Origin of the sequence: Priestia aryabhattai (assembly GCF_023715685.1) — a bacterium.
GTDB lineage: Bacteria > Bacillota > Bacilli > Bacillales > Bacillaceae_H > Priestia > Priestia aryabhattai_B.
Genome location: NZ_JAMBOQ010000012.1, coordinates 1 through 56,623, shown reverse-complemented (window position 1 = coordinate 56,623; position 56,623 = coordinate 1). Strand labels below are relative to the sequence as shown.

Genomic DNA, 56,623 nt, shown 5'->3' with positions numbered 1-56,623 from the left:
GAAAATAAAACGGTCATCAAGCAATTAATGAAAGATCCTGAATATCAAGGAATGCTTCAAGACGTTTTAAAGGATCCGGCTATGGAGAAAGAAGTACTAACTGTTTTAAAGAGTAAAGAATATCGCACTTATTTACAAAAGATTATGAGCGAAACGTTTGATAGCCCTCTTTATCAATCTAAAATTCAAGACATTCTTTTGAAAGCAGCTGAAGAAACACAAGGTGGACAAAAACAAAGCAGCGACGATGGTGGTTCTTCTTCCGGTGGATCTGACTCGGGCGGAGAACAGCAACAGCAGTGATTAAATACGCATCTCATATGAGATGCGTATTTAATTATGTCATTTATTTTTATTAAAAAATCTAAATGACTTCTTTATATTTTTTAATACTTAGTATTTTTATTGGAATTGTAAACTTTAATTCTTAGCTTTATGGTAAAATATTATAAATTAACACAATCGTTTTATAGCAAAAGGAGGGAATTCGATGGAATTTCGCGTTATTAAAACGTTTCAAACCATTGTTCGTTTAGGAAGCTTTCAATTAGCCGCTGAATATTTAAAGTACTCCCAGCCTACCATTACGCTGCACATTCAAAAGTTAGAATCCGAACTAGGATTTAAGCTTTTAGAACGAGGAAAAAGCATTAAGCTTACTGAAGCAGGTAAAATCTTTTACGAGCGGGCAAATATTTTACTAAAGGAATATGAATATCTCAATAACACCTTAAAGGATTATTCAACAGGCGAAGCTGGCACTATCCGTATAGGTGCTGCAGAGCCTACAGCAAGCAGTCGACTGCCTTCCATTCTCTCATTATTTAAAAAAAGATATCCCAACACAGAAATTAGCTTACTCGTTGCAGACGAAAAGCACCTTCATCAACATATACGCAATCAAGAAATTGATTTCGCGATTGGCACTGTCTCAGAATCATTCAGAGATATAGAGTTTGAGGCATTACTAACGGAAAAACTTGTGCTGCTACTACCATTCAATCATGCTCTAACAAAAAGAAAAACAATCTTTGCAAAAGATTTGATACACGAAACTCTGATTACTGCTGGGCAATCTTCTGTTCAAAAGAAAATTGAGCAGCTAATCTTTGAACGAACAGGCCAACTGCCTGCTAAAGTCCAGTTAGGCACTATTAGCACACTTCAGCATTTTGTAAAAGAAAACTTAGGAATAGCCGTTGTTCCACAAATAAGCGCAACTCTTCCGCCAGATCAAGTGGTGGTTAAAACGATTCATGACTTGCATGAGGGACCTGCAATCGGTATTTTAAAGCACCAGTCTCACACCGTAAGTACAGCTGGAAAAACATTTTTAGCTCTCTTAAAACAAAACCTTGCATTTGATTTAAAAAAGGCGCAGATTGAACTCTCTGTATAATAGCAAAAAGCACGCGCTGTTCGAGCGCGTGCTTTTTGTTATTTTCCTGTCGCCGCTTTTTCATTTTCGCAAATAAATGTAATCTTGCTTGCAATCTCTCCATATATTTGACCTAAACGATGCGATTCGTCGTAAATGGAAGGTGCAAAATCTTCTTCATTCCAGTCGGGCTGACTTAACGGAAGCTGTCCTAAAAGCTCTGTCTGAAGTTCCTCAGCAAGTTTTGGACCTCCGCCTTTACCGAATACGTACTCTTTTTCCCCTGTTAGCTGGCTTTCAAAGTAGGCCATATTTTCTACAACTCCAATTACCTCATGATCAGTTTTCAAAGCCATAGCACCGGCTCTAGCTGCAACAAATGCCGCTGTAGGATGGGGTGTCGTAATAATAACTTCTTTACAAGCAGGAAGCATGGAGTGAACGTCTAATGCGACATCACCTGTTCCAGGAGGTAAGTCTAGTAAAAGATAATCTAATTCTCCCCATTCAACTTCTGTAAAAAAGCTCGTCAACATTTTTCCAAGCATAGGCCCTCGCCAGATAACGGGTGAATTATCTTCTACAAAGAAGCCCATTGAAATAACTTTTACTCCGAAGCGGTCAACTGGAATAATCTTTTCACCTTCTACTACAGGACGCTGTGTAATTCCCATCATATCTGGAACACTGAATCCATAAATGTCAGCATCAATTAAACCAACTTTCTTTCCTAAACGAGCTAGAGAAACGGCCAAGTTAACAGAGACTGTTGATTTACCAACGCCTCCTTTACCGCTTGCAATGGCAATAAATTCAGGTGCATTCGGACTAGTTAGTAAGTTGCCAGTATTCGGTTGCTCAGCGCGGTACTGCTGAAGTTCTTCAGGCGTAAACTCAACAAATCGCAGTCCAACCGACTGTACACCTGCTTTTTTTAATTCTTCTACAATCGTACCTTGAAGGCTCAACTGTTCACTAGTACCTGTTTTTGCAACAGCAATCTTCAGGCTTATATGCTGTTTTTCAGCTTTGATTGTTATTTCTTTAATCGCATCTGTTTCTGATAGTTTTTTATTTAAAAATGGATCTGTAATTTCCCCTACTACTTCTTTTACTTGCTTTTCCGTTAGCATACTCCCACCACCATGTTAAAATCTATTTATTTATACTATCAAGTATATCATACATATTAGATTTTTCTGAATAGAAGGATGCTAAGCTTTTTATTTGGGCTTTTCTCCAGTAAAGTACCGGCTGACTCCTTCATAAATAGATTCAGCTAACTTTTTTTGGTAGCGTTTCGATTGAAGCATTTTACGTTCTGTAGGATTTGATAAGAACCCTACTTCAACCAAAGCACCGGGTGGCCTAGAATGCTTAAGAAGGTAAAGAGTTTGAATAGCTTTTGCTTCACGGGTCGTATTATCCAGATTATTTCTTAGCTCTTGTTGAATGAGTTTGGCCACTTGCTCATTTTCTTTTAGGGATCCGTAATAGAAAGTTTGAGCCCCTCTCCACGCGGAGGATGGAATAGCATTCAAGTGAATACTTAGGTACAAATCAGCATTCGATTTATTAATCATCGTTAAGCGATTTTTTAAGTCTTCTACTTTTCTGCGGCTGTATCCTCTTGTGTCTTTGGCCGCTAGATCTTCGTCTTTTTCTCTCGTCATAATAACAAGTGCTCCTTGCTCTTGCAGATAGTCTCGAAGCATTAACGAAATTTTAAGAGTTATTTCTTTTTCAAGCACTTCATTCTCTCCTATGGCTCCGCCATCAACGCCGCCATGTCCAGGATCTAGTACAATAACTTTCCCGCTAAGAGGAAGTGAAAGCGAACCGGATGATGTTCTATGATCTATCTGATATTGTACAATGACAAAAAGAACGAGAAGCGCTATAATTGTGCTCATTATTTTTACTTTAGACATTTTATCCCTTCCCTTCTTGCCTCACCTATTTATTTCTATATGGGACAAGAACGGGAATTATGAGTACTTTTTAATGCAAACGTAACCGACGTCTTTTTTCTGCGGTTCGATAACCTTCTTTCCACCAGTCTTGCACATATCCTTGACACAAATAATACAGACCATCTTGATAAAGATCTGTTACAGACATGCTGACAGCTCCGTATAATGTATCAATTAAAAGAGACTCTTCGTGCTTACTGTGCTTCTGAAAATCTTCGTAGCCTTTACCACATTTACTCACCCGTGCTCCTAATAAAAATGATTCGATTGCAATATCAAGACAATACTCCTCCACATGGTCGTCTCCTAGCATATTCCACTGAAACATAGGATGAAAATAACGGCGCAGCCTCTCTTGAAGCAAATCAAACGACAGTTCTCTTAGGACTTTGCGTTCATATTTCATTTCTTTTTCATAACGTTTTTCTTTTAAATATGTAACCTCGTTCACGATAACGCCTCCCTTTTTTACATATTGTCTGCACAAGCGTTCGTCTCATACGCAAACAACAAATAAAAAAAGCCTTGGTCCAAAGACCAAGGCTTGAAACGTAATATAAAATTAACGTTTTGAGAATTGTGGTGCACGACGAGCGCCTTTAAGACCGTATTTTTTACGTTCTTTCGCACGAGCGTCACGAGTTAATAGACCAGCACGTTTTAATGTTCCACGGTATTCAGGGTCTGCTTCTAATAAAGCACGAGAGATTCCGTGACGAATAGCGCCAGCTTGACCTGCATAACCTCCACCATTAACGTTTACAAATACGTCATAGTTACCTACAGTTTCAGTTAAAGCAAGTGGTTGTTTTACTACTTCACGTAGTGCAGCAAATGGAATGTATTCTTCGATTTCACGACCGTTGATTGTTACGCGACCGTTACCTGGTACTAAACGTACACGAGCAACAGAGCTTTTACGACGACCAGTTCCGTAATATTGTACCTGTGCCAAGATAATAACCTCCTCTTATTAATTATCCGCGAAGTTCGTAAACTTCTGGTTTTTGTGCTTCATGTGGATGTGTGTCACCAGCATACACATGTAATTTTTTGAACATTTGACGGCCTAGGCTACCTTTTGGAAGCATGCCTTTGATTCCTAATTCAAGCATTTTCTCAGAGTAGTTAGTACGCATTTCTAATGCTGTACGTTGTTTCAAACCACCTGGGTGCATGCTGTGACGGTAATAAATTTTATCAGTTAATTTTTTACCTGTTAGTTCGATTTTTGACGCATTGATAAGGATCACGTGATCACCAGTATCAACATGTGGTGTAAAAGTTGGTTTATGTTTACCGCGTAAGATTGATGCTACTTCACTTGCTAAACGACCTAAAGTTTTACCTTCAGCATCGACAACATACCATTTACGCTCTACTTCGTTTGCTTTCGCCATGAAAGTTGTACGCATGAGTTTCCCTCCTAATTTTCATCATCAATTATAAAATTATTTCAACCTTCTATTTCAACACGATTAATTTCCGGGGCTAACCGTGGGGTTAAAATACATACCATATGATATATTATATCTTTAAGCTACTAATGTCAAGAAAATGTTACACCAGGTTTAGTTGTCATAGAAAACGCGCCATAAATATAGTCCTTGCGAAGGCGCAGTTTTCCCTGCACGAGGACGTGATTTGCTTTCTAGAATATCTTTTATAGCATCTGGTTCAATACGGCCTTGTCCTACTTCTAAAAGCGTTCCAACAAGAATACGAACCATATTATACAGAAAGCCACTTCCAACGAATCTAAACACAAGCTGACTATTCTCTTCATACATATCAATCTTGTAAATCGTACGAATCTTATCTTCCACTTCTGTCCTCGCTGAACAAAAGCTTGTAAAGTCGTGTGTACCGAGTAAATATGTGATGGCTTTTTTCATTTTTGAGTAGTCTAATGGATAAGGGTAATGGTATGCATAAGAACGAGTGAAAGGATTTCTATCTTCGCCGCGCAAAATATGATAGCGATACTCTTTTGAAGTAACATCATACCGGGCGTGAAAATGTGCATCAACTTCACATACATTCTTCATTACAATATCATCTGGTAGCATTGAATTCAATGCTTTTTTCCACTTATCACATGGAATATTTAGGTTTGTATCAAAATGAATGACTTGCCCCTGTGCATGAACATTTGTGTCCGTTCGTCCAGAGGCGTAAATCGGCACTTTTTTGTTATGCATTTTCTCTAAAACGGCTTCAATCTCCAGTTGAACAGTTCGCTTATTAGGCTGAACTTGATAACCCGAAAAGTGTGTGCCGTCGTATGCAACTATACATTTTAAACGTTTCATCTTTTCACCAAACAATCTTTACGTTCTAATCAGCACTAAAACAACTGCTACTGCCAGCAGAAGTAAAAGCATAATTGTATCTATGCTTCCCCATTTCAATTGACGATACTTTGTACGCCCTTCTCCGCCTTTATAACCCCTTGCCTCCATGGCAATAGCTAGCTCTTCAGCACGCTTAAACGAACCTATAAATAGAGGAACAAGCAAGGGAACGACAGCTTTCAAACGATCCGTAATGGGGCCGCTGCTAAAGTCCACTCCTCGTGCTGTCTGCGCTTTAATAATTTTATCCGTCTCTTCCATCAATGTAGGGATAAAGCGAAGAGAAATGGACATCATTAAAGCTAATTCGTGGACAGGAAGCTTGAGCTTTTTAAATGGATTCAGCAAGCTTTCCATTCCGTCTGTTACTTCAATGGGCGTAGTCGTTAATGTTAGCATCGTCGTAATTAAAATTAAGAACAAGAAGCGCAAGGAAATTAAAACACCTTGAATAAGGCCGCCTTTATAGACAGAAAACCATCCCCATTCAAACAAAAGAGGACCTTCTTTTGTCATGAAAATGTGCAAAAGAAACGTGATGATAATAATAAATAGCACGGGCTTTAAGCCTCTTAAAATAAACGAAACGGGCACTTTACTCATGGCCACTATCGCAAGGGTATACACACCTAAAAAAGCATAGCCAATAGGGTTATTTGCTAAAAACACAATTAATACATACGCAAATACAAGAAGCAGCTTGGCCCGAGGATCCATTCGATGGACAACAGAATGACCCGGCACATACTTACCAATAATGATTGAGTTCATCATAGTTGTTCACCTTGCTGCATAAGATGCTGCACTTTCTCTACCACTTCAGAAAAGGTAATAACCGTATCCGATGCTTCAAGTTGAAATTTCTCTTGCAGCTTCAGCATAAAGCGAAGCGATTCTGGAACATCCAATCCATATTCTTTTAGCTGCGTATGCTGACCAAACACTTCTCTAGGTGACCCTTGCATCGCAATCGTTCCCTTATTCATCACAATTAGCTCATCAGCGTACATAGCTGCATCTTCCATGCTGTGAGTCACGAGAATCGTCGTCAAGCCTTTTTCTTTATGAAGACGATAAATCATATTCATAATTTCTTGACGCCCTCTAGGGTCCAATCCAGCAGTTGGCTCATCTAAAATTAGCACATTAGGATTCATCGCTAGAATACCTGCAATCGCTACGCGACGCATTTGTCCACCACTCAAATCAAAAGGAGATCTGGTGAGGATGTCTTCTGGCAAACCTACTAACTTGATAAGCTCTCTTGCTTTTTGCTTTGCTTCTTCTTCCGAAACGCCATAATTCATTGGTCCAAAAGCTATATCTCTTTCCACCGTTTCTTCAAAAAGCTGATGTTCAGGGAATTGAAATACCACGCCTACTTGCTGACGAATAGCTTTTAAATTCTTTTCTTTTCGATTGGCTTTAATTGTGCGCTCACCGATTTGAATTTCACCAGAAGTTGGCTTCAATAAGGCATTTAGATGCTGTATGATTGTTGATTTCCCAGAACCAGTATGGCCAATAACAGCCAAAAATGTACCTGATTGAATGTTTAAATTTAAGTCATGTAAAGCAAGTCGTTCAAATGGTGTATTAACTTGATAACGATGCTCTACTTCTTTGAATATAATATCCATAGTTCGTCCACCAAGTCCTCATCTGTTAAATGAATTTTTGATAAAGGAATTCCTACGGAAGCAAAACGATGGCTTAGTTTAACGGAAAACGGCAAGTCTAGTCCAATATCCGTTAACTTGGAACCTAATGCAAATACTTCGCGTGGAGTACCTGTTGCATAGATCTTCCCTTTGTTCATCACCACGACTCTGTCAGCCATTGCTACTTCATCTAAATCGTGGGTAATTGAAATAACCGTCAGTTGTTTTTCTTCTTTTAATTTTCTAACAGTTTCAAGTACTTCAGTTCGTCCAATAGGATCTAACATAGATGTTGCTTCATCTAGAATGATGACAGATGGCTGTACGGCAATTATACCCGCAATGGCCACACGCTGTTTTTGTCCACCTGATAGCTGATGAGGCTCTTGCTCAAGAAAAGCACTCATATTCACCATTTCAATTGCTTCAGGTATACGTTTTTCCATAATTTCAAATGGAATCCCGTTATTTTCAAGCCCAAACGCAATATCGTCTTGAACGGTTGAGCCAACAAATTGATTATCTGGATTTTGAAACACCATTCCAATCTGCTTGCGCACATCCCATATTGTTTCTTCAGATAAAAGAGTATCGCCCACTCGAACCGTTCCTTTTTCAGGTAGCAAAAGACCGTTTAGAATTCGTGCCAGCGTCGATTTACCAGATCCATTGTGTCCAGCTATCGCTAACCATTCACCTTTATAAGCAGAGAGAGAAAGGTGATCTAACGTTAGGTCTGCTTCAGGATCGTATCGAAAGCATAAATCTTTTACCTCTAAAGACATTTCTTTCAACGCTATCTTCCTCTCAGCTTTTTCTATTGCAGCATTGCCTACATTGATTTTTCACGCTATTTACCTGGTTTAAGGTATAAAAAAAGGGCAACGACTAGTTACACACTGTCTCGCCCTTTTCTATCTGTATTAAAAATATTAAACTAATTCAATGATAACCATTGGAGCACCGTCACCACGGCGAGGTCCAACTTTTAAGATACGAGTGTAACCGCCTTGGCGATCTTCGTAGCGAGTAGCGATATCGCTGAATAGTTTTTGTAAAGCGCTTTGACCAGCTTCTTCGTTAGCTACTTCATTACGGATGTAAGATGCAGCTTGACGACGAGCGTGTAGATCTCCACGTTTACCTAAAGTAATCATTTTTTCAACAGTTGAACGTAATTCTTTTGCACGAGCTTCAGTTGTCTCAATGCGTTCGCTGATGATTAAATCAGTTGTTAAATCACGAAGAAGCGCCTTGCGTTGTGCGCTTGTACGACCTAATTTACGGTAAGACATGTGAGGTCCCCTCCTTTGTTAAGTAGTTAAACAGGTAGATATAATCAGTCGTCCTTACGTAGACCCAAACCTAATTCTTCAAGTTTAGCTTTAACTTCTTCTAAAGATTTACGGCCTAAGTTACGAACTTTCATCATATCTTCTTCTGTTTTATTAGCAAGCTCTTGTACAGTATTGATGCCTGCTCGTTTTAAGCAGTTGTAAGAACGAACAGATAAATCCAGTTCCTCGATCGTCATCTCTAGAACTTTTTCTTTCTGGTCTTCTTCTTTTTCTACCATGATCTCTGCTTTTTGAGCTTCATCTGTTAAGTTAACGAAGATATTTAAGTGTTCAGTTAGAATCTTTGCACCTAAAGCAACAGCTTTTTCTGGCTCGATGCTACCGTCAGTCCAAACATCCAACGTTAACTTATCGTAATTTGTCATTTGACCAACACGAGTATTCTCTACATAATACGATACGCGAGTAACAGGCGTATAGATTGAGTCAATTGGAAGTACACCAATTGGTTGGTCTTCACGCTTGTTAGCATCGGCAGGATTATAACCTCGACCTGTGCGAGCAGTAAGTCTCATACGGAAATGAGCATCTGACTCAAGTGTTGCAATATGAAGATCCGGATTTAGAACTTCGATATCGCTGTCTGCTTGAATGTCAGCAGCCGTTACTGTACCAGGACCTTTAACATCGATCTCAAGTGTTTTCTCTTCATCAGAGTAAATCTTTAACGCTAACTTTTTAACGTTTAAAATGATGTTTGTTACATCTTCAACAACTCCAGGAACTGTTGAAAATTCATGTAATACACCTTCAATTTGAATAGATGTTACAGCTGCACCAGGGAGTGAGGATAATAGGATACGACGTAAGGAGTTACCCAAAGTAGTACCATATCCACGCTCAAGTGGTTCGACGACGAATTTACCGTACTTTCTATCATCGCTGATTTCTACCGTTTCGATTTTTGGCTTTTCAATCTCTATCAATATAAACCCTCCTTCAAAACGTCGAAACCTCGGCTAGACGGCTGATTTCTCAAATGCCTAACCGAAATTCCCTATTAGACAGTTCCCGAATGTGCACAACAAATGGAAAACATTTCGTTGCATGAATAAATTCTACACCATCATCATTATAGACAACGAAATAGAATCTATACATATTAATTATACACGACGACGTTTTGGTGGGCGGCATCCGTTGTGAGGTACAGGAGTAACATCTTTAATAGCTGTTACTTCTAAACCTGCAGCTTGAAGAGCACGGATAGCTGCTTCACGACCAGCACCAGGGCCTTTAACTGTAACTTCAAGAGTTTTCATTCCGTTATCCATAGAAACTTTTGCAGCAGTTTCAGCAGCCATTTGCGCAGCAAATGGAGTAGATTTACGAGAACCTCTGAAGCCAAGTGCGCCTGCGCTAGACCAAGCAATCGCATTACCGTGAACATCTGTAATTGTTACAATAGTGTTGTTAAACGTTGAGCGAATATGAGCTACACCAGCTTCAATATTCTTTTTCACGCGACGTTTACGTGTATTAGTTTTACGTGCCATCTGTTAATGACCTCCCTTACTAATTATTTCTTCTTGTTCGCTACAGTACGGCGTGGGCCTTTACGTGTACGAGCATTGTTTTTACTGTTTTGACCACGAACTGGTAAACTACGACGGTGGCGGATACCACGGTATGAACCAATCTCAATTAAACGTTTGATGTTTAAAGAAACTTCACGACGAAGATCGCCTTCTACTTTATAGCTATCTAAAATATCACGAATTTTACCTAATTCTTCTTCTGTTAAGTCACGAACGCGAGTATCTTCAGAAACTCCAGCTTCAGCTAGAACTTTTTCAGCAGTTGGACGACCAATACCGAAAATGTATGTTAATGAAATTACTACACGCTTGTCACGAGGAATATCAACACCAGCAATACGTGCCATATGAATAGTGCACCTCCTTATTGATTAACCTTGTTTTTGTTTATGCTTAGGGTTTTCACAAATTACCATTACTTTACCTTTTCTACGGATAACTTTACATTTTTCGCAGATTGGTTTAACTGATGGTCTGACTTTCATGTTTCATACCTCCTTGATAGTACGGAGTGCATAGGTTTTATTTGAAACGGTACGTAATTCTACCGCGAGTTAAATCGTATGGTGACAATTCTACAGTTACTTTATCACCAGGTAAGATTCGAATGAAATGCATGCGAATTTTTCCTGATACGTGAGCAAGTACTGTATGACCATTTTCTAATTCTACCTTGAACATAGCGTTAGGTAAAGTCTCAGCAACTGTACCTTCAACTTCAATTACATCGTCTTTTGCCATTAAAGTGCTCTCCTTTCTTTGAAACAGTAACAAGCTATCATTAAACGACTTAAAAAGAACCTGTTCTGAACATCCGGAGATCGTAATCATTAAATTCAAGATGATTGACGCTAATATACATCTTTACCATTTTAACAGCAATTCAGACGAAAAACGATCATCGTGAATTTAGATAATTACTGTTTACTGTCCAGTGCATCTAGCGAGGAATGGATAGAGATAACATCCTTTAACATTACAATGCTGTCAGAATTTCATATCCCGTCTCAGTAATTGCAATAGTATGTTCGAAGTGCGCACACATTTTACCATCTACTGTCACAACTGTCCAGTTATCAGGTAATGTTTTTACATATCGCATACCAGCATTCACCATTGGCTCAACCGCCAATACCATGCCTGGACGTAGACGCGGTCCTTTATTCGGTGGACCATAATGAGGTACTTGCGGATCTTCATGTAAGTCTTTGCCGACCCCATGGCCAACATATTCTCTTACAATCGAAAAGTTACGTGATTCTGCGTACTGTTGAATAGCATGTGAAATATTCGACAAACGCTCACCCGGCTTAGCTTCCGCTAATCCTTTGTAGAGAGATTGCTGAGTCACATCAAGCAGCTCTTGATTTTCTAATGAAATCTTTCCTACTCCATATGTCCAAGCTGAATCACCGTGATAGCCACCGAATTTAGCTCCGATGTCTAAACTGATGATATCCCCTTCATTAAGCTTGCGTTCACCCGGAATACCATGAACTAATTCTTCATTCACAGAAGCACATACACTGCCGCGAAAACCATTATACCCTTTAAAAGACGGAATTGCATCATGTTGACGAATAAAATTTTCAGCAATTGCATCCAATTCTATAGTCGTAATACCTGGAGCGATATGTTTTTTTAACTCTTGATGAGTTAAAGCCACGATTCGTCCAGCTTCACGCATGACCTCAATTTCCTCTGGTGTCTTGCAAATGATCATTGCTTAACCCCAGCAAGTAATTGACGAACATCCTCAAACACAATGTTAATATCTTGATTACCATTAATATTGCGTAGATAACCTTTTTCTTGATAGAAATCAAGTAGAGGTTGAGATTGTTTAACATTAACTGAAAGTCTAGTTGAAACCGTCTCAGCATTGTCATCTGCACGTTGATAAAGCTCGCCACCGCATTTGTCACAAACTCCTTCTTTCGCAGGAGGATTGAATACTAAGTGGTAAGTAGCTCCGCAATCTTTACAAATGCGGCGTCCAGTAAGACGCTCCATTAAAATGCTTTGATCTACATCAATATTAATCACATAATCAATTTGCTTGTTTAGTTCTTTTGTAATTGTTTCAAGAGCTTCTGCTTGGGCTACTGTTCTTGGGAAGCCATCAAGTAAAAAGCCGTTTTCACAATCTTGTTTGTTTAAACGCTCGCGCACAATTCCAATTGTTACTTCATCAGGAACAAGGTTACCTTGGTCCATAAATGATTTAGCTTTTAAACCTAGTTGCGTTCCTTCTTTAATTGCAGCTCGGAACATATCTCCTGTTGAGATATGAGGGATATCGTAATGCTCAACGATTTTTTCTGCTTGAGTACCTTTCCCAGCACCAGGAAGGCCCATTAACACTAAATTCATTTCTTGCTTCCCCCTCAGTATCTTATCCGTTTAATGGGAAAGCAGCTTGCTTCCCACTAAACAGCTTTACTTAATAAATCCCTTATAATGGCGTTTCACTAATTGACTCTCAAGCTGTTTCATTGTCTCAAGAGCTACACCGACAACAATTAACAAACTAGTACCGCCGATCTGAGCAGATGATGGTAGGTTTGCAATTTTGATGAACAGAACCGGCAACACAGCAATTAACGCAAGGAATATCGAACCGATTAATGTCAGACGATATAACACTTTCGTTAAATAAGCTTGTGTGCTTTTACCAGGACGGATGCCCGGGATGTAGCCACCTTGCTTTTTCAAGTTCTCTGCTACTTGTTCAGGGTTAACTTGAACAAATGTATAGAAGTAACAAAAAGCAATGATTAACGCTACATACACTATCATACCAATTGGCTTAGTATAGTCAAATGTATTCTGAATCCACGTCGTTACATCATTTGGACCGAAAAATGATGCAATTGTTGGTGGTGTGATAATAAATGAAACTGCAAAGATAACAGGAATAACCCCAGCAGCATTTACTTTTAACGGTAAATGAGTGGATTGACCTCCAACAGGATTACGACCAGCTGAACCCTTTGCATATTGAATAGGAATTTTTCGTAGCGCTTGTTGGAAGTAAATAACCCCAACAATAATAGCTAAAACTGCGATGGCAATTAAAACTACCGTTACGATACGAATGAATAATTGATCCCCAACGTCTTCAAATTGCTGTGCATAAATTTGATTTAATGTTGTCGGAATACCAGCTGCAATCCCAGCAAAGATAATGATAGAAATACCATTACCTACGCCTTTTGCAGTAATCTGTTCTCCTAACCACATTAAGAAGGCAGTACCTGCCGTTAACACTGTAGCAATTAGAAGATACGTAGAAATTCCTGGATTAGCGATCAATTGTCCGCCCGAAATATTGTTGAATCCTATAGACATACCTAAAGCCTGGATAAATCCAAGCACAATTGTTCCATAACGAGTTACTTGAGCTAATTTACGGCGCCCAACATCTCCTTGCTTTGACCATTCTGTAAACTTAGGTACAACATCCATCTGTAATAATTGGACGATGATGGATGCTGTAATATAAGGCATAATGCCCATAGCAAGAATGGAGAAGTTTTTTAACGCGCCGCCGCCAAATGTATTCAGAACCCCGAATACATTTAACCCATCTTGCAATTTTAGTACATCCGTATTAACACTTGGTACAGGAATAAATGTACCAATTCGGAAGACAATTAACATTAACAAAGTGAAAAAGATTTTTTGTCTTATTTCACGCACGCGCATTAAATTGGAGATTGTTTGAAACATTAGATCACCTCAACTGTACCGCCAGCAGCTTCGATAGCTTCTTTAGCAGTTGAAGAGAATTTAGCAGCTTTAACAGTTAGCTTAGAGTTTAATGTACCGTTTCCTAGTACTTTAACGCCAGCTTTTGCTTTGCTTACTAAACCAGTTTCGATTAATAATTCTGGTGTTACTTCAGTTCCATCTTCAAAACGGTTAAGAGCTTCTAAATTAACGATCGCGTATTCTTTGCGATTGATATTAGTGAACCCACGTTTTGGAAGACGACGGAATAAAGGAGTTTGACCACCTTCGAAGCCAGGTCTTACGCCACCGCCAGAGCGAGCGTTTTGCCCTTTGTGACCTTTACCTGAAGTCTTTCCGTTACCTGAACCAGTACCACGACCTACACGGTTACGTACTTTACGTGAACCTTCAGCTGGTTTCAATTCATGAAGTTTCATTCCGGAGCACCTCCTTAGAGTGACAATTTATACTTATTGCTCTTTTACTGTAACAAGGTGAGCTACTTTGTTAATCATTCCGCGAATTGCAGGATTATCGTCTTGAACGACAGTTTGATTTAACTTACGTAGGCCAAGTGTACGAACAGTTACACGTTGATCTTCTGGACGACCAATTACGCTACGAGTAAGGGTAATTGCTAGTTTGTTTGCCATTCTATATCCCTCCCTTATCCTAACAGTTCTTCTACAGTCTTGCCACGTAGTTTTGCAACATCTTCAGCACGTTTTAGGTTAGCTAAACCGTTAAGAGTTGCACGTACCATGTTGATTGGAGTATTTGAACCTAAAGATTTAGATAGAATATCACTTACGCCAGCCAATTCTAATACCGCACGAACTGGACCACCAGCGATAACTCCTGTACCTTCAGAAGCAGGTTTTAAGAAAATTTGACCTGCACCAAATTGTCCAAGGATTTCGTGTGGAATAGATGTACCAACCATAGGTACAGTAATTAAGTTTTTCTTCGCATCTTCAATTGCTTTACGGATTGCATCTGGTACCTCTTGTGCTTTACCAGTACCGAATCCAACGTGACCGTTTTTGTCACCAACTACAACTAATGCAGCGAAGCGGAAACGACGTCCACCTTTCACAACTTTAGCTACGCGGTTAACGGTAACAACACGTTCTTCAAGCTCTAATTTATTTGGATCAATACGACGCATGATTTTCCCTCCTTTTACAATTAGAATTGTAATCCAGCTTCACGAGCAGCGTCAGCTAATGCTTTAACACGGCCATGATATAAATAACCGCCACGGTCGAATACTACTTCGTTTACACCTTTTTCTACTGCGCGTTTAGCGACTAATTCGCCAACTTTGATAGCAGCTTCAGTGTTACCAGTGCTTTCTAAAGTCAGGTCTTTATCTAACGTTGAAGCACTTGCGATTGTTACTGAATTTAAATCGTCGATAACTTGTGCGTAAATATGTTGATTAGAACGGAACACGTTTAAACGCGGACGAGTTGCAGTTCCAGATAACTTCGCACGAACACGAGCATGTCTTTTTTTACGAACTTTGTTTTTATCAAGCTTCGTGATCATTTCGGGCACTCCTTTCTTTTACCTAACCGGCATTACTTCTTAGCAGTTTTACCTTCTTTACGACGTACATATTCGCCTTCGTAACGAATACCTTTACCTTTGTAAGGCTCTGGTGGACGAACGTCACGAATATTTGCAGCTAATGCACCTACGCGTTCTTTATCAATACCTTTAATAACGATCTTAGTTTGAGAAGGAACTTCGATTTCGATTCCTGCTTCAGGAGTAATCTCAACTGGGTGAGAGTATCCAACGCTCAATACTAATTTGCTACCAGATTTTTGTGCACGGTAACCTACACCGACTAATTCTAAACCACGTTCGAATCCTTTAGTAACACCTTCAACCATGTTACCTAAAAGGCTACGAGTAGTTCCGTGAAGAGCGCGGTGCTCTTTATTGTCGCTAGGACGGTTAACAACTAATAAGTTGTCTTCAACTTTAATTTCGATTTCAGGGTGGAATGTACGAGTTAATTCACCCTTTGGTCCTTTTACAGTTACAGTGTTGCTCTCGTTCGTAACTGTAACACCTGCTGGAAGTTCTAAAGGCTTTTTACCAACACGTGACATAGTTACACCTCCATTCACATTTAAAACTTATTACCAAACGTACGCTAATACTTCTCCACCAGTTTGCTTTTGACGAGCTTCTTTGTCAGTTAAAACACCTTGAGAAGTAGAAACGATTGCGATACCTAAACCGTTAAGTACACGTGGTACTTCGTTAGTTTTTGCATAAACACGTAGACCAGGTTTACTGATACGTTTTAAGCCTGTAATTACACGTTCGTTATTTGAACCGTATTTTAAGAAGATACGGATAATACCTTGTTTGTTGTCTTCGATGTATTCTACATCACGTACGAAACCCTCACGCTTAAGGATTTCTGCAATTTGCTTCTTAATGTTAGAAGCAGGAACTTCAATTTTCTCATGACGAACCATGTTCGCATTGCGGATACGAGTTAGTAAATCTGCAATAGGATCAGTCATTACCATATTAATTTACCTCCTTCCCAAACTTGGGTTTTACCAACTAGCTTTTTTAACACCAGGAATTTGACCTTTATAAGCAAGCTCACGGAAACAAATACGGCAAAGCTTGAATTTACGTAGTACTGAGTGTGGACGTCCACAACGTTCGCAACGTGTATACTCCTGTACTTGGAATTTCTGCTGGCGTTTTTGCTTCGCAATCATTGATTTTTTAGCCACATTTTCGCCTCCTCTGCTTAACGTTGGCAGTTATTACTTCTGGAACGGCATACCGAACTGAGTTAAAAGCTCACGAGCTTCTTCATCAGTGTTTGCTGTTGTAACAATAACGATATCCATACCACGAACTTTAGTTACTTTATCATAATCGATCTCTGGGAAGATCAATTGTTCTTTAACACCTAACGTGTAGTTTCCACGACCATCAAATGCTTTTTTAGATACACCACGGAAATCACGCACACGTGGAAGTGATACTGATACTAGTTTATCGAAGAATTCGTACATACGCTCGCCGCGTAAAGTAACTTTCGCACCGATTGGCATACCTTCACGAAGACGGAAACCAGCGATAGATTTTTTCGCACGAGTTACAACAGGTTTTTGACCAGTGATTTCAGCTAGTTCTTCAACAGCGTTATCTAAAGCTTTTGAGTTAGAAACAGCATCACCGATACCCATGTTGATTACGATCTTTTCGATTTTTGGCACTTGCATTACAGATTCATAATTAAACTTGCTAACTAGAGCAGGAGTAATCTCTTTTGTAAATTTCTCTTTAAGACGGTTCATGTGAACTAAACCTCCCTTCACATTTCATTAATTATTTATCTAAAGTTTCACCAGATTTTTTTGCTACACGTACCTTTTTGCCATCGATAACTTGGTACCCAACACGAGTTGGCTCACCAGATTTAGGATCCAACGGCATTACGTTTGATACGTGGATAGGTGCCTCTTGGCTAACGATTCCACCTTGTGGATTTACTTGAGAAGGTTTAGAGTGTTTTTTCACAACGTTCACGCCTTCAACAAGTACACGGTCTTTCTTTGGGAAAGCTGCAAGTACTTCACCTTGCTTACCTTTGTCTTTACCAGAGATAACCACTACTTTGTCGCCCTTTTTAACATGCATCCTATTCGCACCTCCTTAAAAGGCATTTTGTATTTGTTCTATATATCAATTAGATAACTTCTGGAGCTAATGATACGATCTTCATGAAGTTGTTATCACGTAATTCACGAGCAACTGGTCCGAAGATACGAGTACCACGTGGTCCTTTGTCGTCACGGATGATTACGCAAGCATTTTCGTCGAAACGGATGTAAGAACCGTCAGTACGGCGAACACCACTTTTTGTACGTACAACAACAGCTTTAACAACGTCACCTTTTTTAACAACGCCTCCTGGTGTTGCTTGTTTCACCGTACAAACGATAACATCACCAATGTTTGCTGTCTTGCGACCTGAACCACCAAGTACTTTAATAGTAAGTACCTCACGTGCACCAGAGTTGTCTGCAACTTTTAAACGAGATTCTTGTTGAATCATGTACGAAACCTCCCTTCGGATGAATCATTCTTATCCGATCTATCTTAACTATTAGATGATAACAGCTTTTTCTACAACTTCTACTAGACGGAAACGTTTAGTAGCTGATAACGGACGAGTTTCCATGATCTTCACGATATCGCCTAGTTGAGCTGTATTGTTTTCATCGTGAGCTTTGAATTTCTTTGAGTATTTTACACGCTTGCCATAAAGCGAATGCTTTTTGTAAGTTTCAACAAGAACAGTAACAGTCTTATCCATTTTGTCAGAAACTACGCGGCCAGTGTAAACTTTACGTTGGTTGCGTTCACTCATTCTGAAAGCCTCCTCTCAGACTTAATTATTTATTAGCAGCAATCTCTCTTTCACGAACTACAGTTTTCATACGAGCGATCGATTTGCGCACTTCGCGAATACGAGTAGTATTCTCTAATTGTCCAGTCGCTAATTGGAAACGAAGGTTAAACAACTCTTCTTTTAAAGCCTTAACTTTTTGTTCAATTTCAGCAGTGGTAAGGTCACGAATTTCATTAGCTTTCATTAGAATCACCACCAATTTCTTCACGTTTTACAAACTTACATTTTACAGGTAGCTTGTGTGCAGCTAAACGTAAAGCTTCACGTGCAACCTCTTCAGATACACCTGAAATTTCAAACATTACTTTTCCAGGTTTAACAACTGCTACCCAACCTTCAGGAGCACCTTTACCAGAACCCATTCGGACTTCTAGAGGCTTAGCAGTATAAGGTTTAGAAGGGAAAATTTTAATCCATACTTTACCGCCACGTTTCATGTAACGAGTCATTGCGATACGAGCAGCTTCGATTTGACGGTTTGTAATCCAAGAAGCTTCAGTAGCTTGTAAACCGAATTCACCGAAATGTACTTCCGTACCACCTTTAGCGCGTCCACGCATTTTTCCGCGGTGTTCGCGACGATATTTAACGCGTTTTGGTAATAACATAATTATTTTCCTCCTTCCTCAGTTTTCTTTTTAGTAGGAAGAACCTCTCCACGATAGATCCATACTTTCACACCAAGTTTACCATAAGTAGTATCTGCTTCAGCGTGAGCATAGTCAATATCAGCGCGAAGTGTATGAAGTGGAACTGTACCTTCACTGTAATATTCAGAACGAGCAATATCAGCTCCGCCTAAACGACCAGATACCATTGTTTTGATACCTTGTGCGCCAGCACGCATACTACGTTGGATAGCTTGCTTTTGAGCACGACGGAATGATACACGGTTCTCAAGTTGGCGAGCGATGTTTTCAGCTACTAGTTTAGCATCTAAATCTGCTCGTTTAATTTCAAGGATGTTAATGTGTACACGCTTGCCTGTTAATTGGTTAAGAGCTTTACGAAGTGATTCTACTTCAGTACCACCTTTACCAATTACCATACCAGGTTTTGCAGTGTGGATCGTTACGTTTAAGCGGTTAGCAGCGCGTTCGATTTCAACTTTAGAAACAGCTGCATCGTTTAAACGTTTAGCGATATATTCACGTACTTTTAAGTCTTCATGTAATAAGTCAGCGTAGTCTTTGCCAGCGAACCATCTTGATTCCCAATCACGGATGACACCGACGCGAAGACCGACCGGATTTACCTTTTGACCCATGAATTATCCCTCCTTCTTTTCTGATACCACGATTGTGATGTGGCTTGTGCGCTTGTTGATTTGGCTTGCACGTCCCATAGCGCGTGGACGGAAACGTTTTAAAGTTGGACCTTCGTTAACAAAAGCGTCAGTAATAACTAAATTGTTAGCGTCCATTTCATAATTGTGTTCTGCATTGGCAATAGCAGATTTTAATACTTTCTCAACGACTGGAGAAGCAGCCTTTGGCGTGTGAAGTAGCACTGCTAGCGCTTCACCCACTTGCTTACCTCGAATTAAATCTACAACTAAACGAACTTTACGAGGAGCAATACGTACTGTTCTCGCGACAGCTTTAGCTTGCATTTAAAAGCCTCCTCTCATATTAGCGTCTTGTTTTCTTATCATCACTTGCGTGACCTTTGTAAGTACGAGATGGTGCGAATTCACCAAGTTTGTGACCTACCATGTCTTCAGTAACATAAACTGGTACATGTTTACGACCGTCATATACAGCAATTGTATGACCAATGAACTGAGGGAAGATAGTTGAACGACGAGACCAAGTTTTTACTACCTGCTTGCTGTCAGTTTCGTTTAACTTCTCAATTTTGTTGATTAAATGGTCATCTACAAAAGGTCCTTTCTTTAAGCTGCGACCCATAAATGAACCTCCCTTCGTGATTGTCCTACGGTTCGTTTGAACCGTAGCTCAATCCCGTTATTTTTTACGACGACGAACGATAAATTTATCGGATTTGTTTTTCTTCTTACGAGTTTTGTAACCAAGTGTTGGTTTACCCCATGGACTCATTGGAGACTTACGTCCGATTGGAGCACGTCCTTCACCACCACCGTGTGGGTGATCGTTAGGGTTCATTACAGAACCACGTACAGTTGGACGGATACCTAACCAACGAGAACGACCGGCTTTACCGATGTTGATTAACTCGTGTTGTTCGTTACCAACTTGACCTACAGTTGCACGACAAGTCGCAAGAATCATGCGTACTTCACCAGAAGTTAAACGTACTAATACGTATTTACCTTCTTTACCAAGTACTTGAGCAGATGTACCTGCAGAACGAACTAATTGTCCACCTTTACCAGGTTTCAATTCGATGTTGTGTACTACTGTACCAACAGGAATGTTAGCTAAAGGAAGTGCGTTACCTACTTTAATGTCAGCTTCAGGACCTGACATAACTTCTAAACCTACTTTTAGGTTTTTAGGAGCAAGGATGTAACGTTTTTCACCATCAGCATAATGAATTAATGCGATGTTAGCTGAACGGTTTGGATCATATTCGATTGTAGCAACGCGTCCAGGTATTCCATCTTTATCGCGTTTAAAATCGATGATACGGTATTGACGCTTGTGCCCACCACCTTGGTGACGAACAGTCAATTTACCTTGGTTGTTACGACCACCTTTTCTCTTGACAGGTGCAAGTAACGATTTTTCTGGTTTGTCAGTAGTAATTTCAGCGAAATCAGAAACTGACATGCCACGACGACCATTTGAGGTTGGTTTATACTTTTTAATCGCCATCTCAATTTCCCTCCTTCTCTAGTAATCTTAAGCTTCGAAGAATTCGATTTCGTTGCTCTCTTGAGTTAGTGTTACTACCGCTTTACGACGACGGTTAGTAAGACCACTGTAGCGACCTACACGCTTGAATTTACCTTTGTAGTTCATGATGTTTACTTTTTCAACTTTTACGTCAAAGATTTTTTCGATAGCATCTTTAACCTCAGTTTTATTAGCTCTTACATCAACATCAAACGTATATTTTTTCTCAGCCATTAAGTCTGTTGAACGTTCTGTAATTACGGGGCGCTTAATAATATCACGAGGATCTTTCATTATGCAAGCACCTCCTCTACTTTTTCAACTGCGTCTTTAGTGATTACAAGCTTGTCATGGTTCATAACGTCTAATACGCTTAAACCGTTAGCTGCAACAACTGTTACACCAGGAATATTACGTGCTGAAAGTGCAACGTTTTCGTTAAGATCAGCAGTTACTACTAATGCTTTGCGTTCTACTGTTAGGTTTTTAAGAACTGCTACCATTTCTTTTGTTTTTGGAGCATCAAAAGAAAGAGCCTCAAGAACAACGATGCTGTTATCTTGAACTTTAGTTGATAATGCAGACTTAATTGCTAAACGACGAACTTTTTTAGGTAATTTGTAGCTATAGCTTCTTGGAACTGGACCAAATACTACGCCACCACCACGCCATTGTGGAGAACGGATAGATCCTTGACGAGCACGACCAGTACCTTTTTGACGCCATGGCTTACGGCCACCGCCTCTTACTTCAGAACGATTTTTAACTTTAGAAGTACCTTGACGTTGAGATGCGCGTTGCATTACGATCGCGTCGAAAAGTACTTTGTTGTTTGGTTCGATACCGAAAACGGCATCTTGAAGTTCGATTTCTCCAACGTTTTCACCGTTTTGGTTAAACAATGCTACTTTTGGCATTGGTTATTCCTCCTTTCTCGAAGAATTATTATTTAGATTTAACTGCAGATTTAACAGTAACTAGAGATTTTCTAGCTCCTGGCACGTTACCTTTTACTAATAAAAGATTGCGTTCTGCGTCAACTTTAACGATTGATAAGTTTTGCACAGTGATGCGCTCTCCACCCATGCGTCCTGGTAATAATTTACCTTTGAATACGCGGTTTGGAGCTACAGGACCCATTGAACCTGGGCGACGGTGGTAGCGAGAACCATGAGACATAGGTCCGCGAGATTGTCCGTGGCGTTTAATAGCACCTTGGAAACCTTTACCTTTTGAGATTCCTGTTACATCAATTACATCGCCTTCTGCGAAAATATCAACCTTGACTTCTTGACCAACTTCATATGCTGAAGCGTCCACACCGCGTAACTCACGGATGAAGCGCTTAGGAGCAGTATTAGCTTTAGTAGCATGTCCTTTTGCAGGTTTGTTAGATAGTTTTTCACGGATATCTTCGAAACCTAATTGGATTGCTTCGTAACCGTCTGTCTCAGCGTTTTTAACTTGAAGAACTACGTTAGCAGAAGCTTCAATTACTGTTACTGGGATCAAGTCACCATTTTCAGCAAATACTTGAGTCATACCGATCTTTCTTCCTAAGATTCCTTTGGCCATTAGTCACACCTCCTAAGTATCTTTTCATTCTTTATTTTAAATTAAAGTTTAATTTCGATATCTACACCAGATGGTAAGTCTAAACGCATTAATGAATCAACAGTTTGTGGTGTTGGATTCACGATATCAATTAAGCGTTTATGCGTGCGCATTTCGAACTGCTCACGAGAATCTTTATATTTGTGTACTGCACGTAGAATTGTATAAATTGATTTTTCAGTCGGTAATGGAATCGGACCAGATACAGCCGCACCAGAACGTTTTGCAGTTTCTACGATTTTCTCAGCAGATTGATCAAGAATTCTGTGATCATATGCTTTTAAACGAATGCGAATTTTTTCTTTTGCCATTATTTTCCCTCCTTTTTCGCCTATTTTACAATAGACATTCTCCGCGGAAATTTCCCCACACTCGCCATGGCAAAGCGGCCGGGTGTGTCGGCAACCTTCCGCATCATCGCAGTCAAAGACCAACATTTTTATTATACTAAAAATGGGTTCATATTGCAACAATAAAATTAAAAAACTTTTTATGTGTCGCACACTTTTTTCATTATATATAAAAGGAGATCATTTTGCAAGTGTAATAGTAAAAACTATCTTTACCTTTTATCGCCAAATGAAAAAGGAGTAGGTTACCCTACTCCTTTTACTGAAACGAGAAATTACTCGCTGATTTTAGCTACAACGCCAGCGCCTACTGTACGTCCACCTTCACGGATTGAGAATTTAGTACCTTCTTCAATCGCGATTGGAGCGATAAGTTCAACAGTCATTTCGATGTTGTCGCCAGGCATTACCATTTCTACGCCTTCAGGTAAGTTACAAATACCAGTTACATCAGTTGTACGGAAGTAGAACTGTGGACGGTAGTTTGTGAAGAATGGAGTGTGACGTCCACCTTCGTCTTTAGAAAGAACGTATACTTCAGCAGTAAATTTAGTATGTGGAGTGATTGAGCCTGGTTTAGCTAATACTTGTCCACGTTGGATTTCTTCACGTGCTACACCACGAAGTAAAGCACCGATGTTGTCGCCAGCTTCAGCATAATCAAGAAGCTTACGGAACATTTCTACACCTGTTACAGTAGTAGATTTTGGCTCTTCAGTTAAACCGATGATGTCGATAACGTCACCAACTTTAACTTGTCCACGCTCTACACGACCTGTAGCAACTGTACCACGACCAGTGATTGAGAATACGTCCTCAACTGGCATCATGAATGGTTTTTCAGTGTCACGTTCTGGAGTTGGGATGTACTCATCAACAGCGTCCATAAGCTCGATGATTTTAGCTTCCCAATCAGCGTCGCCTTCAAGAGCTTTAAGAGCAGAACCTTTGATTACTGGTACATCGTCACCAGGGAAGTCGTATTCAGAAAGAAGGTCACGTACTTCCATTTCTACTAATTCAAGTAGCTCTTCGTCGTCTACCATGTCACATTTGTTTAAGAATACAACTAGGTAAGGTACACCTACTTGACGAGAAAGAAGGATGTGCTCACGAGTTTGTGGCATTGGACCATCAGCAGCAGATACTACTAAGATACCGCCATCCATTTGAGCAGCACCAGTGATCATGTTTTTAACGTAGTCAGCATGTCCTGGGCAGTCAACGTGTGCATAGTGACGAGTGTCAGTTTCATACTCAACGTGTGCAGTTGAGATTGTGATTCCACGCTCGCGCTCTTCTGGAGCAGCGTCGATCATGTCGTAAGCCATTGCTGCACCTTTACCACTTTTCTTAGCAAGAACAGTAGTGATAGCAGCTGTTAAAGTTGTTTTACCATGGTCAACGTGACCAATTGTACCGATATTGGCATGTGTTTTTGAACGGTCGAATTTTTCCTTAGCCATTCGAAAATCCTCCTTAAAATTCATGTAGTTTATGTTTTATGAGGCCGTGAAAGGGAATGAGCTCCACTTTCACAGCGTACATAAGTAGTTATACTTTAATAAAGAGTGAAAATCAATTATTCACCTTTATTTTTTTTAATAATTTCTTCTGAAATTGATTTAGGAACTTCTTCGTAGTGATCGAAGTGCATAGAATATGTTCCGCGACCTTGAGTGTTTGAACGTAATGCAGTTGCATAACCAAACATTTCAGAAAGTGGAACGAATGCACGTACAACTTGAGCGTTACCGCGTGCTTCCATACCTTCTACACGTCCACGACGAGACGTAATGTCACCCATGATATCTCCTAAGTATTCGTCAGGGATAACAACTTCTACCTTCATCATTGGTTCAAGGATAGCTGGGTTACATTTTGATACTGCGTTTTTAAGAGCCATAGAAGCGGCAATTTTAAACGCCATCTCACTTGAGTCAACGTCATGGTAAGATCCATCAACTAAAGCAGCTTTGATATCGATTAATGGATAACCAGCAAGAACACCGTTTTGTAATGCATCTTCAAGACCAGCTTGAACTGCAGGGATGTATTCACGTGGAACTACACCACCAACGATTTTGTTCTCAAATTCAAAGCCTTTTCCTTCTTCGTTAGGTTCGAACTCAATCCAAACGTGACCGAATTGTCCACGACCACCAGATTGACGAGCGAACTTACCTTCAACTTTCGCACCAGCGCGGAAAGTTTCACGGTAAGCTACTTGAGGAGCACCAACGTTTGCTTCTACTTTGAATTCGCGACGCATACGGTCAACGATGATATCAAGGTGAAGCTCACCCATACCAGAGATGATGATTTGACCAGTCTCTGTATTAGTTTCCGCACGGAAAGTTGGATCTTCTTCTTGTAACTTTTGAAGAGCTGTAGTCATTTTATCTTGGTCAGCTTTTGATTTTGGCTCAACAGATAAAGAGATAACTGGCTCTGGGAATTCCATAGACTCAAGAATTACAAGACTCTTTTCGTCACATAGAGTATCACCAGTAGAAGTATCTTTTAATCCTACAGCTGCCGCGATATCTCCAGCGTATACTTCAGAAATCTCTTCACGAGAGTTAGCATGCATTTGTAGGATACGACCTACACGCTCACGCTTACCTTTTGTAGAGTTTTTGATGTATGAACCAGAGCTTAGTACACCAGAGTACACACGGAAGAACGTTAACTTACCAACATAAGGGTCCGTCATAACTTTGAACGCTAATGCTGAGAAAGGAGCGTTGTCGCTAGACTCACGCATAACTTCTTCTTCTGTGTCAGGTACGATACCTTGGATTGCTGGTACATCAACTGGAGATGGTAGGTAATCAATTACTGCATCTAGCATTAATTGTACACCTTTGTTTTTGAATGCTGAACCACAGATAACTGGGTAGAATTCAACGTCACAAGTACCTTTACGGATACCAGCTTTTAGTTCTTCAACTGTAAGCTCGCCTTCGTCTAAGTACTTCATCATTAATTCTTCGTCAAGTTCTGCAACAGCTTCTACTAAGCTTGCACGGTATTCTTCAGCTTGCTCTTTATATTCCTCAGGAATTTCACGAGCTTCTGAACGAGTACCTAAGTCATCTTCGTAGAAGTATGCTTTCATTTCCACTAGGTCAATGATTGCTTCGAACTCATCTTCAGCACCGATTGGCAACTGAATTGGGTGAGCATTTGCACCTAAACGATCGTGGATCGTTTTTACAGAGTACAAGAAGTCAGCACCAATTTTGTCCATTTTGTTAACGAATACGACACGGGGAACACCGTACGTAGTCGCTTGACGCCATACTGTTTCTGTTTGAGGCTCAACACCAGATTGAGCATCAAGAACTGCCACAGCGCCATCAAGTACACGTAATGAACGCTCAACTTCAACAGTGAAGTCTACGTGTCCAGGAGTATCGATGATGTTAACGCGGTGACCTTTCCAAGAAGCAGTTGTCGCAGCAGACGTGATAGTGATACCACGTTCTTGCTCTTGCTCCATCCAGTCCATTTGTGAAGCTCCTTCATGAGTTTCACCAATTTTATGGATACGGCCAGTATAATAAAGAACACGCTCAGTTGTTGTTGTTTTACCAGCATCAATGTGAGCCATGATCCCAATATTACGAGTGTTTTCTAAGGAGAACTCTCTTGCCATCTTAGGTATTTCTCCTTCCATATTGTAATTTGTTTTTTAATAAGTTTCGTTAAAAGATTACCAACGGTAATGAGCAAACGCTTTGTTAGCTTCTGCCATTTTGTGAGTATCTTCACGTTTCTTAACTGCAGCACCAGTGTTGTTAGCTGCATCAAGGATTTCGTTAGCTAAACGCTCTTCCATCGTTTTTTCTCCACGAAGACGAGCATAGTTTACTAACCAACGAAGACCTAAAGTAGTACGACGCTCTGGGCGTACTTCTACAGGAACTTGGTAGTTAGAACCCCCTACACGGCGTGCTCTAACTTCTAGTACAGGCATGATGTTTTTAAGAGCTTGGTCGAATACTTCCATAGCTTCTTTACCACTGCGCTCTTGTACTAAATCGAATGCTCTATAAAGAATAGCTTGTGACTTACCGCGCTTTCCATCAAGCATCATTTTGTTGATTAAGCGAGATACAAGCTTAGAATTGTAAATCGGATCTGGTAATACGTCTCTTTTTGCAACAGGTCCCTTACGTGGCATTCTACTTCCTCCTTTCACTTTTAAAAGTTTATCTATTAATTGTTAAGCTATTATTTTTTAGCTGCTTTTGGTCGCTTAGTACCATATTTAGAACGACCTTGCATACGGCCATCCACACCAGCAGTATCAAGTGCACCACGTACGATATGGTAACGTACCCCTGGTAAATCTTTTACACGTCCACCGCGGATAAGTACCACGCTGTGTTCTTGTAAGTTGTGACCAATACCTGGGATATAAGCTGTTACCTCGATACCGTTTGTTAAACGTACACGAGCATATTTACGAAGAGCCGAGTTCGGTTTCTTCGGTGTCATAGTACCCACACGTGTACATACACCACGTTTTTGTGGAGAAGATTGGTTAGTTTGAGCTTTTTTGAAGCTGTTGTAACCTCTGTTTAAAGCAGGTGAGTCAGATTTTTTACCTTTACTCACACGACCATTACGGATTAATTGGTTAATAGTAGGCATTTAAATTTTCCTCCTTTCGCCTTTTGTAAGACCACACATCCAGGTGGTTCATTTTTTAGCAAAAAACAAAGTCTTTGAAACTAAAAGTTCAAAAACGTGTTAACTAATAATTGCAACAGTTGCAGCGTTAACTTCTATCCTACAAGCTTGACCAAGCTTTCGCATAGAAGGGACATACGTATACGGAACGTTTTCTTGCTGTGCCGTTTTTGCCACAATGGATGTGACATAAAAATCAGCGTCTTCAGCAATGATGACTTCCTTTACTGTACCTTTTTTTAATGCTTTCACCGTCTGCTTTGTTCCTACAATAATATGATCAGCCTGTAATACTTTTTCATAAGACATTATCATATCCTCCAAAGTAACAGGTAGTTTATAGGAGCACCTTTGATATAGTATCATTCCCTAGAATGGATGTCAACTAACGTTTTGTAGTTTTTTAAAAAAACATCCATTCTAGAGTAATGATTTTATAATTAGTCGATTGTTACCGTTTCTTCAGCTTGGTTTTTGATCGGTTCAGCATTACGATATCTCGTCATACCTGTACCAGCCGGAACTAGCTTACCAATGATAACATTCTCTTTAAGCCCAAGCAACTCATCACGTTTTCCTTTGATTGCAGCATCCGTAAGAACACGAGTTGTTTCTTGGAATGATGCAGCAGATAAGAAGGAATCAGTTTCAAGAGATGCTTTTGTAATACCAAGTAATACAGGACGGCCTGTCGCTGGACGATTGCCTTCAAGTAATACTTTTTCATTTGCATCAGTGAATTGGTGAATATCAAGTAATGAACCTGGTAATACATCTGTATCTCCTGAATCCATTACGCGCACTTTACGAAGCATTTGGCGAACCATTACCTCTACGTGTTTATCTCCAATTTCTACCCCTTGCATACGGTATACTTTTTGCACCTCACGAAGCAAGTACTCTTGTACAGCTGTGATGTCTTTTACTTTTAGTAATTCTTTAGGGTCAATTGAACCTTCTGTTAATTCTTGACCACGTGCAATGCGCTGTCCTTCAATAACTTTCAGACGTGCACTGTACGGAGCTGTGTAAGAACGAGTTTCAATCTCTCCTTGAACAGTAATTTCATGTTGACGATCGCGTCCTTCAGAAATGCCGGCAATTGTACCTTCAATTTCAGAAATAACAGCTTGACCTTTAGGGTTACGCGCTTCGAAGATCTCTTGGATACGCGGTAAACCTTGAGTGATATCGTCTCCAGCAACCCCACCTGTATGGAATGTACGCATCGTTAACTGTGTACCTGGCTCACCGATAGATTGAGCAGCGATGATACCAACTGCTTCACCCACTTCAACTTCTGAACCAGTTGCAAGGTTACGACCGTAACATTTTTTACATACACCGTGGCGAGTGTTACAAGTGAATGCAGAACGAATCCATACTTCTTCAACACCAGCATCCACAATTGTTTCAGCTAGGTCTTCTGTAATTAGTTCGTTTTCTTTCACTAACACTTCGTTTGTTCCTGGGTGAAGTACTGTTTTTCTTGCATAACGTCCAATTAGACGCTCATCAAGTTTCTCAATTTCTTCTGTTCCTTCTTTGATTGCAACAGCCAGAATACCGCGATCTGTACCACAGTCGTCATCACGTACGATAACGTCTTGTGCCACATCAACCAGACGACGAGTAAGGTAACCAGAGTCAGCTGTTTTAAGAGCCGTATCGGCAAGACCTTTACGTGCACCATGGGTAGAGATAAAGTACTCTAATACTGTTAAACCTTCACGGAAACTAGATTTGATTGGTAACTCAATGATACGACCAGACGGGTTGGCCATTAGTCCACGCATACCTGCAAGCTGAGTGAAGTTAGATGCGTTACCACGGGCACCAGAGTCACTCATCATGAAGATTGGGTTTCGTTTGTCTAATGACGCCATTAATTTACCTTGGATAACGTCTTTCGCGCTACTCCATACAGAGATAACACGGTCATAACGCTCATCTTCAGTAATTAAACCGCGACGGAATTGTTTTAGTACGTTATCTACTTTAGCTTGCGCTTCTGTTAAGATAACTTCTTTTTCTCGTAAAACAACGATATCAGCTACACCAACTGTAATACCGGCTTTAGTAGAATATTTGAAACCTAGGTCTTTCATGCGGTCAAGCATTTTAGATGTCTCAGTAATTTTGAAACGTTTAAATACTTCAGCGATGATATTACCTAAGATTTTTTTCTTGAACGGTGCGATAGCCGGTTGATTCTTGATGAATTCCTTCACATCTGCACCTTTTTCAACAAAATACTTCTCAGGAGTTTTCACTTCTAAGTTTTCTCTTGTTGGTTCGTTAATGTACGGGAACGATTTTGGTAAAATTTCGTTGAAAACTAATTTACCAACCGTTGTAACAAGCAATTGTTGATTTTGTGCTTCTGTAAACGTTTCGTTGTTTAAAGAACCTGCATACACAGCTACACGTGTATGAAGATGCACATAACCGTTTTGATACGCTAATAGTGCTTCATTCGTATCTTTGAACACCATACCTTCCCCAACTGCATCTTCACGCTCAAGCGTTAAGTAGTAGTTACCTAATACCATATCCTGTGAGGGTGTAACAACTGGTTTACCATCTTTAGGGTTCAAGATATTTTGAGCAGCAAGCATTAAGATACGTGCTTCTGCTTGTGCTTCTGCAGATAATGGAACGTGAACCGCCATTTGGTCACCGTCAAAGTCAGCGTTATATGCTGTACATACAAGCGGGTGAAGACGGATAGCGCGACCTTCTACAAGCGTAGGTTCAAATGCTTGAATACCTAGTCTGTGTAGCGTTGGTGCACGGTTTAAAAGAACTGGATGCTCTTTAATAACCGATTCTAATACGTCCCATACTTCAGGTTGCACGCGTTCAATTTTACGTTTTGCACTCTTGATGTTATGAGCTAAACCGCGTTCAACAAGCTCTTTCATTACGAAAGGTTTGAAAAGCTCTAACGCCATTTCTTTTGGAAGACCACATTGATACATCTTTAAGTTCGGACCTACAACGATTACCGAACGGCCAGAGTAGTCAACACGTTTACCTAATAAGTTTTGACGGAAGCGACCTTGCTTACCTTTTAACATGTGAGAAAGAGATTTTAATGGACGGTTACCTGGTCCTGTTACCGGACGGCCACGACGACCATTATCGATTAATGCATCTACAGCTTCTTGAAGCATACGCTTTTCGTTTTGAACGATAATGCTAGGAGCTCCAAGATCTAATAAACGCTTTAAGCGGTTGTTACGGTTAATTACACGGCGATATAAATCATTTAAATCAGACGTAGCAAAACGTCCACCATCTAATTGAACCATTGGACGAAGTTCTGGCGGAATAACCGGTAGAACGTCTAAAATCATCCAAGAAGGTTCGTTACCAGAATGACGGAAAGCCTCTAGTACTTCTAAACGTTTAATAGCACGTGTACGACGTTGACCTTGAGCAGTTTTCAATTCTTCTTTCAAAGAATCTACTTCTTTATCAAGATCAATGTCATGCAATAATTTCTTAACAGCTTCAGCACCCATTGCTGCATGGAAAGTTTGTCCGTACTTCTCACGATACGCACGGTATTCTTTCTCTGATAAAAGCTGTTTCTTTTCAAGTGGTGTATCACCAGCATCTGTTACCACATAAGAAGCAAAATAAATGATTTCCTCTAGCGCACGAGGGGACATGTCTAAGACAAGTCCCATGCGGCTAGGAATACCTTTGAAGTACCAAATATGTGAAACAGGTGCAGCTAGTTCGATGTGACCCATGCGTTCACGACGAACTTTTGCGCGCGTAACTTCTACGCCACAACGATCACATACAACACCTTTATAACGAACGCGCTTATATTTTCCGCAGTGACATTCCCAGTCCTTTTGTGGACCAAAAATACGCTCACAGAATAAGCCATCTTTTTCAGGTTTTAACGTACGATAGTTGATCGTTTCAGGTTTTTTTACCTCACCGTACGACCAAGAACGAATTTTATCTGGCGAAGCTAGACCGATTTTCATATACTCAAAGTTATTTACATCTAGCAAGGAGCCTACCTCCCTTTTAATCTACAGGTTTTTTCCCTTAACGTTTATATGAAAGTAATTCCTTACTCTTTTGTGACAGGATCTTTTTGTCCTTCAGAAAGGCTTTCTTCGTTATCTGCAATAATTGATTCTGTTGGTTGCTCATGGTCCTCTTCTGAATCCATGATATCAATTTCTTGCTCGTCAGCAGAAAGCATCTTCACATCCATACCTAAACTTTGTAGTTCTTTAATTAATACTTTGAATGATTCAGGTATGCCAGGTTCTGGAATGTTTTCACCTTTAACAATTGCTTCGTATGTTTTCACACGACCTACTACATCATCTGATTTCACTGTTAAGATCTCTTGTAATGTGTAAGCAGCACCATATGCTTCAAGTGCCCATACCTCCATCTCACCAAAACGCTGTCCACCGAACTGCGCTTTACCACCAAGTGGTTGTTGTGTAACAAGTGAGTATGGTCCAGTAGAACGAGCGTGAAGTTTATCGTCTACCATGTGAGCAAGTTTGATCATGTACATGATCCCTACTGATACACGGTTATCGAATGGTTCACCTGTTCGACCATCATATAGAACTGTTTTAGCATCACGAGACATGCCAGCTTCTTCGATTGTTGCCCAAACATCTTCCTCACGCGCACCATCAAATACTGGAGATGCAACGTGAATGCCAAGCTTACGAGCAGCCATACCTAAATGAAGCTCTAGCACCTGACCGATGTTCATACGAGATGGTACCCCTAGTGGGTTTAACATGATGTCAATTGGCGTACCATCTGGTAGGTAAGGCATATCTTCTTCAGGTAAAATACGTGAAATTACACCTTTGTTACCGTGACGACCGGCCATTTTGTCACCTTCAGAAATTTTACGCTTCTGAACAATGTATACACGGACTAATTGGTTTACACCTGGTGGTAATTCGTCGCCATCTTCACGGTTGAAGACTTTAACATCAAGAATAATTCCACCGCCGCCGTGTGGTACACGAAGAGAAGTATCACGAACTTCACGCGCTTTCTCACCGAAAATAGCGTGTAGAAGACGTTCTTCAGCTGTTAGTTCTGTTACGCCTTTTGGCGTTACTTTACCAACTAAAAGATCTCCATCTTTTACTTCTGCACCAATGCGGATGATTCCACGCTCATCTAAGTTGCGAAGCGCATCTTCACCTACGTTTGGAATGTCACGCGTAATTTCTTCAGGTCCAAGTTTCGTATCACGAGACTCAGATTCATATTCTTCAATATGAACAGACGTATATACATCGTCTTTCACAAGGCGTTCACTCATGATGATGGCATCCTCATAGTTGTAACCATCCCATGTCATGAAACCAACCATTACGTTTCGTCCTAAAGCAAGCTCACCTTTTTCCATTGAAGGACCGTCGGCTAAGATCTCACCTTTTACTACTTCGTCGCCAACTGAAACAATTGGACGCTGGTTGTAACAAGTACCTTGGTTAGAACGAACGAATTTTAATAATTTGTATTGATCTAAGTTACCTTTAACTTTTTGTCCGTCTACTTCTTCATAGCGGCGAACAAAAATTTGTTTTGCTTCTACGCGCTCTACAACACCAGGGTATTTACAAATCACGGCTGCACCAGAGTCTTTACCAGATACGTATTCCATACCTGTACCTACGATTGGTGCTTCAGGATTTAATAAAGGTACTGCTTGACGTTGCATGTTCGCACCCATTAATGCACGGTTAGAGTCATCGTTCTCTAAGAATGGGATACATGCTGTAGCGGCAGATACAACTTGTTTTGGTGATACATCCATATAGTCTAAACGATCGCGGCGGATAACCGTGTTTTCTCCACGGAAACGTGCAACGACATTTTCATCTAAGAATGAACCATCATCACCTAGACGAGCGTTTGCTTGGGCTACAACATAGTTATCTTCTTCATCAGCTGTTAAGTAGTCAATTCGCTCTGTCACTTTACCTGTTTCAGGATCGATACGACGGTAAGGTGTTTCGATGAAACCGAATTTATTTACTTTTGCATAAGAAGATAGTGAGTTAATTAACCCGATATTCGGACCCTCTGGCGTTTCAATTGGACACATACGACCATAGTGAGAGTAGTGAACGTCACGCACTTCGAAACCAGCGCGCTCACGCGTTAAACCACCAGGTCCTAAAGCTGAAAGACGACGTTTGTGCGTCAATTCACCTAATGGATTCGTTTGATCCATGAACTGTGATAATTGAGAACTTCCAAAGAACTCTTTAATCGCCGCAATAACTGGACGAATATTAATTAATTGTTGAGGTGTGATTGTATTCGTGTCTTGAATTGACATTCTTTCACGAACAACACGTTCCATACGAGATAAACCGATACGGAATTGGTTTTGTAACAATTCACCTACAGAACGCAGACGACGGTTGCCTAAGTGGTCAATATCATCTGTGTCTCCTACTTGATGAAGCAAGTTAAAGAAGTAACTGATTGATGCTAAAATATCAGCAGGTGTGATATTTTTAACTTCTTCTGTTACATATGCGTTGCCTGATACAGTGATGATTTTTTCACCTTCTGGATCATTTGGCGCATAGATCTTAATAGATTGTAATGTAACATCGTCTTCTACTACTCCACCAACCGGACTATAAGTTTTGAAGTTTACTCCACCTTCAAGCATCGGAATCAAGCGATCTAGCAGACGGCGGTCAATCATTGCGCCTTTTTCTGCAATAATTTCACCTGTTTCAGGATCAACTAATGTTTCAGCTAGTTTTTGATTAAATAAGCGATGTTTGATATGAAGCTTTTTATTAATTTTATAGCGACCTACGTTCGCTAAGTCATATCGTTTTGGATCAAAGAAGCGAGATACTAATAGAGATTTCGCATTCTCAACTGTCGGTGGTTCACCAGGACGTAAACGCTCGTAGATTTCTAATAGCGCTTTTTCCGTTGTTTCCGTATTATCTTTTTCAAGCGTATTACGGATGTATTCATTATCACCGATTAAATCGATAATCTCTTGGTCAGAACCGAAACCTAGCGCGCGTAACAGCACTGTTACTGGCAGTTTACGAGTACGATCAATACGCACGTATACTACATCTTTTGCATCAGTTTCATATTCTAGCCATGCACCACGGTTAGGGATAACAGTTGCTGTATATCCTTTTTTACCGTTTTTATCAAGCTTTCCACTATAGTAAACACTTGGTGAACGAACCAACTGTGATACGATAACACGCTCAGCACCATTAATTACAAAGGTACCTGTTTCGGTCATCAATGGGAAGTCTCCCATGAACACATCTTGGTCTTTTACTTCACCTGTTTCTTTATTAATTAACCGCACCTTAACACGAAGAGGTGCTGCATAAGTTACATCACGTTCTTTAGACTCTCCTACTGAATACTTTGGCTCACCTAAGCTGTAATCAATAAATTCTAGTGATAAGTTACCTGTAAAATCATCAATTGGAGAAATATCTTGGAACATTTCTCGTAAACCTTCATCTAAAAACCATTGGTATGAAGCCGTTTGAATCTCGATTAAGTTCGGTAACTCTAAAACTTCACTAATACGAGCATAACTTCTGCGTTGGCGGTGGCGTCCATACTGAACTAGTTGACCTGTCAACTGATTCACCCCTCAAATCAAGCGTTATTATTCAAAATATATAATAAACCATATGTTTATTATTGAACAAAAGAAAAATGGTCTCTTTAAATAGAAAACCACAATTTCATAAAAACGTACTATTGATTTTATTAGTTTTTCCCATATAATTCAAAATTATACCTTTTATTTTATGTATAACCCGAGCTTATATGGAATATTTATATATTGGCATTTTATAATGCTAACATACTAAAAAATATTAGTCAACATTTTTTAGCACATATGATATAATACCCTTTTTTCTTTTCTACTACTTCTACTTCATTAAATAGAGATTCTAATTTCGCAAGAGCAGATGGTGCTCCTTGCTTTTTCTGAATCACAATCCAAAGTTCTCCTTGGTCAGCAAGGTGATCTAATGACTTTTCTAGAATTTCATGAACGACTTTTTTACCCGCACGGATCGGCGGATTACTAAGAATAGCTGCAAAATTCGTTTCCTTCACATTTTCATAGCAAGAGCTTTGATAGATTGAAACATTTGATACTGAATTAACTTCAGCATTTTTTTGAGCTAGTGCTAATGCACGTTCATTGACATCGACCATATGAACGTTTCTTTGGCTATCCTCTTTTGCAAGTGCCAACCCAATTGGGCCATATCCGCACCCAACGTCTAGAAGCGGGCCGGGACTCTCGGGCATTTGAAACGTTTCAATTAACAAGCGTGATCCAAAATCGATCTCTTTTTTTGAAAAAACACCGCGGTCACTCGTAAATGAAAAAGAGGTTCCTCTCAATTCAAATGAAAAGCGCTCTTCATTACTTGCAGACGATGGTGTATTAGAAAAATAATGTTCTGTCAAAATAGAACCTCCTAATCAATATGTTCTTCTTTACTATAAATGAAAAGGATGACAGAAGCAAAAAAGCTCGCTTGTACAAGCGAGCTTTTTTATATCAGTTGTTAAGCAATAATTACTTAACTTCTACAGAAGCGCCAACTTCTTCAAGTTTAGCTTTTGCTTCTTCAGCTTCTTCTTTAGAAATACCTTCTTTAAGAGCTTTTGGAGCGTTATCAACGATTTCTTTAGCTTCTTTTAAGCCAAGACCAGTGATTTCACGTACTACTTTGATAACTTTAATTTTTTGGCCGCCAGCACTTTCAAGTACTAGGTCAAATTCAGTTTTCTCAGCAGCAGCTTCACCAGCAGCACCGCCAGCTACAGCTACAGGAGCAGCAGCAGTTACGCCAAATTCTTCTTCGATTGCTTTTACTAAATCGTTAAGTTCTAAAACAGTCATATTTTTAACTGCTTCAATGATTTGTTCTTGAGTCATTGTTAATTTCCTCCTTGTGATTGTGTTATATATAACAGACTAGATTATGCACCTTGTTCTTCTTTTTGATCTGCCACAGCTTTTGTAGCAAGAGCAAGGTTGCGAATTGGAGCTTGAAGCACGCTAAGCAACATAGAAAGTAAGCCTTCGCGAGATGGTAGTTCTGCAAGTGCTTTAATTTCTTCAACAGATGCAACATTACCTTCAATTACACCAGCTTTGATTTCTAACGCTTCGTGTTCTTTAGCGAAGTTGTTTAGAATTTTAGCTGGAGCAACAACATCTTCTCCACCAAATGCGATCGCATTTGGACCTACTAACGCATCATTAAGATCTGTTAGTTCAAGTTTTTCTACAGCACGGCGAGTTAAAGTGTTTTTGTAAACTTTGAACTCAATGCCTGCTTCACGTAATTGCTTACGAAGTTCAGTAACTTCAGCAACATTCAAACCACGGTAGTCAACGACAACCATTGAGTTACTCGCTTGAAGTTTCTCAGCAATTTCGTCTACGACTTGTTTCTTTTGTTCAATTACGTTGCTCATCTTTACACCTCCTGTAGATTTCCTTCCGTACACTCAGACAAGGTGCAATAAAAAACCTCCATGACAATAAAGACATGGAGGTGTAGTAAGCGAACCATAACGTTTCACTAATTTATCTCACACACCTCGGTAGGAAATTAAGCTTTGCAGCACCTACTGTCTACGGTACAAATGTTATTCTTTTTAACAACATTATCTATTATAATCAGGGACTTTCAAAAAGTCAACACCGATTTATTTCCAAATTTATTAAGCAGAGAATGAAGCAGTATCAACTTTGATACCAGGGCCCATTGTTGAAGTAACAGCTACGTTCTTCATGTATGTGCCTTTTGCTGCTGCCGGCTTAGCTTTTACCATAGTTTCGAAGATTGTAGTGAAGTTTTCAACTAACTTGCTCTCTTCGAAAGATACTTTACCGATTGGTACGTGGATGTTACCAGCTTTATCAACGCGGTATTCTACTTTACCAGCTTTGATTTCGTTAACTGCTTTTTGAACATCAAATGTTACTGTACCAGTTTTAGGGTTTGGCATTAAACCTTTAGGTCCTAATACACGACCAAGTTTACCAACTTCACCCATCATGTCTGGAGTAGCTACGATTACATCGAACTCGAACCAACCTTGTTGGATTTTGTTGATGTAGTCAGCATCGCCAACGTAGTCAGCGCCTGCAGCTTCAGCTTCTTTAGCTTTTTCGCCTTTAGCGAATACTAATACACGTTGAGTTTTACCTGTACCGTTTGGTAGTACTACTGCACCACGAATTTGTTGGTCAGCTTTCTTAGGGTCAACTCCTAAACGGAATGCTACTTCTACAGTTGCATCAAATTTAGTTGTGTTTGTTTTCTTTACTAATTCAATCGCTTCTTGTACTGAATAAGTTTGTGTACGATCTACAAGCTTAGCAGCTTCAACGTACTTTTTACCTTTTTTAGCCATTTTTGTTTCCTCCTTATGTGGTTTTAACGGAATAACCTCCCACTAATAAAGGTTGCGAGCATAGGAAAACTTCCATTTCTCGCAACCTTCTAACACCCAATCAAATGGAATTAGTCTTCAACTACGATTCCCATACTGCGCGCTGTACCTTCTACCATGCGCATTGCAGATTCAACGCTAGCAGCGTTTAAGTCAGGCATTTTAGTTTCAGCAATCTCACGCACTTTGTCACGCTTGACTGTTGCAACTTTATTACGGTTTGGTTCACCAGAACCAGACTCAATACCAGCCGCTTTCTTAAGTAGTACAGCAGCAGGTGGAGTTTTCGTAATAAATGTAAATGAACGGTCTTCAAATACCGTGATTTCAACAGGAATGATAAGACCAGCTTGATCAGCTGTGCGAGCGTTAAACTCCTTACAGAAACCCATGATGTTAACACCGGCTTGACCTAATGCAGGACCAACTGGTGGCGCTGGATTTGCTTTACCTGCAGGAATTTGTAACTTAACAAGTTTAATTACTTTTTTAGCCACGAGACACACCTCCTTAAGTCCGTGATGTGGTAATAGGGCGATGCCCTCCCACTCAATGTTCTTTATATATAAAATAAAGAAATAGTTGTTTTAGTCTCTAGTTTTGAGACATACTGACTTATGAAATATTAACATTAAACTTCATGAATTGCAAGGTCTTACAGATTATATTTTTTCAATTTGTGTAAAGTCTAGCTCTACTGGCGTTTGTCTTCCGAACATATCAACATGAACTTTAACTTTACGTTTATCTGTATCGATTTCTTCAATGGTACCTTCGAAGTTTGCAAACGGACCTTCTTGAACCAATACTGTTTCTTTTAGTTCAAAGTCAAAGTCAGCATGCTGCTCGTCCATGCCCATTTGTTTTAAGATCATTTCTACTTCTTCTGGTAGAAGAGCAGTTGGCTTTGAGCCTGAACCTGCTGAACCTACAAAGCCCGTAACACCAGGTGTATTACGAACTACATACCATGAATCATCCGTCATGATGATTTCAACTAACACGTAGCCTGGAAATACTTTTTTCTTTGTGATTTTTTCTTTATTGTTCTTAATTTCTCTTTCTTCTTCTTCAGGAACAACAACGCGGAAAATTTTATCTTGCATACCCATTGTTTCTACGCGCTTTTCTAAGTTTGTTTTTACTTTATTTTCATATCCAGAATAAGTATGAACTACATACCAATTTTTCTCCATTTCTGAGGACTATACGTCCTTCCCTCCCAGCTCACTATAAAATAAGATGTCCTAATCTATTGCACAGACAACGCACTAGGAAAATAGTTGACTCCTAGCACAATCATTCTTAAAGCAAATTAAAAAACCCGTCTCCGGGCTTTTCTGAAAAAAACATAATTTAGCTTTATTATACCATGATTTAAGTCAATTTATTCAAGGGATTAAACGAATAAGTGACGAAATTCCGTAATCAACTACTACAAAAAAGAGTGTCATAAATACAACTGTAGAAATAACAGTAATTGTATAACGGGTTAGCTCATTTTTTTTAGGCCAACTTACCTTCTTCATCTCACGCCCAACATCACGCAAGAAATTTCCTACACGGTTCATGTTTGTAACCTCCAATAAAGTAAAAGGGGTATTAGTCTGTGCAGATTATTGATCTACTTTGTTTCACGATGAATCGTATGTGCGTTACACGTTTTGCAAAACTTCTTCATTTCTAAACGCTCTTCGTTTTGCTGTGTGTTTTTCATAGTCGTATAGTTACGACTAGCGCATTGCACACACGCAAGTACAACTTTTTTACGCATAATGTCAACCACCTATAAAGTGATAATGTCTATAAAAAAGTATCACAGACTTTCTTAGCATGTCAATATGAGGATAGAAGGCTACATTGTGATTTCACGAATCTCGAGGTAGCGCTCTAATTTCCTCTTCACACGCTGAAGTGCATTATCGATGGATTTGACGTGGCGGTTTAACTCTTCTGAAATCTCTTGATAAGATTGACCATCTAAATAAAGAACGAGAACTTTTCGCTCAAGATCACTTAACAGTTCAGCCATCTTTAATTCAATATCATCAAACTTCTCTCGATTAATGAGCAACTCTTCCGGATTTGCTACTTTTGTCCCCGAAATAACATCCATTAAGGTTCGGTCGGACTCTTCATCATATATTGGCTTGTCCAATGATACATAAGAGTTTAATGGAATATGTTTTTGCCTTGTTGCGGTTTTAATAGCGGTAATAATTTGCCTGGTAATGCAAAGTTCAGCAAAAGCTTTAAACGAAGCTAGCTTATCTTCTCTAAAATCTCTAATTGCCTTATATAACCCTATCATACCTTCTTGCACAATATCTTCACGGTCTGCCCCAATTAAAAAATATGACCGCGCCTTTGCTCGCACAAAATTTTTGTATTTATGAATCAAATACTCTAATGCGTCAATATCGCCTTTATGCACAAGATCGACAACTGTTTCATCCTCTTGTTGTTCGAAATGAGCATGCAGTTTTCTCCCATAATTATCGCCCATATCGATCCCCCCGACCGCACAGTAGATAGAAATATTATACAGTAGCTAATTCCGTACCGTCAATAACCTCACCGCTGTCCCCGACGCCATTTTTCGAAAATTTCGGCTACTTGATTGGAAAGTTGAATGCGTGCCGCTGGCTTTTGATTTTGAATAGACTTCACATCAAGATTAATATGTTTCTCAATTTGCTCAATTTCGTTGTACAATTCTCGAGCAGAAATTCTAAGCGCACCTTGTCCAAAAATTGCCCACTGTTCCGTAAAATCAGATGTGGCAACATGAATCTGTGTCTTCACATTGTTTAGCACTTGAGCCAGCTTTTCAATGTACTCATCCGCTGTTTCATTTTCTCTTGTAAATACAACGTCAACCTTATGATTTTTTGCCTTCTTTTCAATTCCTTCGACCATATGAGCATCGAAGACAATAATGACACGATAGCCCATATATGCTTGATACTCTGCCATCTTTTCGATTAACAGGTCTCGAGCACTGGCTAAATCATTATCTCTAAGCTTTCTTAGGTCGGGCCACGCACCTATCATGTTATAACCATCCACTAGTAGAATATCCATTCTTATTCACCTAGAGGATGGCGTTTTCGGTAAACCTCATACATGAGAAGACTAGCTGCTACAGATGCATTTAACGATGTAACATGCCCAACCATTGGAAGCTGTACAAGAAAGTCGCATTTTTCACGAATCAAACGACTCATTCCTTTTCCTTCGCTTCCAATCACTAACGTAAGCGGCATGCCTCCATCTAAGTTGCGGTAATCGTCGCTTTCTTTCGCATCTGTTCCAACAATCCATACGCCTCGATCTTTTAATTCATCAATCGTCCTTGATAGGTTTGTTACCCTTGCTACAGGAATATGTTCAATCGCTCCTGTAGACGCCTTTGCTACAGTGGCTGTTAATCCAACTGCACGGCGCTTTGGAATAATGATACCGTGTGCGCCAACGGCATCGGCTGTTCGCATAATAGAACCTAAATTATGGGGATCTTCAAGCTCATCTAACAGAAGAAAAAACGGACTTTCATTACGTTTTTCTGCTAAGTTAAATAAATCATCCAACTCTGCATACTGATAAGCAGCAACTTGTGCAGCCACTCCTTGATGAATACCATCTACCATTTGCTCAATTTTCTTTTTCGGTACAAACTGCACCAATACACCATTACGTTTTGCTAACTGCGTGATTTGCCCCATAGAACCGCCTTGCGATCCTTCGGCAATCCATAGTTTGTTAATGTCGCGCCCAGACTTTAGGGCTTCTAGGACTGGATTACGTCCAATGATAAATTCATGTTCCATGATTCATTCCTCCCTCTCCTTCATCGACGAAAGAGATAGCTTTAGTAATAAGTTCCATCATTCTTTCTTCTTCACCTAAGAGATACAAATAGCCTACGACCGCTTCAAATGCCGTACTGTAGCGATACGTTTGCACATCTGTGTTTTTAGGGACTGTACCGGACTTCGCATTGCGTCCTCGGCGCAGTACACCTTCTTCTTCTTCAGTAAAAAAGTTTTCATTTTTAAAATAATATACGATTTGCGCTTGTGCTTTTGCTGATACATATTTTTTAGCTTTATTATGAAGCTGGTTAGGGCGCACTGTCCCTAACACCAGCAGGTGGCGGCGAACATGTAAATCAAACACCGCATCACCCATATAAGCAAGAGCTAAGCTATTTAGCTGTTTTACATCTAATTTACTGCTGCTCATAACACTATTATCCTCTTTTCCATCTTGTTCCTTGCGCCGTATCTTCTAAAATAATATTTTTAGCTTTTAATTCATCTCGAATTTGATCTGCCAATTGGAAATTGCGATCTTTACGAGCTTGAATACGATCTTGGATCAATTGATCGATTTCTTCGTCTAGAAGTTCAGCTTCTCCAAACGTAATGCCTATCGCAGCACCTAATTCTTTAAACTCTTTAATAAAGGCTTCAATTACATCTGTAGACGTTGTTTGTTCTAATAAATACAAGTTAGCTTGCTTTGCTAGCTCGAACAGAACAGAAATGGCATTTGCCGTATTAAAATCATCATCCATCTCTTCAACAAACGTTTCGCGAAGCTCTTTTAGCTTTTCGAACCATTCTGAAGCATCTTCTTGAAGGTTTGTTGCTGCTTCTAGACGGTGAGTTAGGTTGCCGTAAGCTGTTTGCAGACGCTCAAACCCTTTGCGCGTATTCTCTAAAATTTCTTCGTTATAGTTAATTGGGTGACGATAGTGAACAGATAAAATAAAGAATCGAAGTAGAGAAGGATCGTGCTTTTTAATAATGTCATGAACTAACACGAAGTTCCCTAGTGATTTAGACATCTTTTCATTATCAATATTGATATATCCGTTATGAAGCCAGTATTTCGCAAACGTTTTCCCAGTGAGAGCTTCTGATTGGGCAATTTCATTTTCGTGATGAGGGAAAGCTAAGTCCTGACCGCCTGCGTGGATATCGATTGTATCACCTAAATACTTGCGTGCCATCGCTGAGCACTCGATATGCCAGCCCGGTCTTCCTTGCCCCCAAGGGCTATCCCACGCAATCTCTCCATCTTTAGTTGCTTTCCAAAGAGTAAAGTCTAATGGGTCTTCTTTCTTTTCTCCAACTTCGATACGAGCACCGGATTGCAATTCATCAATAGACTGATGTGATAATTTTCCGTATCCTTCAAACTTACGCGTACGATAATATACATCGCCCTCTGACTCATATGCATAGCCTTTTTTCACCAGTTCATCGATGAACTCAATAATGATATCCATATTTTCAGTTACGCGTGGATGCACATCCGCATGCTTGCACCCAAGAGCTGACGTATCTTCAAAGTAGGCATCGATGAAGCGGTTTGCGATCGTTGGAACATCTTCTCCTAACTCTTTTGCTGCCTTAATTAATTTATCATCCACATCTGTGAAGTTTGAGACATACTCTACATCGTAGCCCCTAAATTCTAAATAGCGGCGCACCGTATCAAATACGATCGCAGGACGTGCATTTCCAATATGAATATAGTTATACACGGTCGGTCCGCACACGTACATTTTGACTTTGTTTTCTTCTAACGGTACAAACGTCTCTTTTTGACGTGTTAACGTGTTATATAGCTTAATTGCCATGGTGAATCTTCCCTTCTTTTAATTCCTTTAATTGATTTTGCAGGTGTAAAATTTCTTTCTCTAGCTGTTTGAAACGCTCTGCATCTGGATCTGGCAAATCTTGATGATTCAAATCTTTTGGAATCCGGACGCCATTTTGAATGACGACTCGGCCAGGGATACCAACAACCGTTGAGTTTTCTGGAACGTCATTTAACACAACTGAGCCTGCTCCAATTTTGGAGTGCGCATGAATCGTAATCGACCCTAACACTTTAGCACCTGTTGCAATTAAGACATTGTCTTCAATCGTCGGGTGACGCTTTCCTTTTTCTTTCCCTGTTCCTCCGAGTGTTACTCCTTGATATACCGTTACATTATCTCCAATTTCGCACGTTTCCCCAATAACAATTCCCATTCCGTGGTCAATAAAAAATCGGCGGCCAATTTTCGCACCCGGATGAATTTCAATCCCTGTGAAGAATCGGCTAATTTGTGAGATTACACGTGCCAGAAAAAACCACTTTCTTTTAAAAAGCCCGTGAGCTAATCTATGTGCCCAAATAGCATGCAACCCCGAATAGGTTAATATCACTTCAATATAACTTCTTGCCGCAGGATCTTGTTCAAATATGGCCTCAATGTCTTCCTTTAACAACTTTAGCATCATCTCACCCCAATTCCGCTATTCCTCTATCTATTCATTGATTGTATAAAAAAACGCCCCTATGTCAAATGACACAGAGACGTATATACGCGGTTCCACTCTGTTTGGATCAACAAACAATCCCAACTCTGCTCTCATAACGTGAAAGTACCCGCTTTTGCCTACTTACTTATTAGCATTCAACAAAAGACTCAAAGGCGCACTTCAACAAGTTTTGTCATAGGTTACTTTCAGCCGGTGATAACCCTCTCTGATATGCAATGAACTTGCCTACTCTTCCTTCTCAACGATATCCATATTTGATTATTTTATCATATGGGCAAAATAGAAATTTGTTAACTTTAAATGCTTTGTAAACGTGCTAAAACTGTTTCTTTTCCTAAAAGAGAAATAGCTTTTGGAAGCTCAGGACCATGTGTTTCGCCTGTTGTTGCTACACGAATTGGCATAAATAGTTTTTTACCTTTTTGACCTGTTGCTTTTTGTACTGCTTTTGTTGCTGCCTTAATCTCATCAGCGCTGAATTCTTTTAAAGAAGAAATCTCTTCAGCAAATGCTTTTAACACTTCCGGTACTTGCTCTTCAGCAAGCACTGCTTTTGCTTCTTCACTGTAATCAATTTCTTTCTTAAAGAACATTTCAGTAAGTTCAACAATCTCAGCGCCAAAGCTCATTTGTTCTTGGTATAGAGCGACTAAGTCACGTACCCATTGTTCTGTTTCTGCATCGCGCGTTTCTTCAATTTTTCCAGCTTTCACTAAGTGAGGAACTGATAAAGCTACTACCTCGTCTAAATCCAATTGTTTCATGTATTGGTTGTTCATCCAACGTAATTTGCTTGTATCAAATAGTGCTGGAGATTTTGATAAACGAGCCGGGTCAAAAATTTCAATGAACTGTTCTTTAGAGAAGATTTCTTCTTCACCCACAGGTGACCAGCCAAGCATTGTAATAAAATTAAACAGTGCTTCTGGCAAATAGCCTAATTCTTTATATTGCTCAATAAACTGAATGATTGACTCATCACGCTTACTTAGCTTGCGACGATTTTCATTTACGATTAATGTCATATGACCAAATACAGGAGGCGTCCAGCCTAAAGCTTCATACACAAGAATTTGCTTCGGTGTATTAGAAATATGGTCATCCCCGCGAAGAACATGTGTCATCTTCATTAGATGATCATCAATGGCTACAGCGTAGTTATATGTTGGCGTACCGTCTTTTTTCACAATAACGAAATCACCAATGCCTTCAGACTCAAATGATACTTCATCTTTTACAATATCGTTCCACTTAATTTCTGTGTTACTAGGAACACGGAAGCGAATGCTTGGCTCACGGCCTTCTGCTTCTAGTTCAGCACGCTGTTCAGCTGTTAAGTTACGGCACTTACCTGAATAGCGGGGCATTTGACTGTTCGCTTGCTGTTTTTCACGCTCCTTTTCAAGCTCTTCTGACGTACAGTAACAGTGATACGCTAATCCTTTTTCAAGAAGTTCTTCCGTATACTTCTGATAGATTTCTGTACGCTCAGACTGGCGGTAAGGACCGTATTCACCGCCTACGTCAATACTCTCATCCCATTCAATACCTAACCATTTTAAATAGCGCAGCTGACTTTCTTCTCCGCCTTCGATATTACGCTTTTGATCTGTATCTTCAATACGAATAATAAATTTACCGTTTTGATTTCGTGCAAATAAATAATTAAATAGTGCTGTTCTTGCATTCCCTATATGAAGATGTCCAGTTGGACTCGGGGCATAACGAACTCTTACTTCGCTTGACATAACTAAGATGACCTCCAATTTAATATTACTTATAGTATGTATTTATATGTTTTAGACATGTTCTAATTTTATCACCAAATAGGTATCTGTCAAAGTCAACTGTTTTTATTTTTGATAAACTAAAACGGCTGCTTGGGCAGCAATTCCTTCTTCGCGTCCCGTAAAACCTAACTTTTCTGTTGTTGTTGCCTTGACGTTAATTTGAGAAATGCTCGTTTCTAACAGTTGTGCAATACGCTCTCTCATCGGTTCAATGTAAGGAGCCATTTTAGGCTTTTGCGCGATAATGGTGCAATCTACATTACTTAATTCATAGCCTTCATCTTTTAGTAGTTTCCATACGTGTTGAAGAAGCTTTGCTGAATCAGCATCTTTAAATTCAGGGTCTGTATCTGGAAAATGCTTTCCGATATCTCCTTTAGCCGCCGCTCCTAATAATGCATCTGCGATTGTATGCAACAGCACATCTGCATCTGAATGACCTAATAATCCTTTTTCATACGGAATTTCTAAACCGCCGATAATTAAAGGTCTTCCTTCTGCAAATTCATGTACGTCGAACCCTTGTCCTACCCGAATGTTCATTTTTCCACTCCTTTAGCTGTGTTTAACTTTGTTAATATAGCTTCTGCATATAACAAATCTTCTGGTGTTGTTAGTTTTATATTATCGTAATTCCCCTCTACAATCGATACTTTTTGCCCCGCTTTTTCTACTAAGCTTGCATCATCTGTACCTAAGTATTCATTTGTTTTTGCTTTTTCGTGTGCATCCATTACTACATCAAAAAGAAAAGCCTGCGGCGTTTGAATAGCCCACAAGCTAGAGCGTTCAACTGTTTCAATGACAGTACCCTGTTCCACACGCTTAATTGTGTCTTTTACTGGAACAGCCAGCACAGCAGCCTTATCACTAGCAGCTTTTTCTACTAACTCATGGATTGTGTTTTGTTGCACAAATGGACGAGCGCCATCATGAATTAATACCATCTGAGCCTGCTTTAAACTCTTAAGGCCGTTATAAACGCTATGTTGACGTTCATCGCCTCCAACTGTCAATGATTGAACCTTTTGAATTGGATATTCAGTTAATAACTCTTTAAAAATCTCCACTTCTTTTTCATTTACGACTAGCACAATTCCACTGCACCAAGGATCTTGTTCGAATTTTTGCAGCGTATGAATGATAAGCGGAACGTTTTGAATGGTTAAAAATTGTTTGTTCCGCCCCGCTTTCATTCGCTTCCCCTGACCTGCAGCTAAAACGATAATTTCATACTTCATAGGTATACTCCCTTTACCTGTTACGTCACAGTGCTTTTTCTAATAACTTGGGTTTCGCAAAAATCATACGGCCTGCTGAGGTTTGGAGTACGCTCGTCACCAGTACATCAATTTGCTTTCCAATATAATTTCTTCCTTCTTCTACCACGATCATTGTACCGTCATCAAGATAGGCAATACCTTGATTGTGCTCTTTACCATCCTTTATAACCAACACGTTCATTTCTTCTCCGGGAAGCACAATTGGCTTGACGGCATTTGCTAAGTCATTAATATTTAAGACGCCGACATTTTGAAGTTCACATACTTTATTTAAATTAAAATCGTTTGTAACGACCAACCCGGAAGTCAGCTTTGCCAATTTGACCAGCTTACTGTCCACTTCTTGAATGTCTTCGAAATCGCCTTCATAAATTTCTACCTTCATTGCCAGTTCTTTTTGAATACGGTTTAGAATATCTAGACCTCGTCTACCTCTGTTTCGTTTTAGAACATCCGATGAGTCAGCAATATGCTGAAGTTCCTCAAGCACAAAGCGCGGAATAACAATCGTTCCGTCTAAAAAGCCTGTTTGACAAATATCTGCGATACGGCCGTCAATAATAACGCTTGTATCTAAAATCTTAAGAGACTTTAATGATTCTTCGTTATCTGATTCTTCTTCTTGTCCTTTTTTCTTCCCAATTCGAGCTGGCATCGAAAACACGCTTACAAGCTCATCACGCTTTTTAAAGCCGACTTGAAACCCTAAGTAACCTAAAAGAATACTTAGAAAGATTGGTAAAATTGTACTTACTACTTGAAGTTGAATTCTGCCTAAAAAAGCTCCGACCAAGTAGGCCACAATAAGCCCTAAAATCAATCCTAAGCTACCAAAAAGTACATCCGTTACAGGCGCCTTCAGTAACGCCTCTTCCACTCGGCGAATTAATTCAACTATATAATCAACAATCCAAAACGTGACAAGGAAAAACAAAATGGCTCCCAGTATTGCATCGACGTAAGGTTTTTCTAGAAATGCTACATCTTGCAGATTTAATAATTGAATAAGTTCAGGTATAAAAAAGACGCCCAATGTACCACCTGTAATAATAAAAAATAACTGTACAAAACGTTTTAACACGCCTTCACCTCCCTTTATCATTATAAACAGTTTACAATGATTGAAACCTGTTATTTAACCAAAAAACAGAATTTGTAAACAAACTGTCACTTTTTTTGTATTTTCACAATATCTTAATGAATCAAACATTTAATGTCAATTAATATCCTATAGCTGACGGTTTGTGAGATGCTGCTCTTTTAGTCTTTTTAAGCCTTCTCTTATTTTCCGTGCTCGAATTTCACCGATACCTTCTACCTCATCCAATTCTTCTACCGACGCATCTGCTATCGTTTTTAAATCTCCTAATTCATCAATGAGATTTTCGATAATGATCGATGGAAGCCTTGGAATTTTATGAAGCATTCGATACCCCCTAGGAATAACGCTGTCTTCAAAGCTTGTATACATGGGATATCCCATCAAGCGAAGAAGCGTTTGGTCATCGAGAAGAACATTATTTGACGGCTGCTGCATGCGTTCGATTACTCGGTAAGGGTCAAAGCTGAGGTCATACATATAATCTTTGATTAATAAAGTTGCTTCTTCCTCTAAGTGAGAAAGTAGTTCATTCATTTGGAGACGAATTAGTCTTCCTTCTGTTCCTAACTCGCTAATATAGCTCAAAATTTCATTTTTAATACGCAGAACCATTTCTGTACGATGAAGCGACTGCAGCACATCTGTATGAGTTACTTGCTCTTCAAACTCTAATGCACTGAGACTTGTAATAGATTCGTCTAATACCGCCTTGTATTTTTCAAGGGTTCCAAGCGCTTGATTCGCTTTTGCTAAAATGACACTAATGTCCTTCAATACATACTGCAGAGACCCTTTGTAAAGCGTAATCACATTTCGTCTTTGTGAAATGGCTATCACCAATACGCCTGACTGCTTAGCTACGCGCTCTGCTGTACGGTGACGCATTCCTGTCTGTGAAGAAGGGGTAGAGGGGTCTGGCATGAGCTGAGCATTAGCAAATAATATCTTGCTTCCACTATCGTTTAAAATAAGCGCTCCATCCATTTTGGCTAACTCGTATAAGTGCGCAGGTGTAAATGCACAATTAATCGAAAACCCTCCATCTACCATCTTTTTTACTTGTTCATTGTAGCCCATAACAATTAAGCCGCCCGTCTTTGCCCGCAAGACGTTATCGATACCGTCACGAATAGGGGTTCCTGGTGCTACAAACTGCAGAATTTCTGATATTTGTTTTTGACTAACTGTTGTTTTTTCTCCTTCCACTTCTTATCCTCCTAATGTATATTGCAGAGCCTCCGCTACTGTTGATACCCCAATCACATCAATACCATCTGGGACTTTCCATCCTCCTAAATTTTTCTCCGGGATAATAATTCGTTTGAACCCTAATTTTACCGCTTCTTGAACGCGCTGTTCAATTCTAGATACTCGGCGTACTTCACCTGTTAATCCTACTTCTCCTACGATAACATCTGTAGCGCTAGAAGCAGCATCTCTGAAGCTTGAAGCAATACTAACGGCTACAGCTAAATCGATTGCTGGTTCATCTAATTTCACTCCACCTGCTACTTTTAAATAAGCATCTTGATTCTGTAGCAGCATTCCTACACGCTTTTCTAAGACAGCCATGATAAGCGAAACACGATTATGATCTACTCCCGTTGCCATTCTTCTAGGGTTTCCAAAGCTCGTTGGACTGATTAGCGCCTGCAGCTCTACTAATACAGGTCTTGTCCCCTCCATTGAAGCGACAACAACCGACCCTGCTGCTCCCTGAGACCGTTCTTCTAGAAAGATTTCAGATGGATTCAATACTTCTTCTAGCCCACTTTCTTTCATTTCAAAAATGCCCATTTCATTTGTAGATCCAAACCGGTTCTTAACCGCTCTTAATATACGATACGTATGATGACGCTCTCCTTCAAAATAAAGAACCGTATCCACCATATGTTCAAGAAGTCTTGGACCTGCAATGGCCCCTTCTTTCGTTACATGACCCACAATAAAGATGGCAATTCCATTCGTTTTAGCAACGCGCATTAGTTCAGCCGTACACTCTCGCACCTGTGAGACGCTTCCTGGCGCTGATGTCACATCAGCATGGTAAATGGTTTGAATTGAATCAATCACCACAAAATCAGGCTGCATGTTTGAGATGGCCTCTAGTATTAATTCTAAGTTTGTTTCTGCGTGAACATAAAGCTCTTCAGCTTTTACACCTAGCCTGTCTGCTCTTAACTTAGTTTGTTTGGTTGATTCCTCTCCCGAAATATATAGTACTTTATTTTGCTTCATTGCTAACTGCGTGGAGGTTTGCAAAAGTAAAGTAGACTTTCCGATACCCGGATCTCCCCCTATTAAAACGAGTGACCCTCTGACAATACCTCCTCCTAATACACGATTTAACTCTGCAGAAGGTGTAAAAATTCGTGGTTCTGTTGTAGATTCAATCGCTGTAATTGACTGAGGCTTTTGAACTTTAGAAGCAGTAGCTCCGGAAAAAGCTCCTCGGCGTGATGATTTCGTTTCTTCCATTTCTTCTACCATAGAATTCCAGCTTCCGCATCCGGGACATTTCCCCATCCATTTTGCTGATTCATATCCGCAATGCTGACATGCAAATTTTGTTTTTCGTTTTGCCATTATGTTATCAATCTCTCCGTTCATTCAATCGATTTCTATCTCTATTGTACACTATTTCCTAAGCTAAAATAAAAAGGGAGGCATACGTGTTTTTTCGTATGCCTCGTCTTGGTTTGAGTAAATTTAGCTGATGCTGCTTGGAGCGGAGGATTTGACAACAAATTCTCCTTTGTCTACATCTAGCGTCACTTTCTGACCTTTTTGAACAACTCCTTTTAGCAGCTCTTCAGATAAACGGTCTTCAATATGTTTTTGAATTGCTCTACGAAGTGGACGAGCACCGTATTCTGGATCAAAACCTTCCTCTGCAATCTTATCAATTGCTTCTTTTGTTAATTCAAGATCAATTTCTTGCTCTTTTAAGCGTTTTGTTAACTGATCCGCCATTAATTTAACGATTTCAGCTAAGTGAGGTTTCTCTAATGAATGGAAGACGATAATTTCATCGATACGGTTTAGGAACTCTGGACGGAATGCGCGCTTCATTTCCGCCATTACTTTTCCTTTCATATCTTTGTAGTCTTGCCCTTCCGCTTCTACTGTGAATCCTAAGTGCTTGCTTCGTTTTAATGTATCAGCACCTACGTTTGATGTCATAATTAAAATCGTATTACGGAAATCAACTGTACGGCCTTTTGAATCTGTTAAGCGTCCATCTTCTAACACTTGTAATAAAATGTTAAATACATCCGGATGTGCTTTTTCAATTTCGTCTAAAAGAACAACTGAGTAAGGTTTTCTTCTTACTTTTTCCGTTAACTGGCCGCCTTCCTCATATCCAACATATCCTGGAGGTGAACCTACTAAGCGTGAAGTAGAATGTTTCTCCATGTACTCAGACATATCGATACGAATCATTGCGTCTTCATCGCCGAAGATTGACTCGGCTAATGCACGTGCAAGCTCTGTTTTACCAACCCCTGTTGGTCCTAAGAAAATGAATGAACCAATTGGACGTTTTGGATCTTTCAAGCCTGCTCTAGCACGGCGCACAGCTTTTGCAACTGCTTTTACCGCTTCTTCTTGCCCAATTACACGAGAGTGAAGAATCTCTTCCATGTTCAGCAGTCTTTCTGTCTCTTCCTGTGCCAGTTTAGAGACCGGTACACCCGTCCAGCTAGATACCACCATCGCAATATCTTCTACGGTTACAGCTGAGTTTTCTTTACCTTGCTGCTCTTTCCAAATTTTCTTTGTGTCTTCTAATTCTTCGCGTAGGCGTTGTTCTGTATCGCGTAAAGATGCTGCTTTTTCAAATTCTTGGCTTTGAACAGACGCATCTTTTTCATTGCGTACTGATTCTAATTTTTGCTCTAATTCCTTTAAATTTGGCGGCGTTGTAAATGAACGTAAACGCACTTTTGAACCAGCTTCATCAATTAAATCGATTGCTTTATCCGGTAAGAAACGATCTGAAATGTAGCGATCTGATAGTTTCACCGCTTGTTCAATTGCCTCATCAGAAATAGATACTCGGTGATGCGCTTCATAACGGTCACGAAGCCCTTTTAAGATTTGAATAGACTCTTCCAACGTTGGTTCATCCACTTGAATTGGCTGGAAGCGACGCTCTAATGCTGCATCTTTTTCAATGTATTTTCTGTATTCATCTAAAGTCGTAGCACCGATACACTGAAGTTCTCCACGAGCAAGAGACGGTTTTAAAATATTAGAAGCGTCAATAGCACCTTCTGCGCCACCAGCGCCAATTAATGTGTGTAACTCATCGATAAAGAGAATGATATTACCTGCTTGACGAATTTCATCCATTACTTTCTTCAAGCGATCTTCAAATTCCCCGCGGTATTTTGTACCAGCAACGACCGTTCCCATATCCAAAGTCATAACGCGTTTGTCACGTAAAATTTCTGGAACTTCATTGTTGACGATTTGCTGAGCCAAACCTTCAGCGATTGCCGTTTTACCGACACCTGGCTCCCCAATTAATACAGGGTTGTTTTTTGTGCGTCGGCTTAACACTTCAATAACACGCTGAATTTCTTTCCCACGTCCGATAACAGGGTCTAAGCTTCCTTCGCGTGCTATAACTGTTAAATCGCGTGCTAAGCTGTCTAGCGTAGGTGTATTGGCATTTGAAGAGCCTCCGCCTTGATGGCTTGAAGCAGCTTCATTGCTACCTAACAAATGAAGCACTTGCTGACGAGCTTTATTTAGGCTGACGCCTAGATTATTTAAAACGCGTGCTGCAACGCCTTCACCTTCACGAATTAAGCCTAGTAAGATATGTTCTGTTCCTACATAAGAGTGACCAAGCTTTCGCGCTTCGTCCATTGAAAGTTCAATGACTTTTTTCGCTCGAGGTGTATAATGAATGGTCTGCGTTAATTCTTGACCTCTGCCAATTAATGCTTCTACTTCTTTTTGAATTTTTTCAGTGCTTAGGCCTAGAGCAGAAAGAGCTTTTGCTGCAATCCCTTCACCTTCACGAACGATACCTAATAAAATGTGTTCCGTTCCAATATTGTTGTGACCTAGGCGTAGTGCTTCTTCCTGTGCTAAAGCTAATACTTTTTGTGCGCGCTCTGTAAATCTACCAAACATCATATAATCGTCACCCTCCACGTTTAATTTATGTTTTTATTTATAGTGAGACGTTCTCGAATTAAGGTGGCTCTTTTAATATCTCGTTCTTGAGGCTTTAGAGGCCCTCCAGAATACTTTTGCAAAAAGCCTGGCTGCGTCATAATGATAAGTTCATTCAATATATTTTGACTCAGTCCTTTTATATACCCTAAATCGATTCCTAATCGAACATCTGATAAACATTGTGAAGCTTCTTTTGACTCAATAATACGGCTATTGGCCAATACTCCATATGAACGATACACTCGATCTTCTAGTTCTAAACGAGATGTTTTAAACAGCGCGTCTCTTGCAGAGTGCTCTTGCGTAATCAACTGCTGGACGACACTATTTAAATCTGCCACAATATCTTCTTCGGATTTCCCTAAGGTCATCTGATTAGAAATTTGAAAGATATTCCCTAAAGCTTCGCTACCTTCACCGTAAATTCCTCTCACCACTAAGCCAAGCTGGTTGATAGCAGGAATAATACGATGAATTTGACGGGTCATCACTAAAGCGGGCAGATGCATCATCACAGATGCACGTAGCCCAGTACCCACATTTGTGGGACAGCTGGTTAAGTACCCTCTATTTTCATCAAACGCATAATCTACGTATTTCTCAATCCAATTATCTACTTTATTTGCTGTGCTTAGAGCTTCAGATAATTGGAGACCTGGAAATAAACATTGTATGCGTAAATGATCTTCTTCATTAACCATAATACTCAAATCTTCTTTTTCTGATAAAAAACAAGCTCCGTCGTTATCTCCTTCAGCCAAGTTGGGACTGATAAGATGCTTTTCAACCAACACTTGCTTTTGAAGAGGCTGTAAGTCGTTCATCTTTAGTAAATGCAAATTCCACTGATTGGTGTTTTCACTTTTTTGAAAAACTTGCTCGAATACTCGAACCACTTCAACTGCTTGTTCTTTAGAAAAGAGAGTTGGAAAAAGATAATGAGTTAAATTTCGAGCCAGCCTGATTCGACTGCTTAAAACAATATCTGAGTTTGAAGCTTCTTGACGCATCCAAGAGCTAACAGGCTGGGAAAAGAACAAATCCTGGGACATGAATTACGCTTCCTCCTCTCTCGATTCGTTCATCTTCTTTTCTAGTAATCGAATATGATCTCGGAGTTCGGCTGCTTTCTCAAACTCTTCTTTTTCGATATACTCTTTTAAGTTCAATCTCAATGCCTGTAATTCCTTTTTTAAATGAAGATTACTTGCAATTCGTGCTGGTATTTTTCCATGATGTAGATAATTACCTCCATGCAGTCTCTTCAAAAAAGGAATAAGAGGCCGCTCAAATGTTTTGTAGCAGTCTGCACATCCAAACCTGCCGATTTTAGCAAATTTTTGATATGTCATACCGCAAGTGGGACAAGAAAGAACCTCCTGACTTTGTTGCTTATAGTTTTCTGTCACTGCTGGATCTAGGTTAAGCAGGCCAGCTAGTAAGTTATTGATTGAAAAACCTTCCTGATTTGAAAAAGAAAATGTATCTCCATTTTCTGAAGCGCATTGTTCACATACATGCATCTCCGTCTTTTCACCATTAATAATTTTTGTGAAGTGAAGAGTTGCAGGTCTCATTTCACATTGCTGACAAATCATCCTGTCATCACTCCCTGTTCTAAATAAAATAGATCATGAGTTTATCGATAGCGTAATGCATTAAGCATTGCTTTTAAAAGATTAGCTCTTAGCTCATCACGATAAGGAAGTTCAATATTAATAACTGAACGATTGATAACACTCAACATGATTCTTGCTTCTCGTTCTGTGATGACTTTTTCTTCAACTAACCTAATAATGACGTTTTCAGCACTCACTTGTGAAATTTCATTTTGAATCATCTCAATTACTTGCTGAAACAAATCCGCTGCATCATGCATTTTCACCTTTGCAATACGAATAAAGCCCCCGCCGCCTCGCTTACTTTCTACAAGATAACCTCTCTCAACTGTAAAACGGGTATTGATAACATAATTAATTTGCGACGGAACGCATTGAAATTTATCAGCAATCTCACTGCGCCTTATTTCAACAATTTCTCTTTCACTTAATTCAAGTACTTGTTTTAAATACTGTTCGATAATGTCAGAGATATTTGGCACGTTGCCCCCTCCTTCTGACTTTGACTATATTTGACCTTAATTTAAATATAAAAGGAAACGAAAAAATTTTCAACTATGTACTATTAAAGTTTATTCTTTACTTTTATCGTTGCCACTAAAATTTATTTCAAAACCTACAAATAGTGAATTTTATTGTTCTTACTATACTTTTTCACAAAATAAATAAATTGTAAACAAAAAAGGACTAGCTAAAATAGCTAGTCCTTTTTCAGGTGCCTGGCAACGTCCTACTCTCACAGGGACAAAGTCCCAACTACCATTGGCGCTAAAGAGCTTAACTTCCGTGTTCGGTATGGGAACGGGTGTGACCTCTTCGCTATCGCCACCAGACAAGAGATTG

72 protein-coding genes, 1 rRNA gene and 2 other annotated features (1 of these 75 cut by a window edge) are annotated in these 56,623 nt (G+C 39.8%); of the genes, 2 read left to right on the top strand and 71 right to left on the bottom strand.

The window, feature by feature from the left end; translation table 11 throughout:
• Positions 1–303, top strand: the end of a protein-coding gene (gene gerD, locus M3225_RS26550) for a spore germination lipoprotein GerD (RefSeq protein ID WP_251399961.1). 327 nt of this gene lie to the left of the window's left edge; the window shows 303 of its 630 coding nt (coding positions 328–630); the start codon falls outside the window, past its left edge; the stop codon is at positions 301–303.
• A 187-nt stretch (positions 304–490) separates the two neighbouring features.
• On the top strand, positions 491–1,399 hold the full coding sequence (locus tag M3225_RS26545) for a LysR family transcriptional regulator (RefSeq protein ID WP_071277644.1): 909 nt from the start codon (positions 491–493) through the stop codon (positions 1,397–1,399).
• A gap of 38 nt (positions 1,400–1,437) precedes the next feature.
• Here M3225_RS26545 and M3225_RS26540 read toward each other — a convergent pair whose 3' ends face one another.
• The 71 genes from M3225_RS26540 to rrf form a co-directional block, all read right to left on the bottom strand.
• Positions 1,438–2,511, bottom strand: coding sequence for a P-loop NTPase (locus tag M3225_RS26540; RefSeq protein ID WP_251399942.1), 1,074 nt, complete (start codon positions 2,509–2,511; stop codon positions 1,438–1,440).
• A 90-nt stretch (positions 2,512–2,601) separates the two neighbouring features.
• Positions 2,602–3,309, bottom strand: coding sequence for an N-acetylmuramoyl-L-alanine amidase CwlD (gene cwlD / locus M3225_RS26535; RefSeq protein WP_251399940.1), 708 nt, complete (start codon positions 3,307–3,309; stop codon positions 2,602–2,604).
• A 70-nt stretch (positions 3,310–3,379) separates the two neighbouring features.
• Positions 3,380–3,802, bottom strand: coding sequence for a DUF2521 family protein (locus M3225_RS26530; protein WP_251399921.1), 423 nt, complete (start codon positions 3,800–3,802; stop codon positions 3,380–3,382).
• A 111-nt stretch (positions 3,803–3,913) separates the two neighbouring features.
• On the bottom strand, positions 3,914–4,306 hold the full coding sequence (gene rpsI / locus M3225_RS26525) for a 30S ribosomal protein S9 (protein WP_013054959.1): 393 nt from the start codon (positions 4,304–4,306) through the stop codon (positions 3,914–3,916).
• 22 nt (positions 4,307–4,328) lie between these two features.
• Positions 4,329–4,766: a 50S ribosomal protein L13 gene (gene rplM, locus M3225_RS26520; RefSeq protein WP_209150827.1), complete on the bottom strand. Its 438-nt coding sequence runs from the start codon at positions 4,764–4,766 to the stop codon at positions 4,329–4,331.
• A 156-nt stretch (positions 4,767–4,922) separates the two neighbouring features.
• Positions 4,923–5,663 (bottom strand): tRNA pseudouridine(38-40) synthase TruA, encoded by a 741-nt coding sequence (truA, locus tag M3225_RS26515; RefSeq protein ID WP_013054957.1) that lies wholly within the window; start codon positions 5,661–5,663, stop codon positions 4,923–4,925.
• A gap of 18 nt (positions 5,664–5,681) precedes the next feature.
• Positions 5,682–6,479: an energy-coupling factor transporter transmembrane component T family protein gene (locus M3225_RS26510; RefSeq protein ID WP_114897104.1), complete on the bottom strand. Its 798-nt coding sequence runs from the start codon at positions 6,477–6,479 to the stop codon at positions 5,682–5,684.
• Complete coding sequence (locus M3225_RS26505; protein ID WP_251399918.1) at positions 6,476–7,345, bottom strand: energy-coupling factor ABC transporter ATP-binding protein; 870 nt, start codon at positions 7,343–7,345, stop codon at positions 6,476–6,478. Before M3225_RS26505 ends, M3225_RS26510 begins: the two co-directional genes overlap by 4 nt.
• Positions 7,321–8,160 (bottom strand): energy-coupling factor ABC transporter ATP-binding protein, encoded by an 840-nt coding sequence (locus M3225_RS26500; protein WP_251399916.1) that lies wholly within the window; start codon positions 8,158–8,160, stop codon positions 7,321–7,323. Before M3225_RS26500 ends, M3225_RS26505 begins: the two co-directional genes overlap by 25 nt.
• 138 nt (positions 8,161–8,298) lie before the next feature.
• The gene (gene rplQ, locus M3225_RS26495; RefSeq protein ID WP_013054953.1) at positions 8,299–8,661 is read right to left on the bottom strand and encodes a 50S ribosomal protein L17; all 363 of its coding nucleotides are present in this window, start codon (positions 8,659–8,661) and stop codon (positions 8,299–8,301) included.
• Between the two features lie 44 nt (positions 8,662–8,705).
• Positions 8,706–9,650 (bottom strand): DNA-directed RNA polymerase subunit alpha, encoded by a 945-nt coding sequence (locus M3225_RS26490; RefSeq protein WP_013054952.1) that lies wholly within the window; start codon positions 9,648–9,650, stop codon positions 8,706–8,708.
• A gap of 180 nt (positions 9,651–9,830) precedes the next feature.
• Positions 9,831–10,220 carry a 30S ribosomal protein S11 gene (gene rpsK, locus M3225_RS26485; protein ID WP_013054951.1) on the bottom strand — a complete coding sequence of 130 codons (390 nt, stop codon included), beginning with the start codon at positions 10,218–10,220 and terminating at the stop codon, positions 9,831–9,833.
• A gap of 23 nt (positions 10,221–10,243) precedes the next feature.
• A complete protein-coding gene (gene rpsM / locus M3225_RS26480; RefSeq protein ID WP_013054950.1) occupies positions 10,244–10,609 on the bottom strand; it encodes a 30S ribosomal protein S13 in 366 nt (121 codons plus the stop codon).
• Between the two features lie 24 nt (positions 10,610–10,633).
• Positions 10,634–10,747, bottom strand: a complete 114-nt coding sequence (gene rpmJ / locus M3225_RS26475; protein ID WP_003156543.1) for a 50S ribosomal protein L36 — start codon at positions 10,745–10,747, stop codon at positions 10,634–10,636.
• Between the two features lie 37 nt (positions 10,748–10,784).
• The gene (gene infA, locus M3225_RS26470) at positions 10,785–11,003 is read right to left on the bottom strand and encodes a translation initiation factor IF-1 (RefSeq protein ID WP_010285101.1); all 219 of its coding nucleotides are present in this window, start codon (positions 11,001–11,003) and stop codon (positions 10,785–10,787) included.
• Between the two features lie 235 nt (positions 11,004–11,238).
• A complete protein-coding gene (map, locus tag M3225_RS26465; RefSeq protein WP_251399912.1) occupies positions 11,239–11,985 on the bottom strand; it encodes a type I methionyl aminopeptidase in 747 nt (248 codons plus the stop codon).
• Positions 11,982–12,635, bottom strand: a complete 654-nt coding sequence (locus tag M3225_RS26460; RefSeq protein WP_013054948.1) for an adenylate kinase — start codon at positions 12,633–12,635, stop codon at positions 11,982–11,984. Before M3225_RS26460 ends, map begins: the two co-directional genes overlap by 4 nt.
• A gap of 66 nt (positions 12,636–12,701) precedes the next feature.
• Positions 12,702–13,994, bottom strand: a complete 1,293-nt coding sequence (secY, locus tag M3225_RS26455) for a preprotein translocase subunit SecY (protein WP_013054947.1) — start codon at positions 13,992–13,994, stop codon at positions 12,702–12,704.
• On the bottom strand, positions 13,994–14,434 hold the full coding sequence (rplO, locus tag M3225_RS26450) for a 50S ribosomal protein L15 (RefSeq protein ID WP_013054946.1): 441 nt from the start codon (positions 14,432–14,434) through the stop codon (positions 13,994–13,996). Before rplO ends, secY begins: the two co-directional genes overlap by 1 nt.
• Before the next feature lie 33 nt (positions 14,435–14,467).
• A complete protein-coding gene (rpmD, locus tag M3225_RS26445; protein ID WP_013054945.1) occupies positions 14,468–14,650 on the bottom strand; it encodes a 50S ribosomal protein L30 in 183 nt (60 codons plus the stop codon).
• Positions 14,651–14,664: 14 nt separating this feature from the next.
• Positions 14,665–15,165, bottom strand: a complete 501-nt coding sequence (gene rpsE, locus M3225_RS26440; protein WP_116077804.1) for a 30S ribosomal protein S5 — start codon at positions 15,163–15,165, stop codon at positions 14,665–14,667.
• A 20-nt stretch (positions 15,166–15,185) separates the two neighbouring features.
• Positions 15,186–15,548, bottom strand: a complete 363-nt coding sequence (gene rplR / locus M3225_RS26435; RefSeq protein WP_013054943.1) for a 50S ribosomal protein L18 — start codon at positions 15,546–15,548, stop codon at positions 15,186–15,188.
• A gap of 32 nt (positions 15,549–15,580) precedes the next feature.
• Positions 15,581–16,120: a 50S ribosomal protein L6 gene (gene rplF / locus M3225_RS26430; protein WP_251399910.1), complete on the bottom strand. Its 540-nt coding sequence runs from the start codon at positions 16,118–16,120 to the stop codon at positions 15,581–15,583.
• A gap of 30 nt (positions 16,121–16,150) precedes the next feature.
• Positions 16,151–16,549, bottom strand: coding sequence for a 30S ribosomal protein S8 (gene rpsH / locus M3225_RS26425; RefSeq protein ID WP_013054941.1), 399 nt, complete (start codon positions 16,547–16,549; stop codon positions 16,151–16,153).
• Between the two features lie 30 nt (positions 16,550–16,579).
• Complete coding sequence (locus tag M3225_RS26420) at positions 16,580–16,765, bottom strand: type Z 30S ribosomal protein S14 (protein ID WP_013054940.1); 186 nt, start codon at positions 16,763–16,765, stop codon at positions 16,580–16,582.
• Between the two features lie 33 nt (positions 16,766–16,798).
• Positions 16,799–17,338, bottom strand: coding sequence for a 50S ribosomal protein L5 (gene rplE / locus M3225_RS26415; protein ID WP_251399908.1), 540 nt, complete (start codon positions 17,336–17,338; stop codon positions 16,799–16,801).
• 31 nt (positions 17,339–17,369) lie between these two features.
• Positions 17,370–17,681, bottom strand: coding sequence for a 50S ribosomal protein L24 (gene rplX, locus M3225_RS26410; protein WP_013054938.1), 312 nt, complete (start codon positions 17,679–17,681; stop codon positions 17,370–17,372).
• A 49-nt stretch (positions 17,682–17,730) separates the two neighbouring features.
• Positions 17,731–18,099 carry a 50S ribosomal protein L14 gene (rplN, locus tag M3225_RS26405; RefSeq protein ID WP_013054937.1) on the bottom strand — a complete coding sequence of 123 codons (369 nt, stop codon included), beginning with the start codon at positions 18,097–18,099 and terminating at the stop codon, positions 17,731–17,733.
• A gap of 51 nt (positions 18,100–18,150) precedes the next feature.
• On the bottom strand, positions 18,151–18,414 hold the full coding sequence (gene rpsQ / locus M3225_RS26400; RefSeq protein ID WP_013054936.1) for a 30S ribosomal protein S17: 264 nt from the start codon (positions 18,412–18,414) through the stop codon (positions 18,151–18,153).
• Between the two features lie 25 nt (positions 18,415–18,439).
• Entirely contained in the window at positions 18,440–18,640 is a 201-nt protein-coding gene (rpmC, locus tag M3225_RS26395; RefSeq protein WP_013054935.1) for a 50S ribosomal protein L29, read from the bottom strand.
• Positions 18,630–19,064 carry a 50S ribosomal protein L16 gene (gene rplP / locus M3225_RS26390; RefSeq protein WP_013054934.1) on the bottom strand — a complete coding sequence of 145 codons (435 nt, stop codon included), beginning with the start codon at positions 19,062–19,064 and terminating at the stop codon, positions 18,630–18,632. The genes rpmC and rplP overlap by 11 nt, the downstream gene beginning before the upstream one ends.
• Before the next feature lie 2 nt (positions 19,065–19,066).
• Positions 19,067–19,723, bottom strand: a complete 657-nt coding sequence (gene rpsC / locus M3225_RS26385; RefSeq protein WP_013054933.1) for a 30S ribosomal protein S3 — start codon at positions 19,721–19,723, stop codon at positions 19,067–19,069.
• A 3-nt stretch (positions 19,724–19,726) separates the two neighbouring features.
• Positions 19,727–20,068 carry a 50S ribosomal protein L22 gene (gene rplV / locus M3225_RS26380; RefSeq protein ID WP_013054932.1) on the bottom strand — a complete coding sequence of 114 codons (342 nt, stop codon included), beginning with the start codon at positions 20,066–20,068 and terminating at the stop codon, positions 19,727–19,729.
• 19 nt (positions 20,069–20,087) lie between these two features.
• Positions 20,088–20,366 (bottom strand): 30S ribosomal protein S19, encoded by a 279-nt coding sequence (rpsS, locus tag M3225_RS26375; RefSeq protein WP_013054931.1) that lies wholly within the window; start codon positions 20,364–20,366, stop codon positions 20,088–20,090.
• Between the two features lie 57 nt (positions 20,367–20,423).
• Entirely contained in the window at positions 20,424–21,254 is an 831-nt protein-coding gene (rplB, locus tag M3225_RS26370) for a 50S ribosomal protein L2 (RefSeq protein ID WP_013054930.1), read from the bottom strand.
• 27 nt (positions 21,255–21,281) lie between these two features.
• Positions 21,282–21,569: a 50S ribosomal protein L23 gene (rplW, locus tag M3225_RS26365; protein ID WP_013054929.1), complete on the bottom strand. Its 288-nt coding sequence runs from the start codon at positions 21,567–21,569 to the stop codon at positions 21,282–21,284.
• Entirely contained in the window at positions 21,569–22,192 is a 624-nt protein-coding gene (gene rplD, locus M3225_RS26360) for a 50S ribosomal protein L4 (protein WP_013054928.1), read from the bottom strand. Before rplD ends, rplW begins: the two co-directional genes overlap by 1 nt.
• A gap of 28 nt (positions 22,193–22,220) precedes the next feature.
• Entirely contained in the window at positions 22,221–22,850 is a 630-nt protein-coding gene (gene rplC / locus M3225_RS26355; RefSeq protein ID WP_013054927.1) for a 50S ribosomal protein L3, read from the bottom strand.
• Positions 22,851–22,891: 41 nt separating this feature from the next.
• Entirely contained in the window at positions 22,892–23,200 is a 309-nt protein-coding gene (gene rpsJ / locus M3225_RS26350) for a 30S ribosomal protein S10 (protein ID WP_013054926.1), read from the bottom strand.
• Between the two features lie 314 nt (positions 23,201–23,514).
• Entirely contained in the window at positions 23,515–24,705 is a 1,191-nt protein-coding gene (gene tuf / locus M3225_RS26345; RefSeq protein ID WP_013054925.1) for an elongation factor Tu, read from the bottom strand.
• 116 nt (positions 24,706–24,821) lie between these two features.
• A complete protein-coding gene (fusA, locus tag M3225_RS26340) occupies positions 24,822–26,900 on the bottom strand; it encodes an elongation factor G (protein ID WP_251399906.1) in 2,079 nt (692 codons plus the stop codon).
• A gap of 57 nt (positions 26,901–26,957) precedes the next feature.
• A complete protein-coding gene (gene rpsG / locus M3225_RS26335) occupies positions 26,958–27,428 on the bottom strand; it encodes a 30S ribosomal protein S7 (RefSeq protein WP_013054923.1) in 471 nt (156 codons plus the stop codon).
• A 50-nt stretch (positions 27,429–27,478) separates the two neighbouring features.
• Entirely contained in the window at positions 27,479–27,901 is a 423-nt protein-coding gene (gene rpsL, locus M3225_RS26330) for a 30S ribosomal protein S12 (protein ID WP_013054922.1), read from the bottom strand.
• 99 nt (positions 27,902–28,000) lie between these two features.
• Positions 28,001–28,249 carry a 50S ribosomal protein L7ae-like protein gene (locus M3225_RS26325; RefSeq protein ID WP_013054921.1) on the bottom strand — a complete coding sequence of 83 codons (249 nt, stop codon included), beginning with the start codon at positions 28,247–28,249 and terminating at the stop codon, positions 28,001–28,003.
• Positions 28,250–28,380: 131 nt separating this feature from the next.
• The gene (gene rpoC / locus M3225_RS26320; protein WP_251399890.1) at positions 28,381–31,974 is read right to left on the bottom strand and encodes a DNA-directed RNA polymerase subunit beta'; all 3,594 of its coding nucleotides are present in this window, start codon (positions 31,972–31,974) and stop codon (positions 28,381–28,383) included.
• A 62-nt stretch (positions 31,975–32,036) separates the two neighbouring features.
• On the bottom strand, positions 32,037–35,600 hold the full coding sequence (rpoB, locus tag M3225_RS26315; protein ID WP_013081368.1) for a DNA-directed RNA polymerase subunit beta: 3,564 nt from the start codon (positions 35,598–35,600) through the stop codon (positions 32,037–32,039).
• 245 nt (positions 35,601–35,845) lie between these two features.
• Positions 35,846–36,448, bottom strand: a complete 603-nt coding sequence (locus M3225_RS26310; protein WP_013081367.1) for a class I SAM-dependent methyltransferase — start codon at positions 36,446–36,448, stop codon at positions 35,846–35,848.
• A 112-nt stretch (positions 36,449–36,560) separates the two neighbouring features.
• Complete coding sequence (gene rplL / locus M3225_RS26305; RefSeq protein WP_013054917.1) at positions 36,561–36,923, bottom strand: 50S ribosomal protein L7/L12; 363 nt, start codon at positions 36,921–36,923, stop codon at positions 36,561–36,563.
• A gap of 44 nt (positions 36,924–36,967) precedes the next feature.
• A complete protein-coding gene (gene rplJ / locus M3225_RS26300) occupies positions 36,968–37,468 on the bottom strand; it encodes a 50S ribosomal protein L10 (protein ID WP_251399874.1) in 501 nt (166 codons plus the stop codon).
• 40 nt (positions 37,469–37,508) lie between these two features.
• Positions 37,509–37,652, bottom strand: a sequence feature (ribosomal protein L10 leader region).
• Between the two features lie 65 nt (positions 37,653–37,717).
• The gene (gene rplA, locus M3225_RS26295) at positions 37,718–38,413 is read right to left on the bottom strand and encodes a 50S ribosomal protein L1 (RefSeq protein WP_013054915.1); all 696 of its coding nucleotides are present in this window, start codon (positions 38,411–38,413) and stop codon (positions 37,718–37,720) included.
• Between the two features lie 110 nt (positions 38,414–38,523).
• A complete protein-coding gene (gene rplK, locus M3225_RS26290; protein ID WP_013054914.1) occupies positions 38,524–38,949 on the bottom strand; it encodes a 50S ribosomal protein L11 in 426 nt (141 codons plus the stop codon).
• 165 nt (positions 38,950–39,114) lie between these two features.
• Positions 39,115–39,648: a transcription termination/antitermination protein NusG gene (nusG, locus tag M3225_RS26285; RefSeq protein WP_014462032.1), complete on the bottom strand. Its 534-nt coding sequence runs from the start codon at positions 39,646–39,648 to the stop codon at positions 39,115–39,117.
• Between the two features lie 195 nt (positions 39,649–39,843).
• Complete coding sequence (secE, locus tag M3225_RS26280; protein ID WP_013054912.1) at positions 39,844–40,023, bottom strand: preprotein translocase subunit SecE; 180 nt, start codon at positions 40,021–40,023, stop codon at positions 39,844–39,846.
• A gap of 53 nt (positions 40,024–40,076) precedes the next feature.
• Entirely contained in the window at positions 40,077–40,226 is a 150-nt protein-coding gene (gene rpmG / locus M3225_RS26275) for a 50S ribosomal protein L33 (RefSeq protein WP_013081365.1), read from the bottom strand.
• Positions 40,227–40,307: 81 nt separating this feature from the next.
• Positions 40,308–40,958 (bottom strand): RNA polymerase sporulation sigma factor SigH, encoded by a 651-nt coding sequence (sigH, locus tag M3225_RS26270; protein ID WP_251399871.1) that lies wholly within the window; start codon positions 40,956–40,958, stop codon positions 40,308–40,310.
• Between the two features lie 68 nt (positions 40,959–41,026).
• Entirely contained in the window at positions 41,027–41,536 is a 510-nt protein-coding gene (locus M3225_RS26265) for an NYN domain-containing protein (RefSeq protein WP_251399868.1), read from the bottom strand.
• A gap of 2 nt (positions 41,537–41,538) precedes the next feature.
• A complete protein-coding gene (gene rlmB / locus M3225_RS26260; RefSeq protein WP_251399864.1) occupies positions 41,539–42,282 on the bottom strand; it encodes a 23S rRNA (guanosine(2251)-2'-O)-methyltransferase RlmB in 744 nt (247 codons plus the stop codon).
• Positions 42,272–42,697 carry a Mini-ribonuclease 3 gene (locus M3225_RS26255; protein WP_013054907.1) on the bottom strand — a complete coding sequence of 142 codons (426 nt, stop codon included), beginning with the start codon at positions 42,695–42,697 and terminating at the stop codon, positions 42,272–42,274. Before M3225_RS26255 ends, rlmB begins: the two co-directional genes overlap by 11 nt.
• A gap of 7 nt (positions 42,698–42,704) precedes the next feature.
• The gene (gene cysS, locus M3225_RS26250) at positions 42,705–44,102 is read right to left on the bottom strand and encodes a cysteine--tRNA ligase (protein WP_251399846.1); all 1,398 of its coding nucleotides are present in this window, start codon (positions 44,100–44,102) and stop codon (positions 42,705–42,707) included.
• The gene (gene cysE / locus M3225_RS26245) at positions 44,092–44,748 is read right to left on the bottom strand and encodes a serine O-acetyltransferase (RefSeq protein ID WP_013054905.1); all 657 of its coding nucleotides are present in this window, start codon (positions 44,746–44,748) and stop codon (positions 44,092–44,094) included. Before cysE ends, cysS begins: the two co-directional genes overlap by 11 nt.
• A gap of 72 nt (positions 44,749–44,820) precedes the next feature.
• Positions 44,821–45,044 (bottom strand) — a binding site (T-box leader).
• Between the two features lie 45 nt (positions 45,045–45,089).
• Positions 45,090–46,541, bottom strand: a complete 1,452-nt coding sequence (gene gltX / locus M3225_RS26240) for a glutamate--tRNA ligase (protein WP_251399843.1) — start codon at positions 46,539–46,541, stop codon at positions 45,090–45,092.
• 105 nt (positions 46,542–46,646) lie between these two features.
• Complete coding sequence (gene ispF, locus M3225_RS26235; RefSeq protein WP_251399839.1) at positions 46,647–47,126, bottom strand: 2-C-methyl-D-erythritol 2,4-cyclodiphosphate synthase; 480 nt, start codon at positions 47,124–47,126, stop codon at positions 46,647–46,649.
• On the bottom strand, positions 47,123–47,824 hold the full coding sequence (gene ispD, locus M3225_RS26230; RefSeq protein ID WP_182421727.1) for a 2-C-methyl-D-erythritol 4-phosphate cytidylyltransferase: 702 nt from the start codon (positions 47,822–47,824) through the stop codon (positions 47,123–47,125). Before ispD ends, ispF begins: the two co-directional genes overlap by 4 nt.
• Positions 47,825–47,849: 25 nt before the next feature.
• Complete coding sequence (locus M3225_RS26225; protein WP_251399823.1) at positions 47,850–48,947, bottom strand: PIN/TRAM domain-containing protein; 1,098 nt, start codon at positions 48,945–48,947, stop codon at positions 47,850–47,852.
• 147 nt (positions 48,948–49,094) lie between these two features.
• Entirely contained in the window at positions 49,095–50,174 is a 1,080-nt protein-coding gene (gene disA / locus M3225_RS26220; RefSeq protein ID WP_013054900.1) for a DNA integrity scanning diadenylate cyclase DisA, read from the bottom strand.
• 3 nt (positions 50,175–50,177) lie between these two features.
• Positions 50,178–51,554 (bottom strand): DNA repair protein RadA, encoded by a 1,377-nt coding sequence (radA, locus tag M3225_RS26215; protein ID WP_251399821.1) that lies wholly within the window; start codon positions 51,552–51,554, stop codon positions 50,178–50,180.
• A 123-nt stretch (positions 51,555–51,677) separates the two neighbouring features.
• The gene (gene clpC / locus M3225_RS26210) at positions 51,678–54,119 is read right to left on the bottom strand and encodes an ATP-dependent protease ATP-binding subunit ClpC (protein ID WP_195781465.1); all 2,442 of its coding nucleotides are present in this window, start codon (positions 54,117–54,119) and stop codon (positions 51,678–51,680) included.
• Positions 54,120–54,139: 20 nt separating this feature from the next.
• Complete coding sequence (locus M3225_RS26205; RefSeq protein ID WP_251399810.1) at positions 54,140–55,213, bottom strand: protein arginine kinase; 1,074 nt, start codon at positions 55,211–55,213, stop codon at positions 54,140–54,142.
• Positions 55,214–55,216: 3 nt separating this feature from the next.
• Positions 55,217–55,759: a UvrB/UvrC motif-containing protein gene (locus tag M3225_RS26200; RefSeq protein WP_251399806.1), complete on the bottom strand. Its 543-nt coding sequence runs from the start codon at positions 55,757–55,759 to the stop codon at positions 55,217–55,219.
• 41 nt (positions 55,760–55,800) lie between these two features.
• Complete coding sequence (locus M3225_RS26195) at positions 55,801–56,262, bottom strand: CtsR family transcriptional regulator (RefSeq protein ID WP_251399803.1); 462 nt, start codon at positions 56,260–56,262, stop codon at positions 55,801–55,803.
• A gap of 235 nt (positions 56,263–56,497) precedes the next feature.
• Positions 56,498–56,613: ribosomal RNA gene (rrf, locus tag M3225_RS26190) — 5S ribosomal RNA — on the bottom strand.
• Positions 56,614–56,623: the final 10 nt, after the last annotated feature.

Excerpts from the sequence above, each read along its gene's own strand:
- M3225_RS26545 (WP_071277644.1), top strand. The coding sequence starts at position 491 with ATGGAATTTCGCGTTATTAAAACGTTTCAAACCATTGTTCGTTTAGGA.
- M3225_RS26540 (WP_251399942.1), bottom strand. The coding sequence starts at position 2,511 with ATGCTAACGGAAAAGCAAGTAAAAGAAGTAGTAGGGGAAATTACAGAT.
- cwlD (WP_251399940.1), bottom strand. The coding sequence starts at position 3,309 with ATGTCTAAAGTAAAAATAATGAGCACAATTATAGCGCTTCTCGTTCTT.
- rplM (WP_209150827.1), bottom strand. The coding sequence starts at position 4,766 with ATGCGTACAACTTTCATGGCGAAAGCAAACGAAGTAGAGCGTAAATGG.
- truA (WP_013054957.1), bottom strand. The coding sequence starts at position 5,663 with ATGAAACGTTTAAAATGTATAGTTGCATACGACGGCACACACTTTTCG.
- M3225_RS26510 (WP_114897104.1), bottom strand. The coding sequence starts at position 6,479 with ATGATGAACTCAATCATTATTGGTAAGTATGTGCCGGGTCATTCTGTT.
- M3225_RS26505 (WP_251399918.1), bottom strand. The coding sequence starts at position 7,345 with ATGGATATTATATTCAAAGAAGTAGAGCATCGTTATCAAGTTAATACA.
- rplQ (WP_013054953.1), bottom strand. The coding sequence starts at position 8,661 with ATGTCTTACCGTAAATTAGGTCGTACAAGCGCACAACGCAAGGCGCTT.
- rpsK (WP_013054951.1), bottom strand. The coding sequence starts at position 10,220 with ATGGCACGTAAAACTAATACACGTAAACGTCGCGTGAAAAAGAATATT.
- rpsM (WP_013054950.1), bottom strand. The coding sequence starts at position 10,609 with ATGGCACGTATTGCTGGTGTTGATATTCCTCGTGACAAGCGTGTAGTA.
- rpmJ (WP_003156543.1), bottom strand. The coding sequence starts at position 10,747 with ATGAAAGTCAGACCATCAGTTAAACCAATCTGCGAAAAATGTAAAGTT.
- infA (WP_010285101.1), bottom strand. The coding sequence starts at position 11,003 with ATGGCAAAAGACGATGTAATTGAAGTTGAAGGTACAGTTGCTGAGACT.
- map (WP_251399912.1), bottom strand. The coding sequence starts at position 11,985 with ATGATCATTTGCAAGACACCAGAGGAAATTGAGGTCATGCGTGAAGCT.
- M3225_RS26460 (WP_013054948.1), bottom strand. The coding sequence starts at position 12,635 with ATGAATTTAGTGTTAATGGGCCTTCCTGGTGCTGGGAAAGGTACTCAA.
- secY (WP_013054947.1), bottom strand. The coding sequence starts at position 13,994 with ATGTTTCAAACAATCTCCAATTTAATGCGCGTGCGTGAAATAAGACAA.
- rplO (WP_013054946.1), bottom strand. The coding sequence starts at position 14,434 with ATGAAACTTCATGAATTGAAACCAGCTGAAGGTTCACGTAAAGTACGT.
- rpmD (WP_013054945.1), bottom strand. The coding sequence starts at position 14,650 with ATGGCAAACAAACTAGCAATTACCCTTACTCGTAGCGTAATTGGTCGT.
- rpsE (WP_116077804.1), bottom strand. The coding sequence starts at position 15,165 with ATGCGTCGTATTGATCCAAATAAATTAGAGCTTGAAGAACGTGTTGTT.
- rplR (WP_013054943.1), bottom strand. The coding sequence starts at position 15,548 with ATGATCACGAAGCTTGATAAAAACAAAGTTCGTAAAAAAAGACATGCT.
- rplF (WP_251399910.1), bottom strand. The coding sequence starts at position 16,120 with ATGTCACGTGTTGGTAAAAAGCCTTTAGAACTTCCAGCAGGTGTTACA.
- rpsH (WP_013054941.1), bottom strand. The coding sequence starts at position 16,549 with ATGGTAATGACTGATCCTATTGCAGATTTACTAACTCGTATCCGCAAT.
- rplE (WP_251399908.1), bottom strand. The coding sequence starts at position 17,338 with ATGAACCGTCTTAAAGAGAAATTTACAAAAGAGATTACTCCTGCTCTA.
- rplX (WP_013054938.1), bottom strand. The coding sequence starts at position 17,681 with ATGCATGTTAAAAAGGGCGACAAAGTAGTGGTTATCTCTGGTAAAGAC.
- rplN (WP_013054937.1), bottom strand. The coding sequence starts at position 18,099 with ATGATTCAACAAGAATCTCGTTTAAAAGTTGCAGACAACTCTGGTGCA.
- rpsQ (WP_013054936.1), bottom strand. The coding sequence starts at position 18,414 with ATGAGTGAACGCAACCAACGTAAAGTTTACACTGGCCGCGTAGTTTCT.
- rpmC (WP_013054935.1), bottom strand. The coding sequence starts at position 18,640 with ATGAAAGCTAATGAAATTCGTGACCTTACCACTGCTGAAATTGAACAA.
- rplP (WP_013054934.1), bottom strand. The coding sequence starts at position 19,064 with ATGTTATTACCAAAACGCGTTAAATATCGTCGCGAACACCGCGGAAAA.
- rpsC (WP_013054933.1), bottom strand. The coding sequence starts at position 19,723 with ATGGGTCAAAAGGTAAATCCGGTCGGTCTTCGCGTCGGTGTCATCCGT.
- rplV (WP_013054932.1), bottom strand. The coding sequence starts at position 20,068 with ATGCAAGCTAAAGCTGTCGCGAGAACAGTACGTATTGCTCCTCGTAAA.
- rpsS (WP_013054931.1), bottom strand. The coding sequence starts at position 20,366 with ATGGGTCGCAGCTTAAAGAAAGGACCTTTTGTAGATGACCATTTAATC.
- rplB (WP_013054930.1), bottom strand. The coding sequence starts at position 21,254 with ATGGCGATTAAAAAGTATAAACCAACCTCAAATGGTCGTCGTGGCATG.
- rplW (WP_013054929.1), bottom strand. The coding sequence starts at position 21,569 with ATGAAAGATCCTCGTGATATTATTAAGCGCCCCGTAATTACAGAACGT.
- rplD (WP_013054928.1), bottom strand. The coding sequence starts at position 22,192 with ATGCCAAAAGTAGCATTGTTTAACCAAAACGGTGAAAACGTTGGAGAA.
- rplC (WP_013054927.1), bottom strand. The coding sequence starts at position 22,850 with ATGGCCAAAGGAATCTTAGGAAGAAAGATCGGTATGACTCAAGTATTT.
- rpsJ (WP_013054926.1), bottom strand. The coding sequence starts at position 23,200 with ATGGCAAAAGAAAAAATTCGCATTCGTTTAAAAGCATATGATCACAGA.
- tuf (WP_013054925.1), bottom strand. The coding sequence starts at position 24,705 with ATGGCTAAGGAAAAATTCGACCGTTCAAAAACACATGCCAATATCGGT.
- fusA (WP_251399906.1), bottom strand. The coding sequence starts at position 26,900 with ATGGCAAGAGAGTTCTCCTTAGAAAACACTCGTAATATTGGGATCATG.
- rpsG (WP_013054923.1), bottom strand. The coding sequence starts at position 27,428 with ATGCCACGTAAGGGACCTGTTGCAAAAAGAGACGTATTACCAGATCCG.
- rpsL (WP_013054922.1), bottom strand. The coding sequence starts at position 27,901 with ATGCCTACTATTAACCAATTAATCCGTAATGGTCGTGTGAGTAAAGGT.
- M3225_RS26325 (WP_013054921.1), bottom strand. The coding sequence starts at position 28,249 with ATGTCTTATGAAAAAGTATTACAGGCTGATCATATTATTGTAGGAACA.
- rplL (WP_013054917.1), bottom strand. The coding sequence starts at position 36,923 with ATGACTCAAGAACAAATCATTGAAGCAGTTAAAAATATGACTGTTTTA.
- rplJ (WP_251399874.1), bottom strand. The coding sequence starts at position 37,468 with ATGAGCAACGTAATTGAACAAAAGAAACAAGTCGTAGACGAAATTGCT.
- rplA (WP_013054915.1), bottom strand. The coding sequence starts at position 38,413 with ATGGCTAAAAAAGGTAAAAAGTACGTTGAAGCTGCTAAGCTTGTAGAT.
- nusG (WP_014462032.1), bottom strand. The coding sequence starts at position 39,648 with ATGGAGAAAAATTGGTATGTAGTTCATACTTATTCTGGATATGAAAAT.
- secE (WP_013054912.1), bottom strand. The coding sequence starts at position 40,023 with ATGAACCGTGTAGGAAATTTCTTGCGTGATGTTGGGCGTGAGATGAAG.
- rpmG (WP_013081365.1), bottom strand. The coding sequence starts at position 40,226 with ATGCGTAAAAAAGTTGTACTTGCGTGTGTGCAATGCGCTAGTCGTAAC.
- sigH (WP_251399871.1), bottom strand. The coding sequence starts at position 40,958 with ATGGGCGATAATTATGGGAGAAAACTGCATGCTCATTTCGAACAACAA.
- M3225_RS26265 (WP_251399868.1), bottom strand. The coding sequence starts at position 41,536 with ATGGATATTCTACTAGTGGATGGTTATAACATGATAGGTGCGTGGCCC.
- rlmB (WP_251399864.1), bottom strand. The coding sequence starts at position 42,282 with ATGGAACATGAATTTATCATTGGACGTAATCCAGTCCTAGAAGCCCTA.
- M3225_RS26255 (WP_013054907.1), bottom strand. The coding sequence starts at position 42,697 with ATGAGCAGCAGTAAATTAGATGTAAAACAGCTAAATAGCTTAGCTCTT.
- cysS (WP_251399846.1), bottom strand. The coding sequence starts at position 44,102 with ATGGCAATTAAGCTATATAACACGTTAACACGTCAAAAAGAGACGTTT.
- cysE (WP_013054905.1), bottom strand. The coding sequence starts at position 44,748 with ATGCTAAAGTTGTTAAAGGAAGACATTGAGGCCATATTTGAACAAGAT.
- gltX (WP_251399843.1), bottom strand. The coding sequence starts at position 46,541 with ATGTCAAGCGAAGTAAGAGTTCGTTATGCCCCGAGTCCAACTGGACAT.
- ispF (WP_251399839.1), bottom strand. The coding sequence starts at position 47,126 with ATGAACATTCGGGTAGGACAAGGGTTCGACGTACATGAATTTGCAGAA.
- ispD (WP_182421727.1), bottom strand. The coding sequence starts at position 47,824 with ATGAAGTATGAAATTATCGTTTTAGCTGCAGGTCAGGGGAAGCGAATG.
- radA (WP_251399821.1), bottom strand. The coding sequence starts at position 51,554 with ATGGCAAAACGAAAAACAAAATTTGCATGTCAGCATTGCGGATATGAA.
- clpC (WP_195781465.1), bottom strand. The coding sequence starts at position 54,119 with ATGATGTTTGGTAGATTTACAGAGCGCGCACAAAAAGTATTAGCTTTA.
- M3225_RS26205 (WP_251399810.1), bottom strand. The coding sequence starts at position 55,213 with ATGTCCCAGGATTTGTTCTTTTCCCAGCCTGTTAGCTCTTGGATGCGT.
- M3225_RS26200 (WP_251399806.1), bottom strand. The coding sequence starts at position 55,759 with ATGATTTGTCAGCAATGTGAAATGAGACCTGCAACTCTTCACTTCACA.